The sequence below is a fragment of the Dermacoccus sp. NHGro5 genome (assembly GCF_017565385.1).
GTDB lineage: Bacteria > Actinomycetota > Actinomycetes > Actinomycetales > Dermatophilaceae > Dermacoccus > Dermacoccus nishinomiyaensis.
In genome coordinates, this window is sequence record NZ_JAGEKQ010000008.1 from 1 (window position 1) to 56510 (window position 56510).

General features: G+C 70.3%; 51 protein-coding genes, 2 tRNA genes and 1 pseudogene (1 of these 54 running past the window's edge). 19 read left to right on the forward strand and 35 right to left on the reverse strand.

Annotated elements, in window-relative coordinates; all coding sequences use genetic code 11:
• Window positions 1-172: 172 nt before the first annotated feature.
• Window positions 173-267: transfer RNA gene (locus tag J4Z35_RS04220), tRNA-Ser, on the reverse strand.
• Window positions 268-481: 214 nt separating this feature from the next.
• On the opposite strand from J4Z35_RS04220, the gene J4Z35_RS04225 reads away from it, so the two are divergent.
• Window positions 482-2008, forward strand: coding sequence for an LCP family protein (locus J4Z35_RS04225; RefSeq protein WP_006946746.1), 1527 nt, complete (start codon window positions 482-484; stop codon window positions 2006-2008).
• A 170-nt stretch (window positions 2009-2178) separates the two neighbouring features.
• Here J4Z35_RS04225 and J4Z35_RS04230 read toward each other — a convergent pair whose 3' ends face one another.
• The 4 genes from J4Z35_RS04230 to J4Z35_RS04245 form a co-directional block, all read right to left on the reverse strand.
• Window positions 2179-2382 carry a cold-shock protein gene (locus J4Z35_RS04230; protein WP_006946709.1) on the reverse strand — a complete coding sequence of 68 codons (204 nt, stop codon included), beginning with the start codon at window positions 2380-2382 and terminating at the stop codon, window positions 2179-2181.
• A gap of 297 nt (window positions 2383-2679) precedes the next feature.
• The gene (locus J4Z35_RS04235) at window positions 2680-3645 is read right to left on the reverse strand and encodes a DMT family transporter (RefSeq protein WP_006946739.1); all 966 of its coding nucleotides are present in this window, start codon (window positions 3643-3645) and stop codon (window positions 2680-2682) included.
• An 84-nt stretch (window positions 3646-3729) separates the two neighbouring features.
• Window positions 3730-5331: a glycerol-3-phosphate dehydrogenase/oxidase gene (locus J4Z35_RS04240; protein ID WP_074039763.1), complete on the reverse strand. Its 1602-nt coding sequence runs from the start codon at window positions 5329-5331 to the stop codon at window positions 3730-3732.
• Window positions 5300-5977, reverse strand: a complete 678-nt coding sequence (locus tag J4Z35_RS04245; protein ID WP_171969821.1) for a helix-turn-helix domain-containing protein — start codon at window positions 5975-5977, stop codon at window positions 5300-5302. Before J4Z35_RS04245 ends, J4Z35_RS04240 begins: the two co-directional genes overlap by 32 nt.
• Window positions 5978-6080: 103 nt before the next feature.
• Between J4Z35_RS04245 and J4Z35_RS04250 the strand changes: the two genes are divergently transcribed.
• Both J4Z35_RS04250 and J4Z35_RS04255 read left to right on the forward strand, forming a co-directional pair.
• Window positions 6081-7781: an FAD-binding oxidoreductase gene (locus J4Z35_RS04250; protein ID WP_074039760.1), complete on the forward strand. Its 1701-nt coding sequence runs from the start codon at window positions 6081-6083 to the stop codon at window positions 7779-7781.
• A complete protein-coding gene (locus J4Z35_RS04255) occupies window positions 7778-8674 on the forward strand; it encodes a diacylglycerol kinase family protein (RefSeq protein WP_074039802.1) in 897 nt (298 codons plus the stop codon). The genes J4Z35_RS04250 and J4Z35_RS04255 overlap by 4 nt, the downstream gene beginning before the upstream one ends.
• Before the next feature lie 20 nt (window positions 8675-8694).
• Here the strand turns inward: J4Z35_RS04255 and crtI are convergent, their stop codons facing one another.
• The 8 genes from crtI to J4Z35_RS04295 all read right to left on the reverse strand — a co-directional run bounded on the left by crtI (window position 8695) and on the right by J4Z35_RS04295 (window position 16780).
• Window positions 8695-10176, reverse strand: coding sequence for a phytoene desaturase family protein (crtI, locus tag J4Z35_RS04260; protein WP_074039755.1), 1482 nt, complete (start codon window positions 10174-10176; stop codon window positions 8695-8697).
• Window positions 10173-10892 (reverse strand): isopentenyl-diphosphate Delta-isomerase, encoded by a 720-nt coding sequence (idi, locus tag J4Z35_RS04265; protein ID WP_074039754.1) that lies wholly within the window; start codon window positions 10890-10892, stop codon window positions 10173-10175. Before idi ends, crtI begins: the two co-directional genes overlap by 4 nt.
• Before the next feature lie 55 nt (window positions 10893-10947).
• Window positions 10948-12156 carry a polyprenyl synthetase family protein gene (locus J4Z35_RS04270; protein ID WP_062256472.1) on the reverse strand — a complete coding sequence of 403 codons (1209 nt, stop codon included), beginning with the start codon at window positions 12154-12156 and terminating at the stop codon, window positions 10948-10950.
• Window positions 12153-13898 carry an FAD-dependent oxidoreductase gene (locus J4Z35_RS04275; protein WP_006946679.1) on the reverse strand — a complete coding sequence of 582 codons (1746 nt, stop codon included), beginning with the start codon at window positions 13896-13898 and terminating at the stop codon, window positions 12153-12155. Before J4Z35_RS04275 ends, J4Z35_RS04270 begins: the two co-directional genes overlap by 4 nt.
• Complete coding sequence (locus tag J4Z35_RS04280) at window positions 13895-14212, reverse strand: lycopene cyclase domain-containing protein (protein ID WP_038566746.1); 318 nt, start codon at window positions 14210-14212, stop codon at window positions 13895-13897. The genes J4Z35_RS04275 and J4Z35_RS04280 overlap by 4 nt, the downstream gene beginning before the upstream one ends.
• Before the next feature lies 1 nt (window position 14213).
• On the reverse strand, window positions 14214-14684 hold the full coding sequence (locus J4Z35_RS04285; RefSeq protein WP_040014990.1) for a lycopene cyclase domain-containing protein: 471 nt from the start codon (window positions 14682-14684) through the stop codon (window positions 14214-14216).
• 31 nt (window positions 14685-14715) lie between these two features.
• A complete protein-coding gene (locus J4Z35_RS04290; protein WP_062256476.1) occupies window positions 14716-15741 on the reverse strand; it encodes a DUF5914 domain-containing protein in 1026 nt (341 codons plus the stop codon).
• 79 nt (window positions 15742-15820) lie between these two features.
• Window positions 15821-16780, reverse strand: a complete 960-nt coding sequence (locus J4Z35_RS04295; protein WP_208065356.1) for a phytoene/squalene synthase family protein — start codon at window positions 16778-16780, stop codon at window positions 15821-15823.
• Window positions 16781-17107: 327 nt separating this feature from the next.
• Here J4Z35_RS04295 and J4Z35_RS04300 point away from each other — a divergent pair, with 327 nt between their 5' ends.
• Both J4Z35_RS04300 and J4Z35_RS04305 read left to right on the forward strand, forming a co-directional pair.
• Entirely contained in the window at window positions 17108-18322 is a 1215-nt protein-coding gene (locus tag J4Z35_RS04300) for a glycosyltransferase (RefSeq protein ID WP_208065357.1), read from the forward strand.
• 37 nt (window positions 18323-18359) lie between these two features.
• Complete coding sequence (locus J4Z35_RS04305; protein ID WP_208065358.1) at window positions 18360-19988, forward strand: glycosyltransferase family 39 protein; 1629 nt, start codon at window positions 18360-18362, stop codon at window positions 19986-19988.
• Window positions 19989-20103: 115 nt separating this feature from the next.
• Here J4Z35_RS04305 and J4Z35_RS04310 read toward each other — a convergent pair whose 3' ends face one another.
• The gene (locus J4Z35_RS04310) at window positions 20104-20826 is read right to left on the reverse strand and encodes a DUF998 domain-containing protein (RefSeq protein WP_208065359.1); all 723 of its coding nucleotides are present in this window, start codon (window positions 20824-20826) and stop codon (window positions 20104-20106) included.
• A 236-nt stretch (window positions 20827-21062) separates the two neighbouring features.
• On the opposite strand from J4Z35_RS04310, the gene J4Z35_RS04315 reads away from it, so the two are divergent.
• Both J4Z35_RS04315 and J4Z35_RS04320 read left to right on the forward strand, forming a co-directional pair.
• Complete coding sequence (locus J4Z35_RS04315) at window positions 21063-22478, forward strand: tryptophan-rich sensory protein (RefSeq protein ID WP_074046442.1); 1416 nt, start codon at window positions 21063-21065, stop codon at window positions 22476-22478.
• Entirely contained in the window at window positions 22478-23200 is a 723-nt protein-coding gene (locus tag J4Z35_RS04320) for a CPBP family intramembrane glutamic endopeptidase (protein WP_062256485.1), read from the forward strand. Before J4Z35_RS04315 ends, J4Z35_RS04320 begins: the two co-directional genes overlap by 1 nt.
• A gap of 203 nt (window positions 23201-23403) precedes the next feature.
• On the opposite strand, the gene J4Z35_RS04325 is transcribed toward J4Z35_RS04320, so the two are convergent.
• Window positions 23404-24045 carry a DUF3253 domain-containing protein gene (locus tag J4Z35_RS04325; RefSeq protein WP_260852880.1) on the reverse strand — a complete coding sequence of 214 codons (642 nt, stop codon included), beginning with the start codon at window positions 24043-24045 and terminating at the stop codon, window positions 23404-23406.
• A 322-nt stretch (window positions 24046-24367) separates the two neighbouring features.
• Between J4Z35_RS04325 and J4Z35_RS04330 the strand changes: the two genes are divergently transcribed.
• Window positions 24368-25552, forward strand: a complete 1185-nt coding sequence (locus J4Z35_RS04330; RefSeq protein ID WP_208065360.1) for a glycosyltransferase — start codon at window positions 24368-24370, stop codon at window positions 25550-25552.
• 208 nt (window positions 25553-25760) lie between these two features.
• Here J4Z35_RS04330 and J4Z35_RS04335 read toward each other — a convergent pair whose 3' ends face one another.
• Window positions 25761-26810, reverse strand: a complete 1050-nt coding sequence (locus J4Z35_RS04335) for a GNAT family N-acetyltransferase (protein WP_208065361.1) — start codon at window positions 26808-26810, stop codon at window positions 25761-25763.
• 37 nt (window positions 26811-26847) lie between these two features.
• Here J4Z35_RS04335 and J4Z35_RS04340 point away from each other — a divergent pair, with 37 nt between their 5' ends.
• A complete protein-coding gene (locus J4Z35_RS04340; RefSeq protein WP_231729383.1) occupies window positions 26848-27570 on the forward strand; it encodes a GNAT family N-acetyltransferase in 723 nt (240 codons plus the stop codon).
• Between the two features lie 191 nt (window positions 27571-27761).
• Here J4Z35_RS04340 and J4Z35_RS04345 read toward each other — a convergent pair whose 3' ends face one another.
• The 10 genes from J4Z35_RS04345 to J4Z35_RS04390 all read right to left on the reverse strand — a co-directional run bounded on the left by J4Z35_RS04345 (window position 27762) and on the right by J4Z35_RS04390 (window position 40670).
• Window positions 27762-28634, reverse strand: coding sequence for a galactosyltransferase-related protein (locus J4Z35_RS04345; protein WP_208065362.1), 873 nt, complete (start codon window positions 28632-28634; stop codon window positions 27762-27764).
• Window positions 28634-30157, reverse strand: coding sequence for a glycosyltransferase (locus tag J4Z35_RS04350; RefSeq protein ID WP_208065363.1), 1524 nt, complete (start codon window positions 30155-30157; stop codon window positions 28634-28636). The genes J4Z35_RS04345 and J4Z35_RS04350 overlap by 1 nt, the downstream gene beginning before the upstream one ends.
• Window positions 30157-31551: a glycosyltransferase gene (locus J4Z35_RS04355; protein ID WP_144693625.1), complete on the reverse strand. Its 1395-nt coding sequence runs from the start codon at window positions 31549-31551 to the stop codon at window positions 30157-30159. The genes J4Z35_RS04350 and J4Z35_RS04355 overlap by 1 nt, the downstream gene beginning before the upstream one ends.
• Window positions 31548-32351, reverse strand: coding sequence for a glycosyltransferase (locus J4Z35_RS04360; RefSeq protein WP_082740547.1), 804 nt, complete (start codon window positions 32349-32351; stop codon window positions 31548-31550). The genes J4Z35_RS04355 and J4Z35_RS04360 overlap by 4 nt, the downstream gene beginning before the upstream one ends.
• The gene (locus J4Z35_RS04365; protein WP_144693627.1) at window positions 32348-33667 is read right to left on the reverse strand and encodes a glycosyltransferase; all 1320 of its coding nucleotides are present in this window, start codon (window positions 33665-33667) and stop codon (window positions 32348-32350) included. Before J4Z35_RS04365 ends, J4Z35_RS04360 begins: the two co-directional genes overlap by 4 nt.
• Entirely contained in the window at window positions 33664-34845 is a 1182-nt protein-coding gene (locus tag J4Z35_RS04370; protein ID WP_208065364.1) for a hypothetical protein, read from the reverse strand. The genes J4Z35_RS04365 and J4Z35_RS04370 overlap by 4 nt, the downstream gene beginning before the upstream one ends.
• A gap of 83 nt (window positions 34846-34928) precedes the next feature.
• Window positions 34929-35900: a WcbI family polysaccharide biosynthesis putative acetyltransferase gene (locus tag J4Z35_RS04375; RefSeq protein WP_144693631.1), complete on the reverse strand. Its 972-nt coding sequence runs from the start codon at window positions 35898-35900 to the stop codon at window positions 34929-34931.
• On the reverse strand, window positions 35897-37597 hold the full coding sequence (locus J4Z35_RS04380) for a PIG-L family deacetylase (protein ID WP_186318483.1): 1701 nt from the start codon (window positions 37595-37597) through the stop codon (window positions 35897-35899). Before J4Z35_RS04380 ends, J4Z35_RS04375 begins: the two co-directional genes overlap by 4 nt.
• An 8-nt stretch (window positions 37598-37605) precedes the next feature.
• Window positions 37606-38592 carry an acyl-CoA dehydrogenase family protein gene (locus J4Z35_RS04385; RefSeq protein WP_240742522.1) on the reverse strand — a complete coding sequence of 329 codons (987 nt, stop codon included), beginning with the start codon at window positions 38590-38592 and terminating at the stop codon, window positions 37606-37608.
• The gene (locus J4Z35_RS04390; protein WP_074039729.1) at window positions 38589-40670 is read right to left on the reverse strand and encodes a catalase; all 2082 of its coding nucleotides are present in this window, start codon (window positions 40668-40670) and stop codon (window positions 38589-38591) included. The genes J4Z35_RS04385 and J4Z35_RS04390 overlap by 4 nt, the downstream gene beginning before the upstream one ends.
• A gap of 246 nt (window positions 40671-40916) precedes the next feature.
• On the opposite strand from J4Z35_RS04390, the gene J4Z35_RS04395 reads away from it, so the two are divergent.
• The 4 genes from J4Z35_RS04395 (at window position 40917) to J4Z35_RS04410 (ending at window position 44660) form a co-directional block, all read left to right on the forward strand.
• The gene (locus J4Z35_RS04395; RefSeq protein ID WP_074039727.1) at window positions 40917-41927 is read left to right on the forward strand and encodes an SDR family NAD(P)-dependent oxidoreductase; all 1011 of its coding nucleotides are present in this window, start codon (window positions 40917-40919) and stop codon (window positions 41925-41927) included.
• A gap of 78 nt (window positions 41928-42005) precedes the next feature.
• Window positions 42006-42500: a pyridoxamine 5'-phosphate oxidase family protein gene (locus J4Z35_RS04400; protein ID WP_062256511.1), complete on the forward strand. Its 495-nt coding sequence runs from the start codon at window positions 42006-42008 to the stop codon at window positions 42498-42500.
• 112 nt (window positions 42501-42612) lie between these two features.
• Window positions 42613-43809: a zinc-dependent alcohol dehydrogenase gene (locus J4Z35_RS04405; protein ID WP_062256513.1), complete on the forward strand. Its 1197-nt coding sequence runs from the start codon at window positions 42613-42615 to the stop codon at window positions 43807-43809.
• Between the two features lie 209 nt (window positions 43810-44018).
• Complete coding sequence (locus tag J4Z35_RS04410) at window positions 44019-44660, forward strand: HEAT repeat domain-containing protein (RefSeq protein WP_240742524.1); 642 nt, start codon at window positions 44019-44021, stop codon at window positions 44658-44660.
• 63 nt (window positions 44661-44723) lie between these two features.
• On the opposite strand, the gene J4Z35_RS04415 is transcribed toward J4Z35_RS04410, so the two are convergent.
• The gene (locus J4Z35_RS04415; protein ID WP_006946703.1) at window positions 44724-45179 is read right to left on the reverse strand and encodes a hypothetical protein; all 456 of its coding nucleotides are present in this window, start codon (window positions 45177-45179) and stop codon (window positions 44724-44726) included.
• A 206-nt stretch (window positions 45180-45385) separates the two neighbouring features.
• A complete protein-coding gene (locus J4Z35_RS04420) occupies window positions 45386-45868 on the reverse strand; it encodes a hypothetical protein (protein ID WP_006946737.1) in 483 nt (160 codons plus the stop codon).
• A gap of 149 nt (window positions 45869-46017) precedes the next feature.
• On the opposite strand from J4Z35_RS04420, the gene J4Z35_RS04425 reads away from it, so the two are divergent.
• From J4Z35_RS04425 to J4Z35_RS04435, 3 genes are all read left to right on the forward strand, one after another.
• Entirely contained in the window at window positions 46018-46713 is a 696-nt protein-coding gene (locus J4Z35_RS04425; protein WP_006946720.1) for a response regulator transcription factor, read from the forward strand.
• A 163-nt stretch (window positions 46714-46876) separates the two neighbouring features.
• Window positions 46877-48310: a guanitoxin biosynthesis heme-dependent pre-guanitoxin N-hydroxylase GntA gene (gntA, locus tag J4Z35_RS04430; RefSeq protein ID WP_208065365.1), complete on the forward strand. Its 1434-nt coding sequence runs from the start codon at window positions 46877-46879 to the stop codon at window positions 48308-48310.
• The gene (locus J4Z35_RS04435) at window positions 48303-48971 is read left to right on the forward strand and encodes an urea carboxylase-associated family protein (RefSeq protein ID WP_006946721.1); all 669 of its coding nucleotides are present in this window, start codon (window positions 48303-48305) and stop codon (window positions 48969-48971) included. Before gntA ends, J4Z35_RS04435 begins: the two co-directional genes overlap by 8 nt.
• Before the next feature lie 199 nt (window positions 48972-49170).
• Here J4Z35_RS04435 and J4Z35_RS04440 read toward each other — a convergent pair whose 3' ends face one another.
• From J4Z35_RS04440 to J4Z35_RS04455, 5 genes and pseudogenes are all read right to left on the reverse strand, one after another.
• Complete coding sequence (locus J4Z35_RS04440) at window positions 49171-49479, reverse strand: hypothetical protein (protein ID WP_062256523.1); 309 nt, start codon at window positions 49477-49479, stop codon at window positions 49171-49173.
• A gap of 63 nt (window positions 49480-49542) precedes the next feature.
• Entirely contained in the window at window positions 49543-50940 is a 1398-nt protein-coding gene (locus tag J4Z35_RS04445; RefSeq protein ID WP_347813535.1) for an NAD(P)/FAD-dependent oxidoreductase, read from the reverse strand.
• 153 nt (window positions 50941-51093) lie between these two features.
• Window positions 51094-51477: pseudogene (locus tag J4Z35_RS14390) on the reverse strand (GNAT family N-acetyltransferase); the annotation flags it as partial.
• Window positions 51478-51479: 2 nt separating this feature from the next.
• The gene (locus J4Z35_RS04450; RefSeq protein ID WP_208065367.1) at window positions 51480-52676 is read right to left on the reverse strand and encodes a pirin family protein; all 1197 of its coding nucleotides are present in this window, start codon (window positions 52674-52676) and stop codon (window positions 51480-51482) included.
• 308 nt (window positions 52677-52984) lie between these two features.
• Window positions 52985-53069 (reverse strand) — tRNA-Ser (locus tag J4Z35_RS04455).
• Between the two features lie 195 nt (window positions 53070-53264).
• Between J4Z35_RS04455 and J4Z35_RS04460 the strand changes: the two genes are divergently transcribed.
• Both J4Z35_RS04460 and J4Z35_RS04465 read left to right on the forward strand, forming a co-directional pair.
• Window positions 53265-53699 (forward strand): hypothetical protein, encoded by a 435-nt coding sequence (locus J4Z35_RS04460; RefSeq protein ID WP_006946922.1) that lies wholly within the window; start codon window positions 53265-53267, stop codon window positions 53697-53699.
• A gap of 171 nt (window positions 53700-53870) precedes the next feature.
• Window positions 53871-54146: an HU family DNA-binding protein gene (locus tag J4Z35_RS04465; protein WP_006947090.1), complete on the forward strand. Its 276-nt coding sequence runs from the start codon at window positions 53871-53873 to the stop codon at window positions 54144-54146.
• Window positions 54147-54310: 164 nt separating this feature from the next.
• Here the strand turns inward: J4Z35_RS04465 and epsC are convergent, their stop codons facing one another.
• Both epsC and cysK read right to left on the reverse strand, forming a co-directional pair.
• Window positions 54311-54910, reverse strand: coding sequence for a serine O-acetyltransferase EpsC (gene epsC, locus J4Z35_RS04470; protein ID WP_074039719.1), 600 nt, complete (start codon window positions 54908-54910; stop codon window positions 54311-54313).
• A 116-nt stretch (window positions 54911-55026) separates the two neighbouring features.
• Window positions 55027-55959 (reverse strand): cysteine synthase A, encoded by a 933-nt coding sequence (cysK, locus tag J4Z35_RS04475; protein ID WP_006946929.1) that lies wholly within the window; start codon window positions 55957-55959, stop codon window positions 55027-55029.
• A gap of 219 nt (window positions 55960-56178) precedes the next feature.
• On the opposite strand from cysK, the gene J4Z35_RS04480 reads away from it, so the two are divergent.
• On the forward strand, window positions 56179-56510 hold the 5' portion of the coding sequence (locus tag J4Z35_RS04480) for a (Fe-S)-binding protein (protein WP_006947058.1). Its footprint extends 2014 nt past the window's final position; only the first 332 of its 2346 coding nucleotides appear in the window; its start codon is at window positions 56179-56181; its stop codon lies beyond the right edge, outside the window.

Sequence of the window (56510 nt, forward strand, 5' to 3'; positions counted from 1 at the left end):
GGGTTGTTGAGCTGTCGGAACGGGCGGAGGGACTCCGTCGGCGCGACGCGCGCTCGCTTCGCTCGCGGGCGTCGTGCCTCCTCCTCAAATCCCCCGTACCCATTCAGCGAGAGTGACGAGGGCCCCGCCGGGGCGACTTCGTCGCGCCCGGCGGGGCCCTCGTCACTCTCGCTGGCGGAGGCGGAGGGATTTGAACCCTCGATGGGGCTATAAACCCCAAACCCGCTTAGCAGGCGGGCGCCATAGACCGGACTAGGCGACGCCTCCTCCGCGCAGCTTTCGCTGCAGCCCTGAAAGGTTATCCGACCCGCCCCGCCACACCAAACCGCCTCCCCCCGACACGTCAACACAGGAGACTCACACCTGGGCTTCGGCCGGCGTCGAGCTTCGTCACCAGATTGAGACATTTCCTCCTTCATCCCTCATGATGGAGTGTCAGGGGCAGCTTTCGGTGCCCTCACACGCAACAGAGAGGGCCACGATGGCGAGGCAGGCGGAGCACGAACCATCCGGTGCGCACGCACCGTCCGACGTGACCCGCTCGAGCGAGCGTCAACGCCGCCGTGCGACGCTACGCCGCTCTCTGTCGTTGACATTTCTGAGCACCCTCGTCCCCGGCCTCGGGTTGATGTGGACGAAACGTCGCACCGTCGGCGTCATCCTCCTGCTCATCGCCGTCATCGCCGGCATCGCTCTCAGCATCTTCCTCCTGAGCGGTAACGTCCTCACCGGCGCCGCCAACGTCCTCACCTCGACCGGCCTCAAGCTCGCCCTCGTCGCGCTGGCCGCTGCCCTCGTGCTGTGGTTGACGTCGATCGTTCTCACCGCGCGCACGACGCACACCGACGGCTGGTCGCACCGCGGCGACATCCTGTTCAAGGCCTTCACCGCCCTCATGTGCCTCGCCGTGACGATGCCGCTCGCGCGCGCCGTCAGCACCGTCACCGTCACGCAGGACGCGTTCGGCACCATGTTCATCGAGAACGGCAAGGGCGCCGCCTCCACCAAGGAGAACGCGTTCAAGAAGAAGGCCCGCGTCAACCTCATGCTCGTCGGTTCCGACGCGGGTAGCGACCGCACGGGCATCCGCACGGACTCGCTCATGGTCGCCTCGATCGACACCCACACGGGTGACACGACCCTCATCAGCATCCCGCGCAACTGGAACTACGTCCCGTTCCCCGAGTCGAACCCGCTGCACAAGCTCTACCCGAACGGCTTCCACTGCCCCGAACGTGGTGCGGGCGACCCCTGTTGGATGGATGCGGTGTGGAGCGAAGCTGACACGCAGCACCCGGAGTTGTTCCCCGGTGAGCAGTACGCCGGCCTCAACGCGACGCGCGACGTCGTGCAGGAGATCATCGGCATGCCGATCGACTACTCCACCGTCATCAACCTCAAGGGCTTCCAGGACCTCGTCGACGCCATGGGCGGCGTCGACATGACGATCCCTCCCGGGGGCATCGCCATCGGCGGCAAGATCGAGGGCGGCGCGATCGTGCCCGGCTCGATCACCGGCCGCATCCCCGAAGGACGCCAACACCTGAACGGTCAGCAAGCCCTGTGGTACTCACGCAGCCGCGTCGAGACCGGCGACGGCGACCGCATGCGCCGTCAGCGCTGCATGGTCAACGCACTCATCGACCAGACCAACCCCATCTCACTGGTCAACCAGTTCCCCTCGATCATGAAGGTCGCCAAGGAGAACATCCTGCTCGACCTGCCGCAGAGCGAACTGCCCGACCTCGCCGACCTCGCGAACACGATGAAGAAGGGCCAGACGAAGAGCGTCAACCTCGCCTACCCCGTCATCAGCGACAGCCACCCCGACTACGACAAGGTGCGCGCCCTCATCAAGAAGGGCATGGATCGCTCGACGCCGGCCCCGAAGCCGAAGTCCAGCTCGAGCGCTTCGTCGTCGACCGCCCCGAACTCGTCGTCGAGCAGCGCGAGCACCAGCTCGTCGAGCAGCGACCAGGCCATCGACGACACCACGGCCACCTGTTGATCGTGCGCACGACTGAACGCAGACTCGGCTGCGCCGCCCACCCCACGAGGGACGGGCGGCGCACTCGTCTGCGTGACGGGCCCCGCCCGAGCATGACGGAGTCGGCGCACGACGAAGCCCCCAGCCGAACGGCTGGGGGCTTCGTACGAAAACGCTACGAGATCAGATGATCAGGCAGCCGTGACGTTCGAGGCCTGCGGGCCCTTGTCGCCCTGCGTGATCTCGAACTCGACGCGCTGACCCTCGTCGAGCGAGCGGTAGCCGTTGGTCTGGATGGCGGAGAAGTGAACGAAGACGTCGGCGCCGCCGCCGTCCTGCTCGATGAAGCCGAAGCCCTTCTCAGCGTTGAACCACTTCACAGTGCCCTGTGCCATGGGAAATCCCTCAATCTGTTTCTCTGCGTTGAGCCTGCACTTTTTGCAGGCTCAGGCTGATGTGCATGCCGTGAACGCCTGAGGTGATGTACAACAGGGGTAAAACCGGGTTCTGCAAAGCAACCACCCTCACGCTAACACGAGCGGCCCCGCGGGCTTCATTCCACGCGTCCCGCGAAGGTGAATAGTTGGTGACCCGCAGCAGCTGGAGCAGTGGGCGAGAGCGTCACTTCCAGCCCGAGCAGGACCTCGAGCGCGCATCGGAGCATCGAGCCGGGTAGGTGTGCGCCGCCGGTGTCACTCGTTACGCATCGACAGCGGTGTGGCGCCGCCGTCCATCGCTGCCGCGAGTTCGGCCTCGGCGGCCGCGCCCTGGGCGGCACGCACCGAGCTCAGCTTGACGACCGAGTACAGCAGCAGCGCGAGCCCGGCCACCTCACCGGCGACGGCGAGGGGCGTGTCGCGCAGTTGGTCGCCGTAGACGCCGACACCGATGAGGACGCTGAACAGCGGATCGAGCGAGGCGACGACGGGCAGCACGACGTTGAGAGGCGCCGCCGCGAACGCCACCTGGTTGAGCGCCAGACCACAGGCAGCGAGCGCGATGAGCACCCACAGCTGCCACGACGTCAGCACCGCGTCGAGACCGAAGAGGTGTGAGATCTGCGTCGTCGACTTCATCAACCCGGCCGTCGTCGCGTAGACGATGGCGACGGACGCTGCGAGCGCCCGGGCACGCATCCGCGGGCGCATCGAGCGCGTGCCGAACACCGCGCCGAGGACGAACAGGCCGCCCACGACGGCGAGGATGATGGCGGGCACGCGACGACCGATGGCCGTCTCTCCGTGTGCGGAGATCGCGTCGGAGACGAGCAGGAACATCACGAGGCCGGCGACGAGCGTCAGCGAATGGAGGATCTCCGAACGTGTCGGGCGCGTACGCAGCATGACGTGGTTGAGCCCGAGGCTGATGACGAGCGACATGCACAGCACCGGCTGCACGACCGAGAGGCTGCCGTACTTGAGGGCGAGGATCTGGAAGACGACGCACAGCCCGTCGAACACCATGGCGATGGCGAACGTCGGGTTCGCGACCCATGCCACCGCCGCGGCGCGCAACCCGCGCCGGGGGAGCTTCTCACCGTCCGCTCGCTCGTCGACCGCCGGCTGCTCCACGGCATGCTGTGCGGCGCGGTGCTTGAACACCGTCGACAGCGCCGCACACGCACTGGAGGCGACAGCCAGCAGCAGGACGAGCAGCATGCGACCTCCGAGCGACGACGTTTTCGGACGCCACGGCATCGGCCTCCCGGCCTCAGGGTACTGGCCGAGGGCGGTCAGGGACGTTCAGGCACGGTGGTGCGCGACTGGGAGTTCTCTGAAGGTGTCCAGACCCATCTCGCGCCGCAGAACCTCCGCCGCAACGGCGCGAGCCGGCTCGAGGTCTGCGTCGACAAAAGCCAGGCGCGTGCGGCGCTCGACGAGATCGTCGAGCGTCATGGCACCCTCGTGCCGCACCGCGTGGACGAACTCGGCGACCAGCGTCGACGATCCGGGCACGACGCGCTCGGCGTAGAACGACGATTCGTCGGCGATCGCGGCCACCGACGGGGCCAACGTGCCGTAGCGGCGCACGAGCCGCTCGGGCGCCGCGACGCGAGCGAGGACGTCAGTCGGGGCTGCGCCGAGAAGCGGAAGCTCACGCGTTCGGCACGATGCGACCACGCCTCCGACGCGCCGGGCTACGGCGTCGACGGCGTCCTGCGCCATGCGGCGATACGTCGTGAACTTTCCTCCCGTGATGGTGATCGGGGCGCCCGGCTCGTCGAGGAGCAGGTGCTTGCGCGAGGCGTCCGCGGTCGCGCCTTGCCCGCTCGAGGCGTCGGCGCGCGTCACGAGCGGTCGCAGACCAGCGAAGCGCCCGACGACGTCGTCACGCGTCAGCGGACGGGCCAGGACGGCGTTCATCGTCGCGAGCAGGAACTCCTCGTCTTCGTCCGGGACGGAAGGAGCGAGCGGGTCGGCGTCCGGGTCGGCCTCGTCCGTCAGCCCGATGAGGACGAGCCCGTCGACGATCGGAATCGCGAACACGTAGCGGCCAAAGTGCCCGGGCACCGGTGCGACGAGCTGCGCCGAAGGGTTACCCACCGCGCTCGCCCGGACGACCAGGTGCGAGCCACGCGAGGGCGTGACGGTGAGACGCTCGTCGTGCTCGCCGCTCCACACCCCCGTCGCGAGCACGATGTGGCCGTGGGCGACGAACGACTCCCCCGTCAGCTCGTCGGTGAGCTCGACGGACTCAGAGTCGAGCGGACGCGCCGCACACCGCGTCACGACGTCGGCGCCGTGCGCCGCGGCGGTGCGCGCGAGGGTCGTCACGAAGCGCGCGTCGTCCTCGAGCTGGCCGTCGGTGTAGCGCAGCGCCGCGCGGCCGCGCACTGCGCCAGGGACGAGCGACTCGACGTCACGCACCCGAATGCGGCGCGGCGCGGCGAGGACGTTCGACGGCGTGCGGCTGACGCGGCGCAGCCCGTCCGAGAGGGTGATGCCGAGGTTCGAGACGGCCGCCTCACCGATGCCGGTGTCGAGCACCACCGTGTGCAGCGGCCGCACGAGATGCGGCGCGATGCTCGTCATCAGGTGATGACGCTCGCGCGCCGACTCGTAGGCGACGGCGAGGTCACCCTTTGCGAGATAGCGCAGGCCGCCATGGATGAGCTTGCTGCTCCACCGACTCGTCCCTGCCGCCAGATCGACGCGCTCGACGAGTGCCGTGCGCAGCCCGCGCGACGCCGCGTCGAGCGCCACGCCGACACCCGTCACCCCGGCGCCGACGACGATGACGTCGTAGCGCTCGTGGGCGAGGCGGTGCAGTGCCGCAGCGCGTTGGGTGGGGTTGAGGCTGCCCACGCTGGGGTCACTGGCGGGGTGGCCGGGGGTGGTCGACATCAGGAGCGGCCTTCCGTGGGGTGGTCCGGTGGTCAGAGGCTGCCGGGCTGGGCGCGAGGTACCCGTCGAGCAGATGGGCCGCCTCGGCGAGCCACACCTGACGAGGGGCGATCTGCTCGAGCGGTCGACGGCTGACGAGGTAGGGCATGAGCGCCTGCATCGCGCCCATCGCGAGGACGTCGGCCGGCGCGTCGCGCACCGAGCCATCGAGCTGCGCGAGGGCGATCGCGGCGCTCAACGCGTCGAGAATGCTGCGCTGGCTGCGCCCGACACGTTCGACGAGATAGGGCAGGAGCAGTTCGGGGTCGTGCTCGATCAGCGCCTGCGTGAACTCCGTCGAGAGCGCCTCGAGCGTGGTGATCGCGGCGCGGACGATGACGTCGCGGGTGACGGCGCCCGCCTCGCCGTCGGCTGGTTCGCTTGCGGTTTCGTTCGCGGGAACCTGGGGCAGCGCGTCGCTTGCGGCGGCGGCGAAGTCGGCGACGAGGGCCTCGCGCACGAGGTCGTCGAGCGTCGCGCCACGTCGGTAGAGGGTGGCCCGACTCATGCCTGCGCGGCGGGCCACCGACGTCATCGTCGCGCGGCGAAAACCGTAGGCGATGACCTCCGCCCGCACTGCGGCCAGCATTGCATCGTCTTGCGTCATGCGTCCTCCTCGCTGTGTGGTCGCCGCCACGACGGGCCCGTCGGAGCAATGAAACATTGAGACAAATCGTGACTCAGTGTCTCACGCACGGCATGATGGGGTCATGAAGGATGACGCGAACCTCGTCGAGACCGCCCCGCGCTCGGTGTGGCACGCCTGGGGAGACCCGCAGCTCAAGAAAGAACTCTCCCCGCTCGTCTGGCGCGGGTTGAAGCTCGCCAAGGGCATCGAACCGGCTGAGCAGGACACTCCGCCCGTCGCGCTCGACGACGTCGAGCTGCCCGCCTCCACCCTCGACGACGACGGCCTCGCCGCCCTGCGCACACTCGTCGGCGACGCGCACGTCAGCGTCGAACGACGCGAGCGCATCGAGCACGCCGGGGGCAAGAGCTACCCCGACCTGTATCGGCTGCGCACCGGCGACGGCAGTCACGCGCCGGACGCCGTCGCGTTTCCCGCCGACGGCAGCGAGGTCGTCGAGGTGCTGCGCCTCGCCGCGCAGCGTGAGATCGCCGTCGTCCCGTTCGGCGGTGGCACGAGCGTCGTCGGCGGTGTCGACCCCGTGCGCGGTCGGTTCGCGAGCGTCATCAGTCTCGACCTACGGCGCCTCGACGCCGTCGTCAGCATCGACGAGACGTCGCGCACCGCAACGCTCCAGCCCGGGCTGCGCGGCGCCCAGCTCGAAGCCGTGCTGCGTCCGCGCGGACTCACGCTCGGACACTTCCCGCAGAGCTACGAACAGGCAACGCTCGGCGGATATCTCGTGACGCGCAGCTCCGGGCAGGCGTCCTCCGGGTACGGACGGTTCGAGCAGAACGTCGTCGCCGTCACCCTCGCCACGCCCGAGGGCGAGCTGACGCTCGGCGGGCGGACTCCCAGCTCGGCGACGGCCGCCGGGCCGAAGCTCATCGACGTGCTCATCGGCAGCGAGGGCACGCTCGGCGTCATCACCGAGATGACGCTGCAGCTGCACGAGGGACCGACCGAGTTCGCTTACGAGACCTGGGCGTTCGACTCGTTCACCGACGGGTTCGACGCGTTCCGGGCGCTCGCGCAGGATCTCGGCCACGGCGTCATGCCGGACGTCAGCCGCCTCTCCGACGGTGAGGAATCACGCACGATCCTGGCCCAGTCGGCGCGAGGGCTCGCGGCGATGGCGACCTTCGCCGCGCGCGGCGCCCGCGAGCCGTCGCTCGGGGTGCTGCGTTGGGAGGACACCGACCGCACCACCCTGCGTCGGCGCCGGCGACAGGCGCACCGCGTGCTGCGCGCGGCGGGTGCGCGACGTGCGCCCGCGTCGATCGCCGAGCACTGGATCAGCCACCGCTTCCGCGGGCCCTACCAGCGCGACCACCTCATGGATCGCGGCATCTTCGTCGAGACGCTCGAGACGGCGACGACGTGGGCGAACCTGCCGACGCTCTACAGCGCGGTGCGCGATGCGATCAGCGCCGAGGTCGGCCCGCACGCCGTCGTCCAGTGCCACGTCTCGCACCTCTACGACGGCGGCGCCTCGCTCTACTACACGTTCTTCTGCCGCGAGGAGAGCGACCCGCTCGCCCAGTGGCGCCGCGTCAAGACGGCCGCGAGCGACGTCATCGCGGCACACGGTGGCACGATCACGCACCACCACGCCGTCGGCACCGACCACCGCGCCTGGGCCGCTGACGAGATGGGCGAGCTCGGCGCGCGCATCCTGCGCGCGGTGAAGAACGAGCTCGACCCGGCCGGAATCCTCAACCCCGGCAAGCTCGTTCCGCCGGTCGACGACGCCCCCGACGCGTGCGAGGCCGGGGCGTCATGACGCGGCCCGTCACCCTGGTCGTCAACCCGGCTGCGCGCAAGGGTGCGACGCTGCGCATGATCGATCCGGTGACGGACATCCTGCGCGCGCACGGTTGGCGCGTCGACGTCGTGGTCACGCGGTCGGCGGACCACGCGTCGCAGGTCGCCGCCGACGCGAACGTCGACGACCTGCTCGTCACGCTCGGCGGCGACGGGCTCTACGGGCGGGTGGCCGCGGGCGCCGTCGTCAGCGGCTGCCTCATGGCGCCGTTGCCCGCGGGGCGTGGGCACGACCTCGTCCGCGCACTCGGGGGCCCGGGCGACGTGCGACGCGCCGCGCAGCTGCTCGCCGTCGCGCGCGAACGCCGCCTCGACGTCGGACTGGCCGGCGACGGCGACCCGTCGACCGCCACGGTCTTCCTCGGTGTGGCGACGCTCGGCTACGACTCGATGGCGAACACGTACGCCAACGACGCTCCGCGCGCGGTGCCGAGTTCGCTCGTCTACGCCTACGGCGGCGCTCGAACGCTCGTGCACGCGCGGCCGCGACCGTTGACGCTCGTCGTCGACGGGGTGACGCACGAGTTCACCGGGTGGAACGTCGCGATCGGCAACTCGGGGCGATTCGGCGCCGGGATGCGCGTCAACCCCGACGCGTCGATGAGCGACGGGTTGCTCGACGTCACCGTCGTCACCGACATCCCACGCTGGCACTACCCGGCGATGCTGCCGCGCCTGTTTCGCGGCACCCATGTCGACGGGGTACGTGTTCGAGCGCTGCGCGGACGCGAGATCCGCGTCATCACGCCCCACGTCGGGGATGTCTATGCCGACGGCGACCTGCTCGAGGCGTCGCCGACGACGTTCCGTGCGCTGCCCGACGCCCTGCGCGTCCTCGTGCCGGCGCCCTGAGACGCCTGAGCGTCGAGCCGTCAGCGCCCGACGTAGGCCTCGACGCGCGCCGCGGCGAGCTTGCCGCTGACGAGCACCATCGGCACGCCGACACCCGGCACGGTGCCGGAACCGGCGAAGAATACGCCGGGGCGGCGGCGTTCGACGTTCGGCGGGCGGAACGGGCCGGTCTGCAGGAACGTGTGGCTGAGCGCGAACGGCGTTCCCGCGGCCATACCCTGCGCCTGCCAGTCGGTGGGATCGACGAACTCGTCGGTGACGATCGTCGTCGGGTAGCCGGCGTCATCGAGGAAAGCGAGCAGTTCCTCCTTCATGCGCGGCCGCTCGGCCGCCCAGTCGACACGCCCGACGTCGAGGTTGGGTGCGGGCTCGAGGACGTACAACGTCGAACAACCCTCCGGCGCGGCGGTGGCGTCGTCACGAGACGGAATGGTGACGAGCCGCGACGGGTCCTGCATCCGCGTGCCGCGCACGAGCAGATCGTCGAACGACTCCTCCCACGCCGTGCCGAAGTGGATGTTGTGGTGCGCGGCGTCGCTCGGCACACCCTCGACCCCGAGGTGCCAGACGACCGCGGACGGCGAGTACGTCGCACGCTTCAGGACGGCCGGCGGTTCGAGGTCGTCGAGCAGCGTGCGGTAGGCGATGGGCAGGTCGGTCGTGCAGACGATCGCGTCACACGGCAGCCGCTCGTCACCACTCGGGCCGGACGTCTCGACCCCGGCGACGGCGCCGTCAGCGCGGGTGAGGATGCGCGTCACCGTCGTGTCGTAGCGTTGTTCGACGCCTGCGCGCCCGAGCGCACGCGCCATCGCCTCGGGCACCTCGCGCATGCCGCCGGCCGGGAACCAGACACCCTCGATCGAGTCCATGTACGTGATGACGGCGTACAGCGCGAGCGCCTTCTCCGGCGCGAGACCTGCATACATCGCCTGGAACGAGAAGATGCGGTGCAGGCGTTCGTCGTCGAAGCGCTCGCGGATGACGGGCCCGAGGTGACGGAACCCGCCGAGCCTCACGAGCCGCGCGGCTGCAGCCGGGTTGCGTAGCAGGTCGAGGGGTGAGTCGAAGTTCGCGTCGATGAAGTGCGGCATCTCGACCTCGTAGAGCCGCCGCAGCCACGCGACGAAGTCGTCGAACGCCGCTGCGTCCTTCGCGCCGCACTCGCGCGCGATCTCCTCGCGCATCGCCTCGTGGCCGTGGCGGACGAAGATCGTCGAACCGTCCGCGTAGCAGGCGCGGTAGGCGGGGTCGAGCAGCGTCAGGTCGAGCACATCGTGTACGCCCACGCCGATCTGCGCGAGGGCTTCGTCGACGAGGTCGATCATCGTCAGGACGGTCGGGCCGGTGTCGAACGTGAACCCGTCCCGCTCGAGGCGGATGCCACGCCCACCCGCCTGCGCCTGCTTCTCGACGATGACGACGTCGTGCCCGGCGCCGCGCAGATGACAGGCTGCGGCCAGGCCGGCGAGGCCGGCTCCGATGACGACGACGCGACTCATGCGAGATCCTTCTCATCGAGGGGTTCGTGTTCTTCGTGCTGCGTGTGCTCGTGCGCGGTCTCATCGTGCGGGAGCGCGAGCGGCGAGAGGCCGTTCTCCCCCAGCTGCTCGGCGAGCAGCACGATCTGCTCGGCCGCCCACGGGCTGAGCAGCGCCGGAGTGCGACGCGCGAGGTGGACCGCGTCGGGCCAGGCGATCCAGGCCCACTCGCATACCTCGTCGGGGTGCGGTTCGAGCTGCGCCTGGTCGATGCGCCCCACCAGCACCGGGCAGATCTCGTGCTCGACGATGCCGGACGCGTCGACCGCACGGTAACGGTAGCTCGGCAGGACGACGCGCAACTGCGTCACATCCAGCCCGAGCTCTTCACGCACGCGCCGGCTCACCGCGTCCTGCGTGGGTTCGTCGGGGCGCGGATGCCCGCAACAGGTGTTCGTCCACACACCCGGCCACGCGACCTTCGTCAGCGCGCGACGGGTGAGCAGCAGGCGACCCGCGTCGTCGAGCAGGTAGCTCGAGAAGGCGCGATGCAGCGGCGTGTCACGGGTGTGCACCTCGGCGCGCGGGCACGTGCCGATCGCGGCGCCGTCATCGTCGAGCAGGACGACGACGTCGTCGGTCGCGGCCGGCACACCCGTAGTAGGAGCGGCGGGCGCGGCACCGAACGTCGCTTCCGCTGGCTTGCCGGGCGCGTCGATCATCGGCGTCTCGCGCATCGGGGGTGCTTCTTTCGAGTCGTCGGCGTGAGGTGCTGGATGATCCTGACGACGTTCACGCATCGCGCACCGCCAGTTCGTCGGCGAAACGCGTGAGTTCGTCACGCACCGCGCCCTGCGGCAGCGCCGCGAGAGCATCGAGGGCATCAGCGTGGCGATCGGCGATGCGGGCGACGGCCTGCGCGCGCACGCCCGCCGCGTCGAGGCGCTGCAACCAGGTGTGTGTCTCGGCCTCGTCGAGTGGTTCGCGACCCGGCGCCAGGCGTCGCGTCAGCTCGCCGTCGAGGGCCGAGTCGGCGAGGCCGAGGACGGTCGTCGGCTTGCGTTCGCGCAGATCCTCGCCCGCCGGTTTGCCCGTGACGGCGGGTTCGCCCCACAGGCCGATGATGTCGTCGGCGAGCGCGAACGCCTCACCGAGCGCGGCGCCGAATCGGCTCAGCCACGCCGGTGGCGCGCTCTCGCCGGCGAGCAACGCGCCGATCTCGAGGGGGCGCTGCACCGTGTACGCGCCCGACTTTGCGTGCGCGACGCGGCGTGTGCTCACCTCGTCGAGGCGTGCCTCGGCGGCGAAGACGAGGTCGAGCCGCTGGCCGGTGACGAGCTCGACGACCGCTGCGTCCCACGCGTCCGCCACGTGCTCCGGCAGAGCGCGGACGAGGCGGTTCGCGAGCGCGAACGCGAGATCACCGGCGAGAACGGCGACGCTGTCGCCGAGGCGCGCAGCGTCGGGGCCGTCGGGCTGAGCTGCGGCGGCTCTCACCTGGTGGTGCGCGGTCGGAGTGCCGCGTCGCGTGTCAGAGGCATCCATGACGTCGTCCTGCAGCAACCCGAACAGGTGCAACAACTCGAACGCCGCAGCGACACGAACGACAGCGTCGGTGGTCGCGGGGTCGTCGTCGGGGTTGGTGCACTCGCGCGCCGCCAGGTACCCGAGGCGGACGAGCCGGGGCCGCACGAGTTTGCCGCCGGCTGCGAGAAGATCACGCACGAGCGTCTCGAGCGACGATGCCTCGACCAGCGCTGACGAGGGCAGTCCGGCCGTCACCACACCGCCGGCGTCGGCCGCGAAGGCAAGGCTCTCGGCCAAGCGCGCCTGCACGGCGTCGAGAAAGCTGGCGGCATCGGTGAGACGGCACGCGTCGCTGCGGCGTCCTCCATCTCGACTCTCGGTGTCGCAGCGTCCCGCGGCGCGCCGCTCGCGCCCGAGTCCTTCGAGCCCGGAACGTCCGGCGTCGGGGGCGACGTCGTTCTGCCGTCCGCTCATCGGCCACGCCCTGACGAATCGCGACCTACCGTCGTGAGGCCACGCTCGCGCAGGCGCAGCGCCGCACGGGCGGCGCGCAGCGACCGCGGGAACCGCGCCCGCGTCGGCACGCTCCACAGCTCGTGCCCGGGCAACCCCCAGTGGCGCAGCAACGCGTTCGCGGCCTGGAAACCGGTCGTCGCCGCCCGCTCCATGAGCGCGACGGGCAGCTCGCAGCGCACGCCGTCACCGGCGAGGACGAGCTTCGGCTGCGGCGTGACGACGCCCGGGCGCGCGGCCCACTCGTCCGTACCGGCGAGGGGGCAGTCGGCCTCGACGAGCACCTCCTCGTGCACCGGCTCGCACCCGGTGAGCTCAGGGTGCAGGCGCTCGAGCTGATGTCGTAGGTCGGCGAGCACTTCGTCATCGGTGACGTCGTCGGGCACCGCGTAAGCATGCAGTTCGACGACGCTGCCGCCGCACCGCTCGGCCCACTGCGCGGCGCCGTCCTCGAGGTCGTGGACGAGAGAGACGTTGTCGAGATGGCCGTACGCGGCCGTGCCGACGAACGGCGCGCGGCCCGCCGCGACGGGGCGGTCGAACCACAGTCGCTGCACGATGAAACGAGGCGCCATCTCCCCGGTCAGCACGGACGCACGCCAGGCCTCGTCGCCGAGGTCGGTGCCGTCGACGAGACGCTGCAGCACGTCACGACTCGTCGCGATGACGACGGCGTCGGCGCGGAGCGAGCCATGGGCATCGTCACGGTCGATGGCGAAGTCAAGGCGGCCGCGACTCGCCTCGTCGGTACCCGCCGCACCCGCAGCCGCGCCGGCGCTGACACGGAAACCCTCGCCGTCGCGCTCGATCGACTCGACGCGACAACCCGTAACGACGTGCGCGCCGAGGTCCTCGAGGTAGGAGCGCAGCGGTCGCCACATCGTCGTGTCGAAGTCGTCGCGGCTGACGTCGAACAGCAGCCCCTCGCCGGAACCGAGGAAGTACATGTGGAACATGGCGACGAGTTCGCCGGCGGAGAAGTCGCGCGGGCCGGCGAAGAAGCTGCGTGCGAACACCTCGAGCGCGAGCGAGCGCATGCGTTCGGGGAACCGCAGCGCGTCGAGGGCGTCGGCGGCGCTCACCCCGTCGTAGCGCGAATACGTGGCGGGGAAATCGACGTCGAGCAGGTCGAGGGCGCGGTCGGCGTCAACGCGCGTCAGGTCGCGCAGACCGAACGAGGGGCTGCGGGCGACGAACGACAGGAAGTTGAGCGGCGGCCGCGTCGCGATCTGCGTGAACGAATCCTGCGTACCGTCCGCGTGACGCAGCGGGTAGTCGTCGACGGGGCGCAAGCATTCGAGGCTCGGGTCGACGCGGCGCAGCAGCGCGCGCAGGTTGTAGTACTGGCGGAAGAACGCGTGAAACCCGCGGCTCATCGTCGCTCGATCGTCCGGGGCGCCCGACGCGTCAGCGCCCCGGGTCGGCACGTCGACGGGCCAGCTGCGCACTCGGCCACCGAGGCTGCTCTCCGCCTCGATGAGCGTGACGCGCACGCCGCGCTCTGCCAGCCCGACGGCGGCGCTGATGCCGGCGATCCCACCACCCACGACGACGACGTGGGGGGCCGCGGCGTCCGCCACCCTCGACGCAGCAGGGCCGCCCCGACCGTCAGGCTCATGCCGTTCGGCCGCCGCATCACGTCCGGGGCGCCACGGCGGCACCCGTCGCAGCCCCGCCGTGAAGGCCTCGATCGTCGCGCTCATCGTGCGTTCTCCTTTCGGCGGCGGCCGTGGTGTTCCCACAGCAGGATCGTCAGCGTCACCATCGAGAAGCCGAACCCGAAGTCCTCGATCGGGATGTCCCACGGAAAGCGGATGCCGAGGAACTGATCGCGCCCGTAGAGGACGATCGGGTCGCTCAGCTTCGTCAGCCAGCCGTCGACGAGGATCTGGAACGCGAACACGATGACCATCGAGCACCAGTAGCGCGCCGAGGTGAAGATGCCGGTGCGCCAACGCCCTTCGAGAGCGACGACGCCGATCATCGACGCGACGGTCAGCACGGTGTACTCGGGCACGTCACACCTCCCTCGACGGGCGATGATCGCCTCGCGCGGACGAGCCATCAGCCGCCACATGGCGTCCCTCGCCCGCCCGCCCGTCCGAATCGACCCGGGCGAGAGCACTTCTCGCGCTCCCGCTCGAGCGCCACGAGGCGAGCAGGCGCAGGCAGAACCCGACGGCTCCGTACGTCAGCAGCCCGCAGATCGGGATGACGACGAAGAACACGAGCTCCTCGATCGGCATCGGGGTGAGCGGCACATCCCAACCCGACGTGAACCGCGGCGAGTACGACCAGTGATCGCGCACGATCCCGACGATGTCCCACACACTGAACAGCACGACGACGGGCAGCAGCGCCGCGAGCAACCGTCGCGGGCGTGAGTACACGCGGGCGCGCAGGACGAGTTCGAGCGGCAGCGTGATGAGCAGGCATCCACCCATGAGCAGCAGGTACTGATAGGGATCCCAGGACGCGGGCAGGCTCATGTCGCCCACCCCACCACGACGTCGGCCGCCGTCACGACTGCCCGTCCCTCGCGAAACCCGAACGCAGTTCGTAGCGACGCTCCGCGTACTCGAGGTCGTCGACCCACAACTGGCCCTGCGTGCGCAGCACGAGCGGGCGGATGAGCGGCGCGAATGCCCGCGCCGCACGGAAACCGGGGCGCTCGGAGTGCGCGATCGTCGCCTCGTGAATGACGCTGCGAGCCGGCTGCTCGGCGCTCGCCGGCTGCACGCACGTCGCGTGGGTCTCGACGGTGCTGCCGACGCCCTCGCCGTCGATGATCGTCATCGTGATCGTGCGGCTGTCGGCGCACGTGAACGCCGCGCGCACCGGAACGCCGTAGGTGTGGTTGAGGCGGAACGTCACGTCGGTGACGAGGCAGTCGTCGTCGCTCGCGTCCTCGTCGACGACGAGGTGGCTGAACGCGTATGGGTGGAACCAGGCCCCGTGCCACGGGTCGAGGCGATTCGCGATGACGTCGGACGTCTCGCAGCGCGCTTCACGCGTGTAGACCGCGACGAGCGCCTCGTCGAGTGGAGCGCGCGGGGGCAGCACCGGCGCATCGCTCGGCGTCTCGCCGTCGCTGGGCAACCGCACCCAGAACAGGACGCCGTCGTCGTGCGCGGGGTAGGTGAGCCATTCGCCCGGCCACTCGCTCGGCAGCCGCAGCCCGTGCCAGCGGCACAGCACGTCGCCGTCATCGGTGTGGCAGTTCTCCAGCAGCGCACCCATGTGCGGGCACGCGCCCGGCCCCGCGAGCGCCGAGCCGTCGGTGCCGCGCCACAACGCGATCTCGCGTCCGAGGATCGTGCGCACCGTCGAACGCCCCGCGACGACGTCCGTGCTCGCCGCCGCGACGTGCCAGCCACCCGCGTCCTGGGCGAGGGCGCGCGCCAGCATCCGCTCGATGCGGGGCACCGCGGCCTGACGCCACGTCGAGCGAATCTGCTCCTCCGGCGGCTGCGGGACGCGTCGGATCGGGTTGCGCCGCGCGATCTCGGCACGCAGTTCGGCGCGGTTGCGGGGCGGGCGTCTCATCTGCGGCTCCTTCGGCGAGTTTCGGTGGGCGAGGGGGTGCGGTGGGTCGAGCCGGTCTCCATCGTCGGGTTCACCTCGCTCATGACGCGGATGACGTCACGGCCGGCTCGTTCGCCACGGCCGATGACGAGGGCGCGACCGGCGCCGCAGTTCGGGCGCGTCCGGTGACGACGACGGCTCCCGCGATGGCGCTCTTGCGTGCTGCGGAGACGCGGTGGCGCGTGCTGAACACGTCGTAGTCGGCCGCCTCGATGAGGCACAGGATGCGTGAGTACATCGCGAGCGCCGCGCCCACGCACCGTCGCGACGAGGCCGGCAGGTGCGGCAGACCGGCTTCGGCGTCGTGGAACAGCGCGCGGTTTCGGGCGATCTGCTCGGCCATGAACGCGCGCCACTGCGGGGTGACGCGGCGCAGCCACGGGTCGGCGCCGTGCGCGGCGAGTTCGTCGGCGGGCAGGTAGACGCGACCGCGTTCGAGGTCTTCGCCGACATCGCGCAGGAAGTTCGTCAGCTGGAACGCGAGCCCCAGCGCGCGGGCCGGAGCGAACGCGGCCTCCCGCGAGCGCGGGCGCAGCACAGGCAGCATCATCTCGCCGATGACGGCGGCCGAGCCCTCCATGTACTTGTCGCGCAGCTGAGGCCACGACGCCCACGACGTGCGGACGAGATCGAGCTGCATGGCGCCGAAGAAGCGGTCGTAGCAACCGGAATCGAGGTCGAGACGCCGGGCGGTGTCGACGATGGCGGCGAACAACGGGTCGTCGCTGCGCCCCGCGGCGAGGTCGGCCTGGAAGCGCTGTTCGAACTGCGCGAGACGCTCCCCCGGCGGCAACGATGCGTCGAGGCCGTGCCCGGTGGCCTCCTCGGGCTCGTCGACGATGTCGTCGGCCAGGCGGCACAGGGCGTACAGGCCGTAGACGTCGCGGCGCTGCTGCGGCGGCAGGAACAGCGTCCCCCAGTAGTACGTCGTGCCGTGCATGCGGGTGATGTCGCGCGCCTGGCGGTAGCCATGCGTGAGGAGGGCCTCGGGGTCTGTCACGAGTGCCTCCACGGGTGGCGGGGTGTGAACGTCCATCGGCCGGTCGCAGGTGAGGGGGACCTGCTCGCGGGTCCGAACCATGAGCATAGCCGCCGACGCGCCGATGCGAGCGCCCCGGAGGCGTTGGAAAATCACGGAATTCGACCATGGGGGTTGGCGTTCGCGACCGTGCCGCGGCGACTCTGCGGGCCCGTTCGTGCCGTCGTGGCGGCACTACGATGAGGGCACCCGTCCGGCTATTCGAAGGTGTGCCATGCGATTCCGACGCCCGCGCGAACGCGACGCGAGCACCGAAACCCCGTGCGTTCACCCGTCGGAGCAAGCTGCATGAGGGTCGTCATCGCCGCCGCCGGCAGCCGCGGCGACGCCGTCCCGTTCGGGGTGCTCGCCGCGCGTCTCGTCGCCCGTGGGCACGACGTCACCGTCGTCACCCACGCGTCGCTCGCGCACGTCATGCCTGACGGCCCGCGCGTCGTGACGGTGGCGAGCGATCCGGGTGCCCTCCTCGCCGGCCCGGCGGGCACCGCACTGCGGCGTGGTGATCTGCGCGCGCTCAACCGCACGCGCAACGTGTTCGCCGAGTTCCTGCAGTCGTTCGGGCCGACCACGCGTGAGGCGCTCGCGGGCGCCGACGTCCTCGTCGCCTCCAGCTTCGCCATCGCCGCCGTCGACGAGGCGATGCGCGCCGACGTCCCCGTCGTCCGCGCGCACCTGTGGCCCGAGTTCGACACGCTCGACGGGCCGATGCCGCTGCTGCCGTACGCGTGGACGCTGCCCACCGGTGTGCGGCGTCGCGCGCGTGGAGCGCTGCGGCGCGTCGAACCGTACTTCGCGGGCGTCGACGGCGGATGGGCCGACGGCCGACTCGACCTGCGCGCCGCCCACCCCACGGGCCTGACGACGGCGACTCTTGGCTCGCTGCACGCGTACAGCCCGCTGCTCGCCGAGCCGGTGGACGACTCCCGCACTGTCGTCACGGGGTGGTGGCGCGAGGCGCCGCACGAGGGCTTGTCGGAGCGCACCCGGGCGCTGCTCGCCTCCGGCGACGAGTGGATCGCCGTCGGGTTCGGCTCGATGCACCAGAACTCACCGGGCCGCGTCGTCGACGTCGTCACCGAGGCGTGCCGGAGACTCGGCGTGCGCGCGCTCGTCCATCTCGACGGGGCGCCGCGCGAGGCGGATGGCGTCGTCGTCGGCATCGATGACGAGCCGCACCACGCGCTGTTCGCGCAGGTGCGCGCCGTCGTCCACCACGGCGGGTCGGGGACGACGGGTACCGCGCTCGCCGCGGGCGCGCCCAGCGTCGTCGTCCCACACTTCGCCGACCAGTACCACTGGGCGCACCGCCTCCACACGCTCGACCTCGCACCCGCGCCGCTGCCGCGTCGATTGCTCACCGCGGGGTTGCTGACGCGTCGGCTGCGCGCGGCGATGAGTGCTGGAATGCGCGAGCGTGCAGTGGATCTCGGACGTCAGGTGGCGACCGAGGACGGCGCGGGCGTGGCCGTCCCCGCCCTAGAAGAGTTCGTCGGCGGGGCATGACGTGACGCTGTCCGCGTCGAGTTCATCGAGGTGGCGTGTGTCGGCGCGGTTCGTCGAGGCGCAGCCGTGGTGGCGCCCCGGTGCTCCGGCAGCGCTGGCCGTCATGATCGTGCTGCTCGCGACGGCGTCGCGCCACGGTTTTCACGGCGACGAGCTGTACTTTCGCATGTTGCCGCCCGCGTGGTGGTACGACGATCAGCCGCCGCTCACCGTCTGGCTCGCGCACGCAGCGGCGTCGGTGAGTGACGCGGTGTGGGTGCAACGGCTGCCGGCCGCGCTCGCGGCGGGGGCGGGCGCGCTCGTCGCGGGGCTGTTTCCGCGGCTTCTCGGCGCTGATGTGAGGGTGCAGCGCATCGCCGCGTGGGCGCATGCGTTCACCGTCTATCCGCTGCTCATGGGGCACGTCATGCTGACGGCGAGCCTCGATCTGCTCGGGTGGCAGCTCGTCGTGCTCGGTGTCGTCGCTGCGCTGACGGGGCGTCGCCATGCGCTGACGTGGGCCGGCGCGGCGGCTGGGGTGGCGTGCTGGAACAAGCTGCTCGTCCTCGTGCTCGTCGCGGCGGCCTTCGTCGCGCTCGCCGCGTGCGCCCGGTGGGTGCTGCGCACCCGTGACGCCTGGTGCGGCGCCGCGTTGCTCGTCGCGGTCGGCGGGTTCCAGGTGGGGGCGCAGATCGTTCACGGCGTGCCGATGCTCGACGTCTCGGCCGACCTCGTCGCCCGTCATGGGGCACTCAACCGGTGGCTCGTCGTGCCACTGCTCGTCGTGTTCGTCGGACCGCCGTTCGTGCAGGTCGCGTGGCGGGGGTTGTGGTGGCGCCCGGGAAGTCGTAGGGCCGCCCACCCCGGAGCTGACGACGGCCACGACGGCGGTGGGCGCGTCGAGGCGGGCGGCTGGCGCAGCGGTCCCGCTGACGACGCCCGCGTCAAGGCGTTCGGCGGCGTCACGAACGATCCTTTCTCCACCGACGACGGTCACGCCGGCCGCATCGCCCCGGACCCACCACAACAGCGCACCGGGCCGGTGTTCGCCGTCATGGCCGCGATCGTCCTTGTGTTAGCGCTCGTCTCCCCTGCGCAGCCCTACTACGCGGTCGCGGTGTTCTTTCCGCTTGTCGCGGTCGGTTGGGCGCGGGCGGCTGTGGACGAGGAGCACGTGTGGCGGCGCGCGCCCATCGTCGTGACGGCGAACGCCGTCGTCGCAGCCCTCATCTGCCTACCGATCGTGCCCGCTTCGTCACCGGCGTTCTCCATCGTCTCCGCCCTCGACCCCATGCAGCGCGACCAGACCGACTGGCCGTCACTCGCCGCCCAGATGGCGACAGCCCGTCCGACGGGTGCGGCCATCGTCACCGATTCGTATGCCCTCGCCGGAGCTGCACATCAGTACGGCCCTGCGCTCGGGGTGCCGCGTGCCGACGTCGCCTCGTGGCACAACGCGCTCTGGAGCCTCGGGCCGCCACGCAGCGACGGGGGCACGCACGACGTCCTCGCCGTCGGTGGGGACGAGCACCGCATCCGTGCGGCGTTCACGCGCTGCGACCCCGCTGGGCGGCTCATCGCGCCGCACGACCCGTTCGGCCTCGACGCCACGACGATGCTGCGATGTTCCGACCCGCGAGGAGGATGGGGCGCCGTCTGGCCGACGTTGCGCCGCCTCGGCGGTTGAGGCGCACTCCCCCACTCCTCGTGTGGCGCGGCGCGCGTCCAAGGCCGCGATGTTGCCCACTTCTTGGGGCGCGGGCGCCGTGACACCCGGGCAACATCGAGGGAGGCGGGGTGTGTCAGGGTGCGGTGATGTCGCGCGGGCGTCGCAGCAGGTCGAACGCCACGACGACGAGAGCAACTGCGAGCGCCAGCAGCGAGACGCCCTCCGCCACCCCGCGCGGGATGGGCGCCGGCGCCGGCATGACGTGGTCGAGACTCATGAGCGACGACACGGCACCCAGCGCCCCGAGCACGCGCGTCAGCGTGTGACGGGGCTCGCGCTCGCTCGCGAACCGATCGTGATCCCCTCGTGAGTCGGCCGACCGCACCCCCACCAGCCCATGTGCGAGCAACAGGACGGACGGCGCCGGCAGCGCGAGCACGCCGCCCACCAAGTGCACCCCGATGGCTCCGTCAGCGGGAAAGACCGCGACCCACACGAGTCCGACGCCGAGGCAGACGAGCGCCGCCGTCAGCAATCGTCCGAGTCGATCGCGCGTCAGAACCCCCGCCGTCAGGATGCAGGCTCCTGCGACGCCGACGGCGACGTTGAAGAGGTCGGCGCGCGGCGAGCAGACCCAGAATCCGTGCCAGTCGCGGCAGATCGTGCGTCCGAGGTCGCTGATCATCGCGCGCCGCCAGGAGAACGACGCGCCCCGAGCATGCACCGCCGCGACGTACGCGCCCACGCACAGCACGAGCCCGAGGACGAGCAATGCCGCCGCCGAACGCTCGCGCCGAGCCGAGCGGCGCTCGGCTCGGAGCGGCGGGTACGAGGGCTCGCCCTGAGGTTCGGACACGTCGAGGAGTGTAGGCCGCAGCCGCCCAGCCCCCTCGTGGGCGCCGGCAGGCTGGAATGACGGCGAACCGTTCCCCACGCACCGCGGCGCTCAGGTGCGCCCGCATGAGCGGCGCAGCTGACGCACGCGCTGAGCAACCCCGCTGTGACCGGCGCCGCTGACGCCGACGTCAGGTACGACTATCCTGAAATTCCAACGTGATCCACGCGCATTCCTCGATGAAACGGATGGACTTCATGACCTCTCGCCTCGCCCTCGTCACCGGGGCCACCGGATACGTCGGCGGCCAGGTGGCCGCTGAACTCGTCGAGCGGGGATGGCGCGTGCGCGTGCTCAGCCGCAGCGAGAAGAAGGTGCGTGCGCTGCCGTGGGGCGAGCACGTCGAGGTCGTCGAGGGTGACGCGTCCGAGGCCTCCGACGTCGCGCGCGCCATGCAGGACGTCGACGTCGCCTGGTACCTGCTGCACTCGATGAGCACGTCCGACGACTTCGTCTCCGAGGAGAAGGAGATGGCCTCGACGTTCGCCGACGCCGCCCGCGACGCCGGCGTCTCGCGCATCGTCTACCTCGGTGGCCTGCACCCGGACGACGAGGACGTCGAGCAGTTGTCCGACCACCTGCGCTCGCGCGTCGAGGTGGGCCACGTGCTCATCGACTCCGGCGTTCCGACGGCGGCGCTGCAGGCGGGCGTCGTCATCGGTGACGAGTCGTCGTCGTTCATCATGCTGCGCAACCTCAGCGAGCGCCTGCCCGGCGCGATCGCGCCGAAGTGGATCAAGAACCGCATCCAGCCGATCGCCGTCGCCGACGCCGTGCACTATCTCGTCGGTGCCGCCGACCTGCCCGCCGACGTCAGCCGCACCTTCGACATCGGCGGCCCCGAACCGATGCCGTACGGCGACATGATGAAGCGCTACGCGAAGGCGACGAAGCGCTGGCTGCCGCGCATCGTGGGCACCGCGCCGGTGACGACGGCCGGACTCGCCGGGCACTGGATCGGCCTCGTGACGCCCGTCTCCAGCAGCCTGGCGGCGCCGCTCATCGGCAGCCTGCAGCACGACACCGTCGTCCACGAACGCGACCTCGACGACCTCGTCGGCGCACCTCCGGGCGGTCACACGACGTTCGAGGATGCCGTGCGCGCGGCCGTGAAGGACCTCGACACCACGCGCTGGGTACGCACGCTCGGGCTGACGTCCGCCGCCGTCGCCGCGACCGCCGTCGCCGGCTCGCTGCTGACCGACCCGAAGTCGGCGTGGTACCGCACGCTGCGCAAGCCTGCGATCCAGCCGCCGCCCGCCGCGTTCCCGATCGTGTGGAGCGCGCTCTACACCGACCTCGCGCTCATCTCGAGCCTGACGATCGCCGACCTCGCCGAGACGGGCCGCACCAAGGAACAGCGGGCGTACATCGCGGCGCTCGCCGCGAACCTGGCCCTCAACGTCGGCTGGAACGGCACGTTCTTCGCCGCGAAGAAGCTGCGTCCGGCGGTGCTGGAGGCTGCGGTGCTCGCCGCCAGCTCGGCCGACCTCGTGCGCCGCGCGCACAAGGCCTCGCCGGAGAAGGGCGTCGTGCTCGCGCCGTACGCGGCGTGGACGGGGTTCGCCACCGTCCTCAGCGCGGTCATCGCCCGTCGCAACCCGGGACGCTGATGGCGACATCGCACCGCTCACCTCGCCACGTCTTCGGCGCCGCGCTCGCAGGGGCACGCGACGTCGAACTACGTGACGCCGCAACCGATCCCGTGCCCGAGCATCGTCTCGGGGCGACGCGGGTCATCATCGGCGCGACGGGCGTCGCGGCCGCCGTCGCACTGTCGTGGTCGCTCAATCTCGAGCCGGGGCAGGCCCTGTTCTACCCGGCGACGTTCCTCGTCGCCGTCATCTACGGAGCGGGGATCTTCGCGGCCGGCCGGGTCGGCGCGACCAGGCTGCGCTGGCGCGCTGACGGACGCGAACTGCTCGAGGCGTTCGGCATCGGCATCGCGTTGGCGCTGTTGTTCGTCGTCGGCGCGTTTCTCGTGCGCTTCATCCCGGCGCTGCGCGACCCCGTCTCGCACCTGCTCGACCATGCCCGCAAGGGCAGCCTGCCGATCGTCGCACTGACGACGGCCGTCAACGGCATCGCCGAGGAGGTGTTCTACCGAGGCGGGCTCTGGCGCGTGCTGTCGCCGAGGAAGCGCGTGCTGTGGACGACGGTCGCCTACACCGCCGTCACGGCCCTGACCGGCATTCCGCTGCTCGCACTCGCCGCGGCGATGCTCGGCTTCGTCGTCGCCGTCCTGCGTCAGCAGTCGGGCTCGCTCGCGGGGCCGATCGTCACGCACCTGACGTGGTCGATGCTCATGCTGTTCGTCCTGCCGCACGTCGTGTAGTGAGATCGGCCGCCCGACGCCCTTGACGTGGGTGTCCCCCCTCTGCGGTCTACGGTGGATGTCAACCTGTGGTGCCAGGCTGACACTCAGGGCGGCGTCGGGGGACGGTCGCGGCGGATCTCGAGTGATACGCCCGTCGTCAGACTGAGCGTCAGCGATTTTCGCCCGACATCGCGTCGGCAGCGACGCGATGTCGGGGAACATCACGACGTGGGGCGCTCCCCAGCGTCACCACGAATGTCATCGTCAGCGCCACCGTCGGCAAAGATGATCCTGACGGGCCCGCGAGCTGTCTCGTCGACGGCCTTGCCCTTCTGGGTGACGAGCACCTCGCCGGCCGCTCGCATTCGATGCGCCACGGCGCGGACGGCGGGCATGAGGTCGCGCCACCCATCATCGCCGTTCGTCACATCGCTGCCCCCCGTGGTGGTCGACTCGCCTCCGACTTGGGTCGCCGTCTCGTGGCCACTCGCCTGCGAAATACCGTCGCCATGGATGTCAGTGTGCGCGCCGCTGCCGACCACGCGCGCGACGTCGCTGGGGCAGATGCTCTTGCCGGCGCGATGACGCAGCAGCGCGCGGATCGTCGCTTCGATGCGGACGTCGCGTTCGTCGTCGGACGGAGTAGTCCACCATTCGTAGCCCCGCTCGCCGAGAGCGATCTTGGCCTCCTGCACGCGCGGTCGGGCGTGCTCGGCGTCCGTGCGCACGAGGCGACGGGCGGCCATCAGTTCGTCGACGAGTTCTTGCCGCAGCTTCGGCGGGATGCCGGGGTCGGACGCGCGCCAGCGTCGACCGTTCACGACGATGTACCGACCGTCCGGGGTGCGCTCGGGTTCACTCACCCGCCCACTGTGACGGCCCACGCCGCCGCGTGTCCACCGGAGCACGTCCGACATGCCCGAGCCGATGAAGACGGGGCTGCCTCGCGCCGCCTGCCCGGGGCCTGGCTCATGTCGGCGGCACCGTCTGACTGCAGATGCGCGATGCACTTGTCAGGCCGAGGGACGATCGTTGCCCGGATTGGCGTCGAACATGACGCGAATCCGGGCAACGATGATCCGTCAACGGGCGAGCCTGCGGGTAGGGTGACGGCGCCCGCCCTCGGTCGCGTTCACTGTGTCGTGCTCAGTGTCGTAGCCGATGAGATCGCGTCCAGGAGAAGCCATGATTCGTGTCGCGTCGGTTCCGGCCGATCACCCCTACGTCGCGCACCTCTCCCCATCCGGCGAGACACCAGGCGACGGGTGCGACGAGGTGATCCGCCTGCCCGACCCGCCCGTCATCGCTGACGACGGCTCGACGCGCTGGTGGCCGCCGCGCATCCTCGATCCGGCCTGGCTACGCGAGCATGCCGGCGAGTTCGACGTGCTGCACGTCCACTTCGGGTTCGAGTCGTTCAGCCCTGAGCACCTGCGCGAGGTCGTCGACGTGGCGCACGAGCTGGGCAAGGGCGTCGTCGTCACGGTGCACGACCTGCGCAACCCGCACATCAAGGACCCGGCGGCGCAGCTCAGCCGACTCGACGCGCTCGTGCCGGCGGCTGACGCCGTCATCACGCTGACGCAGGGCGCGGCTGATGCGATCCAGGCTCGCTGGGGTCGCGACGCCGTCGTCGTGCGCCACCCGCACATCGTGCCGCTGGACGTCATGGCCGCGCTCCTGCTCGATGACACTTCCTCTCGGACGAACCGCGCCGACGCGCGGTCGAGCTACGACAGCACAGCGGCGCCCGCGCGAAATGATCGTCGGCGAATCGGCTTGCACCTCAAGAGTCTTCGCACGAACGTAGACGCAGCGGGAGCGCTCGACGCGCTCGCCCTCGTCGCCGATGAGCGGCCTGACGTCGAGATCGTCGTGACGATGCACCGCGCCGTGGCGGACCCAACCGATCGCGGTCACGACGCCTGCGTCGTCGAGCGCGCCGAGGCGCTGGCGGCGCGCGGCGCCATCACGCTCGTCCTGCACGAGCCGATGGATGACGCGACGCTGTTCGCGTTCGTCGGCGGCCTCGACGTCAGCGTCATGGCGAACGTCTGGGGCACCCACTCGGGGTGGATCGAGATGTGTCACGACCTCGGCGTGCGCGTCGTGGCACCGAACGTCGGGTTCTACGGCGAACAGCACGCGCCCGTCCTCTACGATCTCGCGGGCCGGGGCGATGAGGCCGAGGACGGTGCGGCCGCGAGTGAGGACGCCACCGTCGACGCTCGCAGGCTTGCCGACACGATCCTGGTCGCCGTCGACCAAGGGCGCGCTGCCCCGGCCGACGTCGCCGCACGCCGCGACGAACGCGATGCCGGAGCACGCGTTCACTCCGAGATCTACCGCGCCAGCATTCCCACTCGTTGAAGCGACGTCGCCCCTGGCGCGTCTGTGAGCGACATACGTCGTGTGCCTGAATGTGCACGAAATTCGCGATTTTCGTCCACCTCTGCGAGCCGCGTCCCGGTCTGCGAATCCTCGTCACATCGGCGATGTCGTGGTCACCACCGCTGCCCCGTCGCCCCCCGCGGACCCTACGACGCCCCAGTCGCGCCGTTGACCCGTCGGCCAATCGTCAGTGCGGCACCGAGCTGTTCTCCGCTGACGCCGTCGTCGGCACGGGCGCCGACGAGTCCGCGCTGTCCTGCGGGCCTCGAGCCCGCTGCGTCTGACGACGTTCCGCGAGATGCTCGCGGGCCTCGAGGGCACGTCGCGCTCCGGGCACGATGTCGCGTTCCCAGGTGCCGAGGTGGGTGACGTCCTCGCCACCGAAGGAACGCTTGAAGGCGCTGAATCCCGCCCAGGGATGGTTCGGCTCGTCCGGTGGTGCGAGGCCGAACAGGTCAGCGGTCCGAATGCCTGCGTCGTGGGCGTCGAGCAGCGCGCGCGTGATGAGGGGCTGGTTCGGACGCAGTTTTCGATGCTCCACGGGCATCGCGGCGTGGGCGAAGAGCCGCTGGGTGGGGCTGTCGTAGACGAGGGTGGCGCACAGCGGGGCGCCGTCCTTCCACGTCGAGTAGAGGGTCGCCGCGTCCACCGGCACCATCGCGGAAGCCACTGCGTGCAGGTAGCTGGCCGAGCGGGCGACGATGTGCTTGTGCCCTGCAGCCTGCGACAGGAACGCGGCGAGGATGGTGACGTCGTCCGGGTTGCGGCTCGTCCGCACCTCCAGGCCCTTCTTCGCGTGGTTGCGGTGAATCGTGCGGATGCTGCCCGTCGCCGCGGCGAGGATGGCGTCCGGGCCGGCAGTCAGGTCGATGAGGCGAGTGTGCTTCGGTTGGTGATCGTGCAGCGCCGGGTGGAATCTGTCTGCCTCGAGCACGTCCCGCCACAGCAGCAGGTCCGACCAGAGGGCCTCGCGTTCGCTGCTGCGCGGCTCGACGCGAACCCACCAGGCTCGCCGTCGACGAGCATGGGCGTGGATGGCGCGCAAGGCGTCGTCGAGTGCGCCCGCGTCACGGCAGATCGGCCCATACGGCACGTACAGGTAGGAGCCGACCGCGCGCTTCTCCTCGACGCACAGTGCCGACCACCCGTCACCCTGCACTGTCGACGTCGGCTTGCCGAGCTTGCGTTGGACCTTGGCCCACGCGTCGGTCTGCAGTGGCGATTCGAGCGAGAACATTCGAGGTTCCGATCATCGGGGCGATAACGCTCAGGCGATGTGCAGCACGGACGAAGACCGCGAGGCAACTTCCCGACCGTATCGCGAGACTCACCCCCTGACCGCGCATCCTGAGCCTTCGGCATGTCATCCAGTTGCCGCTGATCGCCGATGGGGAGAGAGTGAGACCATGCTCCCCGCCGAACTGCCGAACCTGGGGGACGGACGTGTCACCCTTCGCGCTTTCGTGAACGATGACGTGGATCTGGTTCGCAGCGTTGCCCGCGACCCGCTGATTCCCCTCATCACGACCGTCCCCGCGAGCGGTTCCCATGACGACGCGCTGAGTTACATAGCGCGTCAGCACGAGCGACTACGGACCGGCGCCGGGTACTCCTTCGCCATCACCGACCAGCACGATCAGTGCATCGGCAACATCGGCCTGTGGCTCAGCTCCATCCACCAGGGGCGTGCCTCGACGGGGTACTGGCTGGCGCCGGCGTTCCGGGGACGCGGCTACGCGAAGCGCGCACTCGCCATCCTGAGCGGTTGGGCCGAGACGCTCGAAGACGTGGCCCGCCTCGAGCTCTACGTCGAGCCGTGGAATGAGGCGTCATGGCGTTGCGCCGAGGCCTGTGGTTTCGAACGCGAAGGACTGCTGCGTTCCTGGCAGCAGGTGGGCGATTCGCGCAAGGACATGTTCATGTACAGCCGCATCCGCGTCGATGAAAGCGCCCAGGCTGAGGCCTCCCCGCGGAGCGGCGGCGGCGACGGCGCGTAGTCGGCCCGTCCGCGCTCTTCGTCTCGGTGGCGATGCGTCACCCCGCGGTACGAATGTGGACGGGATTCGCAGATGGGGACGTAGATCGCAGGATGGCCCCGGCGCGCCGTGTACAACTGCGATTTTCGTCCACATTCGCGATTCTCGGACAGGCCTGCGAATCCTGTCCACATTCGGGCACACCGCAAGGCTCAATGCGGCGACGCCAGGGACAACGACGTAGGGGTCCACTCGACGAGGCCTTCGTCGGCGAATGCCTGCAACCAGCCCTCCATCGGCCAGGTGCCCCACCGCTCGCGGTAGAGGTTCGCGTTGCGCACGATGTCGACGACGTGATGGCGCGGCGGGTTCGCGCTCGGATGCCACTGATGCAACGCGTGCGCGCCGCCGACCCACGCCATCCGCAGGCCCGCGTCACGGGCCCGCATGCCGAAGTCGGTGTCCTCCGCGCCGTACCCGACGTACCGCTCGTCGAAACCGCCGCACGCGCGCCAGGCGTCGGCATCGAGCGCAAACGCGAGCGACCACAGGAGACGATGGTCGTCGTCGACCTCGACCGCACCCGACGACGGCGCTGGGCGCGCAGCATGCGGAGCGACGAAACGTCTTGCAGCCGCCGGGAATTCACCCTCGAGACGATCGTCCTCCCCCAGATACGTGACGATGCCGTTGAGCACGGCACGCTCGCCGCGAGCATCGAGCTGACGCTGCGCGTCACGCGACGCATCGACGAAACCGGGCAGGGGGACGCAGTCGACATCGAGGAAGACGATGAGTTCCGCGCCATCATCGAGTGCCGCCGTCGCGCCGACGTTGCGGGCCCGCGCGGTCGGCATGCCCAGCGGGTGATCGTCGAGGGGCACGATGCTGACGCTCTCACCCATGACGCCCGCCGCGCGCAGGTCGTCACCCAGATCAGGCATGTCGACGGCGACGATGACGTGTCGTACGTCGGGCGCCACCTCGTCGAGGAACCGTCGCTGATTGACGAGGTGCTCGAGACGCCCCCGCACCGGAGTGACGACCGCGACGGGCAGCGTCCGGCCCGACCCCATGTCGGTCATCACTGCAGCGTCCCATCTCCGAGTGCGGGCGCCTCGGCGCCGGTAGCGGCTGGCCAGCCGGAGCCGCCCTCGACGACTCCACGCGCAGCGCCCCCGGCTTCGCGGACGCCTCGCTCTGCGACACCTGCGCGCGTAGCATCGTCGATGTCGTGCCTGCTCCCACGCACAGTATCTCCCAGATCGTCGGCGTCAGTTCCAGCAGCTAGGTCAGCGACGGCCCCGCGCGCAGCGGCCTCGATGACGTCAGCCGCGCGGTCAACAGCGCCGTCGACGCACCAGCGCGCCCACGCACGTCCTGTCAATCGCTCGTCGTCCCCGGCGAGGAGTTCACGGATGCCGGCAGCGACCTCGTCAGCGGTCGCACCCAGAGTCAGCCTGCGCGCGATGCCGGCGTCGTCAAGAGCACGAGCCATGTCGGCCTGCTCGTCGAACGGACGCTCCTGCGGCACGACGACGGCAGGAACACCGAAGGCAGCGACGTCCGCAAGAGCATTCTGCCCCGCGTGGGTGACGACGACGTCAGCCGTCGCGAGCAGAACCTCGACGGGGTGGTCGGCGTCGGGCGTCCGCCAATGGACCTGCGGCACAGCGCGTTCGACGGCGCCCGGAAGCTCAGCGTCGTCCCAGCCCTCGCCGCCGACGAGGAGCACACCACGCAACCTTGGTATCTCTTGGGCGCCCCGCGATGTCGCGTCCGAGAAGGCCCCTCTCGGCGTGCCCACCGAAAGGCCCTCCGGAACGTTCACCGCGGCACCGTCAGAATCGCTGCCCGCCAAGGCATCTGACGAGGCCCCTCGCCGTGCGCCCAGCGAAGGGCCTCCCACAGCGTCTATTGCTGCACCGCCGGATCCGGCGCCCGGTGCAGTGCTCTGCGAGACGTCCGCCGCGACGCCGCAGCCGCCGGCATCGCGGGAACCGGCCGCCCGCGGGCCTGACGCAACACTTTCCGAGGAGTTCGGGGAGGGACATGCCGACGAACCACCGCCCGCAGTGTTCGGCCCCGCAGCATGACCCGCGAAGCGCGACAGGCCACCGACTTCGACCGTCTTGTCGCGATGGCGTTCGAGGTGCGGCGCGACGTCGAGCCGCGCCGGCCAGGGCGCCAGCACAGCCGCCGCCAGGTCGAACGCCAGCGCATGCGGTGCGTCGTCGCGTCGCCCGGGCTGAGCCACGACGACGACGGGGACGCCGAGCAGCCGCACGAGAGCGGTCACCTCGACAGAGACGTCGACGACGACGACGTCCGGGCGCCCCTGGGTCACCCACGCCGCGATCTGCGCCGAACGCTCGGCGTAGCCACCGCCGAGCGGAGCCCAGTGCAGACGCCCACCCGCATCGGGGTCGACGAACGGTGCATCCGCTTCATCGGCATCCGACCCGAGCGCGACCTGATCCCCGTCGGGTAGTGCGCCGCTGCCGAGATAGGTGATGACGTGCCCGCGCCGCGTCAGTTCGGCGCCGATGACGCCCGCCCGCGTCGCGTGCCCCCGCCCGTGATGGTGCACGTAGTAACCGATGCGCATCACGACATCGCCCCTGTCGCGTCCGGTTGGGCGCCGCCTGAGACGCTGTCGCCCGAAAGGCCCCCCGGGAGCAACGGACGGTCCGCAACGTCGCTGCCCGTGCCGTTCGGCGCGCTCACGCCCGGACGAACCCCGGCTGGAGGCTTCATGTCCTCACGGATGACGAGCCGCCGCGCGTCGGCGTCGCTCGGGAGCGGATCCAGCGGTGTGTGACCTTCGACGGATCGCGCGCCTGATCCAGGCTGCGAACGGCGCGCCGCGTCAGCCGCCTCCGTCAGCACCGCGAGATGCCCGTCGATGCAGGCATCGAGAGAGAAATGGCGGACGGCGCACTCGCGCACCGCCGCGCGCTCGAGAGCGTCGACTTCGGTGACGGCAGAGGCCAGTCGGGCGACCAGCACGTCGTCGGGCGCCGCCATCACGGCTCCTGCCGGGAGCTCAGACGAATCCACGACCGGATTCGTCGACACGTCGACGAGGACACCCATGTCCGGTCGCACCACCTCGACGAGACCACCTCGTGCGAGGGCGATGACAGGCGTCCCGCACATCGCGCCCTCGACGGCGACGAGGCCGAACGGCTCATCCCATGCCGGTGTGACGAACAACGCGTCGCTCCGCCCGACGACCTTCGCCACCTCCTGCGGCCGCAATGCGCCGAGATGCTCGACGTCACCCCCGAGCCGCGGCGCGATCTCCGCCTCGAAGTACGCGGCATCGCTGACCGGCCCGACAAGAGCCAGCCGTCGCCCGGCCATCCGCGCCGCATCGATCGCGAGATGCGGCGCCTTCTCCGGCGTGATCCGACCGACCCAGGCGAGACGGCCGTCGGCAGCACCCGGCCCGAGGACGAAACGCGACTCGTCGACACCGTTCGCCACGACCTGCCGCGTCACCGTCGACCACTGCGCCGCGAGGGCTTTCGACACCGCGACGAACCGCGACGCCGGCGAGGCGAGGGCAGCGCCGAGCTCCATCCACGGAAACGGCGGCGTGTGCAACGTCGTGACGACCGGCGCGTCGTAGGCGCGCGACAGCGACATCGGCAGGTGGTGCAGGCTGTGGTTGGCGACGACGTCGAGCTCACCGGCACGATCCCGGCGCGCCAGTTCGGCGGCCGCGAACGTGAACGCGTGATGGTCGTCGAGAAACGGCTTCTCCGGCAGCTGCGGGTCGAGCGCGGCAACCGCCGAGAACCGCGGCAGCGCCGGGTACGTCACGACCTTGTCGGCCACGTCGGCCGGCGTCCCCTCGGCCGCGAACAGCACGACGTGGTGGCCGCGCCGACGGAACCCGGCGACGAGCGCCGCCGTCAGCGATTCCTGGCCGCCGGCGAACGGCTCGCTCAACGGGTTGCGGTTCGTGGCGAGCACGGCGATGCGCAGCGACGTCATGCGACTCCTCCTCGCAGGTTGGCCAGATACGTCGCGAACCCGCCGACAGCTCGCCCGTCGAGACGGCTCGACGTGACGACGCGCGCGTCATCGGCCGCCCGCACGAGGCGCTCGTCCTCGGCGCGCAGCCGCTCGACGAGGTCTACGTCCTCGTGCAGCGACAGCGGCGCGAACCCGCCGACCCGCAGGTACGCAGAGGCGCGCACACCGAGATTCGCGCCGTGCACGTGAGGATGCCCCTCCCGCAGATGGTGTCGTTCCATCCACTCTGCGCGCCGCGCGCCGGTGAGAGCCGCGTCCGGTTCGACGGTGCCGACGTACGCGTCGGCGCCGGCGTTGGCCGTCGCGATGTGGGCGCTCAGCCAGTGCGGCGGGACGTGCGTGTCGGCGTCGGTCGACGCGAGCCACAGCGCGTCGGCATCGATGCCGTCACGTTCCGCCCATTCGAGCGCGCAGCGCACTCCCGCGGCACGCGCTCGCCCGACGCTCCCCGCCGTGACGACGAGCGGCTCCACGCTGAACTGCCCGCGGTGCGCCGCGGCGCCCGCGAAGGCACGCACGATGGCCTCGCTGTCGTCGGTGCACGTGTCGAGGACGATGCACGCACGTAACGTCATCGCCGGCGCGAGATGAGCAACCTCGACGAGCGCTCGTTCGAGCGCCGTGAGGCAGTGCGCAAGCGCCTGCTCTTCGTCACGCGCAGGCACGATGACGGTGGCGCCGGCGAGAGCAGGGCGAGGCGAACCGTCACGGCTGCGAGTGAGCGCACGTGTCACGCACGGATAGGTGCGCTCGCTCATGACCACCTCCGTCGGCCCCAGGCCTCGAGGTCGAGAGGCCCGTCTGCGGGCACGGTTTCGACGATCGGTGACGCGTCCGCGTGCGATTCGACCGGCCCAGCGGCCCTGTCACTTCTGCGATTTTCGTCCACATTCGTCCGATGACGGGTGCGCGCCGCCGTCACGCCGGCGCCCACCCATGGCGCGCCGTCGCACGCTGCGAGCAGACCCTCGGCATCGCGCAGAACGCACGGCTGCATGACGTCGACGATGAACTCAGCGCGCTGCAGAACCTCGTCGGACGGTTCGCCGGCGCACACGCGAGGGTCATGGGTGAGCACCTCGGGTCGGCGTTCACCACACCAGATCCCGACGTCCGCGAGCGCGAGCCACGACTCGAGGGCGGCATATTCACCGCTCGGTGCCACCGTTCGCGCCGGCCGCCAGAACACGACGACGCGCGGGGCACGCCAGATACCGTGGCGCCCCCGCACGTCTGGCTGTGGAATGCGGGCAGCGAGCGCGAGCTGCTCGCCCTCCTTGAGCTGCGCGAGATCGGCTCGCTCCCCCGCGTCGGGGCCGTCGTGCCAGGCCACCGCGGCCGGCGCGTGACGCAGAGCGACGCCGGTGTTCCAGGCGCGATAGGCGAGATCCCAGTCTTCGCCGCCGTACCCCACGAGGCTTTCGTCGAACCCGTCGAGTCGTTCGAACGCGTCGCGCGTCATGCCCATGACGGCGCTGATGACGAGTCGCCAGTCGCCGTCGCCGGCGTCACGCAGGTCGTTCGTGCGCGTATAGCCGTCGCGCAGCCACTGGGGTGCGGCGAGGACGTCACCGTCGGCCGGCGCCTCGGGATCGGTTGCCGCACACCAGGACACGACGTCATCACCCCGCGCGGCGACGGCACTGAGATCGGCATGCCGACGGGCTCCGACGACGAGGGCGCCGGCGCCCGGCGCCTCGCGCGACGCCTCTCGCAAGGCGTCGACCATCGCGGCACAGTAGCCGGGCGTCGGCACGGTGTCGCCGTCGAGGAAGAGGACGACCGGTGACGACCCGGCGCGCGCGCCGAGATTGCGCACTGCCGCGGCGCGGAAGCCCTCGTTCGCCTGTCGCAGGAGCGTGACGCCGTCGGGGACGCTCGGCGGGGTGGCCGAACCGTCATCCGCGACGACGACGTGGAGGCGCAGCGACGAATCATCCTGCGCCGCCAGGGAATCCAGCACCCATCGCAGACGCTGCGGGTCTTCGAAATGCGTGACGACGACGTCGACGTCGCGTCCGTCACCCACGCTCAGGTCAGCCCCCTGCTCGCCTGCGCGAGCGTTCGCGCTCACCCGACACCACCCAGGGACGTCAGGTGCGCGGCGAGCAGTTCGGTCTGGCGACGCGCGGCGTCCGGCGTCGTGAGCAAGCCGGGATGCGACGGGTTCGTCACGGTCATCATCGGTTCGCTCAGCGCCGACCGGGCGGCATCGACGAAAGCGTCGACCACCCCATCCCGATCACCCGAATCGCTTGCATCTGTACGAGGTTCGACGACCGTCACCGAACCGGGTGCCGCCGTCGACAGTTCGGCGACCCACGGCGTGGCCAGCGTGATCGGCCGGCGACCGGCGGCGATCCATCGGCCGATCGAACCCGACGCGGAGATGTGACGGTAGGCCGCGAGCGGCACGGCGATCGTCGCGATCGCGGCGTCCATCTCGTCCTCGCTCAGGTGCCCGAGAACGCGCAGTTCGATTCCGCGCGCGTTCGCGTCGCGGCGCAAGTCATCGACGAAGTCCTCGTGCCCCTCGACCACCGCGCCGAGCATGACGAGGTTGCGACCCAGCGCCGCGGCAACATCGAGCGCCAACTGCGGATCCTTGCCCGGATGGACGAACCCGAGGACGCCGACGGGCGCGTCATCGCCCAGGGCGAGCACCGCGTCGCCCGCCGCGGTTGCACTCGGTCGTGCATCGACCGGCAACGTGACGACACCGACGCCAGCGACATCGGCGTCGCCGAAACCCCGAGCGGCGCTGTCAGCGTCACCGGCAGGCGCCGCGACGACGTCACCCAGCATCGCGCGCTCGGCCTCGCTGCACACCTGAACAGACGCGGCGGCCGCGACGATGCGCGCATACAGCGCAGCGCGACGTTCGTAGCGCGCCTGCCCCTCGGCGGGCTGCGGAATGTCGTGAAGCGTGACGTGCACGGGCCGCGCGGCGCCCCCGATCGCGCGCACCCCGGCTTCGATCGCCCGGTGGTCGGCGCCGAGCAGCGCGTCGGTGAGGTGAACATGCACGGGCCCCGCATCGTCCGCGAGGTACGCCGCGAGGTCACGCGCGCCGGTCCCCACGTCGAGCATCGACGTGCGGCGCGCACCGGCGAGAGCCGCCCCGTGGCGCGTCACCCCGTGCTCGGGCGGGCCGAGCAGGAGGTGGTCGACGGTTGCAGCCGCATCACCCGATGCAACGTGCGCGCTGCGGGGTTCCTCAGCGGCAGTGCTCGCCGGGCGCGTCGTCGTCATCCTCGTATTGTCATGTGCGACGGGGCTTCTCGTCATCTTGACGTCCGTCGGATGTTCGAACGCATCGCCGCTCGGTGCGGCGCTCACACGTCACCGTCCACGATCTCGAGCAACGTCGCATGTCGACGCACCGCGTCCGCGAGTGCCTGCGGGTGCTCGGCGTACCACGCGGCGTGGGCGGCGACGATCTCGTCCTCGCCCACCGCCTGACCGCGCACCTGCCACACGCGGGCGACGTCGTCATCGCTCATCGGCACCTGCGCGAGCGCGGCGGCGCGCTCGTCCATCGGCGCGACGAGGGCGCCGAGCAGCGACCGGCCAGGGTCGTACTCGCGGGGTGCGCCGAGGTCGAGGGCGGCCGCGATGCGGTCGGCGACCTCGACGAGGACGTCGTTCGTCGGGTGGTTGATGACGTGGACGCTGCGGCGTCCAGGGCGCGTGAGGGCATCACGAATGTCGACGGCGCCGTGCGCCTCGATGCGCCGCGTCAGCTCGGCGAGGGATGCGTCGCGCAGGGCAGCGACGGCGCGCTCGTCGAGCTGCGGCAGGTCGGCGCTCGTCACACGAGCCGCGTGGTCACCCGCTCGGCGGCACGCCGCGATGACGCGCAGATCGTGATACGGCACGATCGGCGGCTCGCCCGCGGGCGTGCGGACGATGACCTGCGCCGGATGCAGCCCCGCCCACCGCATGACGGGCACGATCGTCGACCTGACGTGCGGCGCCGCCGTGAGCAGTTCTTCCGTGCCGACGGGCAGGCCGCGATACCCGGGGGCGACGGGTTGTGTGACGAGGTAGTGGGCCTGCGCGAGGGTGCGATGCAGGTGCGGCACGTCATCGGCGACCAGTTCGTGCGCCGGGACGAGGCGGATCGTGCGGATGCGATCGCCGTACCGACCGTCGAGAAGTACGCGCAGCGACTCCGCCTGGCAGTTGCCGTGGACGACGAGCACCGGGCGGCCGGCAGGGTCGGACGTCGGCACGGGGTCGGCGAGACCGTAGAACTCGCCGTAGTGCAGGTTGCGAGGCGTCGCCTCGACGGCAGGCGTTGTCATGAGGCGCCTCCTTCGACGTCATCTCTGGCACTTTCGCTGCTGACGGCGCCGATGCCGCGCTCGCCGTCAGCCGACGAATGTGGACGAAAATCGCCGGTGTGGACAGGATTCGCCGATGTGGACGGGATTCGCAGGACGGCGCGGGTGTCGCGCGACACGGGGGCCGATGCGGCGGTCGGGGCATCGCCGTTGCTCGGGCGAGCGACCACGATGGCGACGTCGTCGTCTTCGTAACGCGCGAGCGTCGGCCACACGAGGCGCACCTGCTCATCGACGAGACGCCCGTCGAGGGGGATGTCACGCGTCGGGTGCAGCCAGTTCGCCACGACGACGACACCGTCATCGCGCAGCAGTGCGTCGATGCCGGCAAGGGTCGCCAGCAGCGTCGCGCCGTCGAGGAAGTAGCCGATCTCGCTCAGCACGACGGTGTCGAACCGCTGCCCTTCGTCGGCGAGTTCATCGAGCACAGAAGGCAGTTCGGCGTGGCGCCAGTCGACGCCGTCGACGTCACGTCGACGAGCGCGCGCCAGCGCCTGGGCGCTCCCGTCGACCGCGACCACGCCGTCGGCGCGCTCGGCGAGCACCTGCGTCAGGGCGCCCGTGGAGCATCCGAGATCGAGCACGCGCCCGAGATGCTCGTCAGGCAGCATCGCCTCGATGAGGGCACGGCGACGCCGCTCGTACCAGCGCGTCTCGACACCCCACGGGTCGTCGCTGCCCTCGAACATCGCGTCGAAGGATGCCGCCGGCGTGCGTCCGTCATCGGACGAGGCGACGCGGGGCAGCGCGCCATCGGGGTCGAAGAGTGTCTCGACGAGACGTTCGAAGTGGGCGAGGACGCCGGCGTCGAGCATCGCAGGTTCGGCTGCGGGGCGCGCGAACGTCCCGATCTGTGACGAGTACGCCGCGATGGCCGCGCGTTTGCGCTGGAGCGAGGCGACGTCCGGGACAGCGAGAACGCTGCTCTCCCAGACTGTTTCGGCGACCGACGATGGGTCGCCCCAGTGCCACCACCACAACGGATAGCTGACGCACGCCGCCCCGAGCTGCGCCGCGACGTCACGCGCCACGGCTCCGCACGTGTCGTGGTCGATGTGCGCATCGGCCTCCGCCGGGGCGACGACGAGCACCCGTTCAGTTCCCGACCCACGCACCGGCGTCATCGACGGCGTCACCGTCGAGGTCACATCGGTGGCTGCGTCATCGCGGCCGACCGCTCTCGAGGGCGACTGGCCCGACACCGTGGATGCCTCCGCCGCAGTTACCCGCACGACGCGCTCCAGCGCAGCGGCCAGCTCGGCACGGTGGTCAGCGACGCGGCCGTCAGGTAGCGCAAGGCGCTCAACCCGCCCGAGCGCCCCGCCGAGCAGCACACCGAGAGCGTCGTCGAACTCGCGACGACGGACTTCGCGGACGACCTCGAATGTCAATCCCGTTGCCGCAGAGTGCGATCCCTCGCCGTCGGTGACGAGGGCGACGTCTACGGGCAACCCCGCGTCCGCGAGCATCGCCAAGAATGCGCCGACGGCGAGGGTCTCGTCGTCGGGGTGAGCCGCGACGACGACGACGCGGCTGTACCGGGCAGCGAGGGCTTCGACGTCGAGGTGGCCAAGCGACGCCCATGGCGTCCCTCGCAACCACGTGCGTTCGCTCGTGCCGGGCTCCCGCGACGACCACGAGGCCGGCGCGGCGGGCATCCCGCGCATCAGTGACGCTCCAGCGTGGCAGCGCCGATGGCGGCGAGGTCGCGTTCGGCGTGGTGCTGGCGCACGTAGACGCCGAGGTCGGCAACGCGCCGCGCGTGGGTCTCGTCGCTCGTCAACGGGCCGGGGCCGAGCGCCTGGCCACAGATCGTCAGCGCCTGCTCCGCCGCATCGGCGACGACTGCTCGCACGCGCGACGACAACGCGAGACCCGCTGCACCGCAGGCGTTTCCACCGTCGATCGCGCGGGCTGCGTCGGCGAGTACCGCGTCGAGCAGATACGTGATGACCTCGAGCCGGCCCAGATGCATGAGCGCGATCTGATCGGGTTCACGCCGCCCCGCAGCCGCACGAACCGCTGTGACGAGGCCGTCCACGCCGCCCACCCAGACGGCGGCGACACCGATGCCACCCCACGCGAAACCGTCACGGCCGAGGTAGAAACCTGGCTCCCCGACGGGCGTCGCGGGCATCGCGTCGAACGTCAGCGACGTCGAACGGATCGCGACGAGCCCACGCGACACCCAAGGCTCCTCGGCGCCGCGCACCCGCGCATCCGTGAGGTCGACGGCGAACAACCGCTGCCCTTCAGGCGTACCGGCCGTCACGAGCGCATGCGGCAACTGCTCACCGAGCGAGCACCACGGCTTCACCCCGTCGAGCACCCAGCCGTCACCTTCGCGACGCGCGGCGAGGCCCGGCGCCCGCGCCGCGAACACACCCCAGGCGCCGTCCCCACCGCCGGGCAGCACGTCGCCCGGCGCAACCCCCGCCTCGGCGAGGATCGCAAGCGCGTCGAGGTGCGGTTCGATGACGCGGGCCGTCGTCAGGTCAAAGGCGCCGAGCGATCGCAGCGTGTCGAGATACACCGCGCTGTCGCGGCCCAACGCCGCTGCGGCGGAAGCGAATTCACCGGCAGCGGCAAGCGCCGCCCCGACGTCCCCAGCAGGGATATCGGGGCGGCACAGCGCACGAGAGGGTTCGCTCAAGCGGAGAGCTCCCGCTTCCAGAAGCGCAGCGCACGGCACGTCTCGACGAAGCCCTTCGCGCCGGCCGCGTCGCTGACGTCGACAAACCCGTCGTCCTTCTTCGACGCCACACCCGCGGCTTCGATGAGACCCGACGCGTCCGGGCCGAGGGCCAGGAACTTGTTGTGCGCGACGGCGTCCGTCACGAAGTCACGAGCCTCGGCGACCTTGCCGAGCGCCGCCGCACCGTCAGCCGACGGCAGCAGCGCGACGGCGTCGAACAGCACCGACGGCGCACCGGCGATGGCGTGATCGGCGGCGAGCTTCTCACCGTTCGACAGCGTGACGCCACCGACGGCCTTCGCGACGATCTCGACGACCGTGCCCTCGGCCTCGGCGGCCGAACGCACCGCGGCGAGCAGGTCGGCGTCGGTTCCGTCGCTGACGACGACGCCGATCCTGCGGCCGGCGAAGCTGTCGGGTCCGTTCTTCACGATGCTCAGCGCGTCGGAGACGGGCAGGTCGTGACGCGGCGCCACCTTCGCGGGCGAGGCCTCCGGCAGCTCCATCGCGAGCTCGTCGGCGACGCGCTGCGCGAGCGACTCGTCGACGTTGCGCAGGTTGCCGAGCATGCGCGTGCGGATCTCGGGGATCTCGCACTTGCCGAGCTCGAACGCGAACGCGTCGACGATGTGCTTCTGCTCGACCTCCGTCTGGCTCTTCCAGAACTGATTGGCCTGGCTGTAGTGGTCGGCGAACGACTCCGCACGCAGACGGCGCGCCTCACCCTCGACCTTCGTCGGGTACGTGTCCGGCTGGAACGTCGTCAGCGCGCGCGGGCCACGGTCGTCACCCGAGAAGCCGTTCGGCTCGTAGTTGGCGCGGCCCCTCTGGTGCGCGAACTGCATGTGACCGTCACGCTGGAAGTGCGCGACGGGGCACTTCGGCGCGTTGACGGGCAGCTGCGTGTGGTTGGTCGAGCCGAGGCGCGACAGCTGCGTGTCGAGGTAGCTGAAGTTGCGGCCCTGCAGCAGCGGGTCGTTCGTGAAGTCGATGCCGGGCACGACGTTCTGCGTCATGAACGCGACCTGCTCCGTCTCGGAGAAGACGTTGTCGACGACGCGGTTGAGCGTCATCTTGCCGAGCGGGCGGATCGGGACGATCTCCTCGGGGATGATCTTCGTCGAGTCGAGCACGTCGAAGTCGAAGCTGTCGGCGAACGCGTCGTCGAACACCTGGACACCGAGTTCGTACTCGGGGAAGTCGCCGCTCTGGATCGCGTTCCACAGGTCACGACGGTGGAAGTCGGCGTCGGCGCCGTTGATCTTGACGGCCTCGTTCCAGACCACCGACTGCATGCCCTGCACGGGCTTCCAGTGGAACTTGACGAACGAGCTCTTGCCGTCGGCCGTCACGAAGCGGAAGGTGTGGATGCCGAAGCCCTCCATGAAGCGGAAGCTGCGCGGGATCGCGCGGTCGCTCATCGCCCACAGGGCCATGTGCGTCGACTCGGGCATGAGGGAGATGAAGTCCCAGAACGTGTCGTGCGCGCTCGCCGCCTGCGGCCAACCGCGGTCCTGCTCCTCCTTGACCGAGTGCACGAGGTCGGGGAACTTGATCGCGTCCTGGATGAAGAAGACGGGGATGTTGTTGCCGACGAGGTCCCAGTTGCCCTCCTCGGTGTAGAACTTCGTCGCGAAGCCACGGACGTCGCGCGCGAGGTCGGCGGAGCCCATGTTGCCGGCGACCGTCGAGAAACGAACGAACGTCTCCGTCTGACGGCCCTTCTTGCCGAACAGGTAGGCGGCCGTGAGGTCGCTGTGGTCGTCGTAGCTCTCGAACACGCCATGCGCGCCGTAGCCGCGGGCGTGGACAACACGCTCCGGGATGCGCTCGTGGTCGAAGTGCATGATCTTGTCGCGGAACGCGGCGTCCTGCAGCAGCGACGGGCCGCGGTCGCCCGCACGCAGCTGGTTCTGGTCGTCGGTCACCGGAATACCCTGCGACGTCGTCATGGCGTTGCCACCGCTCACCCCCTGGTGCAGCTCGTCCCCGGTGCCGCGCGTGTCGGGGCTCGTGGTGCGCTCGTTGTCGCTCATGGCTCTCCTCATGCTGGTGGTCGTTCGATCATGGCCTCTCGACCCTATGCCGGAGAGTAAGGCCACCGCACCCCCTCTCACCACGCCCCTACGGATGTGGACGAAAATCGCAGATGTGGACAAGGATCGCAGCGAGGCCCAGGGCGCTGACGGGACATGAGCCGCCGGGCACCCGTGTGGGTGACGACTCGGTGTGAGAGGCGAAACCCATTGGAAAAATTAGGGATCGACTCTAGGGTGAAACTCATGGAGACGTCGCGCAGCCAGTCGGATCACCCGGTCAGTTCGCCGAACCAGAATGCATCGGCTTCGTCAGAGAAGCCCTTGGCACTCGTCGCGGGAGCCTCGCGCGGGCTGGGTTTTCTCGTCGCCACCGCCCTCGCCGACGCCGGGCACCGCGTCGTCCTCGCATCTCGCTCCGCCGACGCCCTGGCGAAGGCCGCCGACACGCTTGTCTCCCACGGCCACGCGCGCAGTGCCGTCTCGACGATCGTCATGGACGTGAGTGATCGCGACGGGGTGGCTCGAGCCGTCGCCCAGGTCGAGCGCGAGCACGGCCCGATCGACGTCGCCATCCACGTCGCCGGTGTCATAGAGGTCGGCCCGGCCTATAACACGACGCACGAGCACATCGAAGGCGCGATGAACATCATGGCGTGGGGGCCGATCAACCTCTCCGACGCCGTCATCCCCGGCATGCGCGAACGCGGGCGCGGGCGCTTCGGCGTCGTCACCTCCATCGGCGGCCTGCTGAGCGCACCGCACCTGCTCGCCTACTCGACGGCGAAGTTCGCGGCCGTCGGCTACACCGAGGGCCTCGCCGCGTCGCTCGCCGGCACGGGCGTGAGCGCCACCGTCATCGCCCCGGGGTTGATGCGCACCGGCTCGCACACGGCCGCACAGTTCTACGGCAACGCGCAGGCCGAATACGCGTGGTTTGCGCCCGCCGCGTCGCTGCCGTTCGTCAGCATGGACGCGACGAAGGCCGCGCGACGCATGGTCGACGGCGTCCTCGCCGGCAAGCCGTACGTCATCCTCACGCCCGCCGCGAAGCTCGGCGCACGCGTCCACGGCGTCATGCCGGGCGTGACGACGCGCGTCATGGGCCTCGTCGGGCGTGCGCTGCCCGGGCCCGTTCCCGGTGCGACGACGCCTGTCCCCGGATCGAAGCTCGCACCGAAGGCCGGACGATTCGTCAAGCTCCTCACGACGCTCGGTGATCGCGCGTCGCGCAGCAACCTCGAACCCGAGGGTTGAGCGGCCCCGGGTCGCGCCACCCGAAGATTTGAACCCAACCACCCGAGCATCCCAGACCCCCGACGAAAGGCACGCACCATGTCTGCTGGAACCCCGAAGTCCGACATCTCGCAGGAGCAGGTCGTCGAGATCATGCGTGGTGAGCGCTTCGTCATGCTCACCTCGATCGCAGTCGACGGGGCCCTGCACAGCCACCCGATGACGCCGCAGGAGGTGACGGACGACGCCGACGTGTGGTTCTTCGTCGGCCTCGGCACCGAGCAGGCGCAGGCGCTGCAGAGCAACCCGCAGGTCAACCTGTCGTTCGCGCACCTCGGTTCGTGGCTGTCCGTCGCGGGACGCGTCGAGTTCGTCGACGACCGCGCCAAGGTCGACGAGCTGTGGGGCGACGACGTCGCCGCGTGGTACGACGGCGGCAAGGACGACCCGGACCTCGGTCTCGTCCGCGTCGTCAGCGAGTCCGCGCAGTTCTGGGGCCAGCCCGGCGGCAAGGCCTCCGCGCTCGCGAGCATCGTCAAGGCGCGCGTCAGCGGCGAGCGTCCGAAGGGCCAGAGCGCCACGACCGAGCTGTGACGAACCCGGGAGCCGAACCGACGCGCGGCGGCTCCCGGCACCACGCTCCCCACCACCCCATCCCCACCACCTGATCGCCGCACGTCGCGGTGATCCTCTCGAGGAGAAACTGATGCGAGCACTCACCTGGCAGGGCCAGGGCAAGGTCTCGGTCGAGCAGGTCGCCGACCCGAGCATCCAGGAGCCCACCGACGCGATCGTGCGCGTCACCTCGACCGCGATCTGCGGTTCGGACATGCACCTCTACACCGTCCTCGCGCCGTTCCTGACGAAGGGCGACATCCTCGGCCACGAGTTCATGGGCATCGTCGAGGAGGTCGGTTCGGGCGTCACGAACCTCAAGCCCGGCGACCGCGTCGTCGTGCCGTTCAACATCTCCTGCGGCCACTGCTGGATGTGCAACCGAGGCTTGTTCGCGCAGTGCGAGACGACGCAGAACGTCGACCAGGGCACCGGCGCGAGCCTGTTCGGCTTCACGAGCCTGTATGGTGCGGTGCCCGGCGGCCAGGCGGACTACGTCCGCGTGCCGCACGCCGATTTCGGCCCCATCAAGGTGCCCGAGGCCGGCGAGGACGAGCGCTACCTCTACCTGTCCGACATCCTGCCGACCGCGTGGCAGGGCGTGCAATGGGCGAACGTGCGCCCCGGCGACACGCTCGCCGTCATGGGCGCCGGCCCCGTCGGTCAGCTCGCCGTCGCGAGCGCGCAGTACCTGGGGATCGAGGACGTCATCGTCGTCGACCGCGTGCCGGAGCGCCTCGAGCGCATGAAGGCCCGCGGCGCCCGCACGATCAACCTCGACGACCTCGACGGCTCGCAGGTCAGCGCCGTCGGCGACGCGGTGCGCGACCTGACGGGCGGGCGCGGTGCGGACGGCGTCGTCGACGCCGTCGGCATGGAGGCACACGGCAACCCGGTTGCCGCTGCGGGCCTGTCGGCCGTGAGCAAGCTGCCGTCGGCGATCTCGGAGCCGCTCGCGAAGAAGGCCGGCATCGACCGTCTCGCCGCGCTGCACGCCGCGATCGACAGCGTCCGCCGCAGCGGCACCGTCTCCGTCTCCGGTGTCTACGGCGGCGCGCTCGACCCGATGCCGATGATGCAGATGTTCGACAAGGGCATCGCGATGCGCATGGGCCAGTGCCACGTCAAGCAGTGGACCGACGAGCTGCGCGACGTGCTCGTCGACGCCGACCCGTTCGGCGTCGAGCAGCTCGCGACGCACCGCGTCGGGCTCGACGAAGCGGCGACGATGTACGACGTGTTCCAGAAGAAGCAGGACGGCTGCCAGAAGGTCGTCCTCAAGCCCTGACGCACTGACGGCCTGGGATCGGGTCGGCGTCCACCGAGACGCTGGGCCACCCGGCCGCCCGGCCACCACAGGATGGCGGGTAACTCACGGGTAGGCGCGCGGTTAGGCGCCGACCTGTGAGTTACCCGCCATCGTGCGTTCTACGTCCAGGCGGCGCCGCCTGGAATGGTGCGCGGAATAGTGCGGGCGCGACGGGCGCTGCAGTGAGCATGACGCCCGAGCAGTACGCCGCGAACATCGCCCGCGCCCTCGACGTGCAGGATCAGTCGGTGCGGTTGCAGGCCGCGATGGCGGCGGGCACACATCCGCATCCCGACCTGCTGGAGACGCTCGTGCGTCGCTGCGGCGTCGAGCCCGACTTCTTCGTCCGCGAGACCCTCGCCTGGGCGCTGACGCGCCTGCCGGCTGACGACGTCCTGCCGCGCGTTCAGCGCGAGCTGGCGTCGAAGAACATCCAGGCGCGCACGCAGGCGTTGCACGTGCTGTCGAAGGTCGGCGACGAGCGCGCATGGCCCTGGATCACGCCCGAGTTCCTGCACGACGCCGACGACGATCTCGCCCGCACCGCTTGGCGCGCGGCCGCCGCACTGGCCCCGCAGAGTCAACATGGCTCTCTCGCTGACGAATTGGTCGAAGAGTTCGGCCGTGGTGACGCCGGCACGCAGATGGCGTTGAGCGTCGCATTGCTCGGTCTCGGCGACGCCGCCGTCCCAGCGGTCAGGTCGGCAATCCGGAGCCAAGACGCGGCCGTCACCGAACATGCTCGCGCGACCGACCTGCTGCGCACCCGCCCCGAGCTCGCGTTCGACGGCGCCGTCGAGGAAGCCAAGCGCATCGTCGCGATGGGTTGAGCGCGTCGGCCCCACCCCCGGCCATACGACGGGAGAGCGGGTAACTCACGGGTAGGCACGCAACTACGCGCCGACCCGTGAGTCACCCGCCATCCCATCGTCGAAGGTGACGCAGCGGCCGCCCGCTCCCCCGGAGCTTGGAATCACAACACCTGGGGCCGCGCAGTACCAGGCCGGCCTGTCGCCGTCGGTGCGGGGCTTGTCGATGCCGACGTTGGCACGGCTGTGCGTTCTGGGGCCGGCTACGACGGTCGCGATGAACGCGGCGACGGCCTTGCGCGCCACCTCGGTGACCTTGACCTGCCCGTAACGTCTTCGCGGCCTTCCCGGCGCGTCGAACGCGGCGTTGACGTCCCTGGCGCCGCTGATCGGCGACGTCGCGACGACCTGGCCGGTGCTGGGGTTGACGACATCCAGTCGGCCCTCCCCGTGTGCCTCGCCGTCGATGACGTTGCACAGCAGGGTGCTGATGAACTTCACCTCGAATGTAGCGGCGGCATGCACTGTGGTGCGCGCCATACTTGAATGACCCTTGTTTTTACTGGCCAGCAGGTGGCGCCCATGAAAGCGCCTCGGGAGGGACGCCACACATGGCGGACACCACCGACCAACCTGGGCAGCTGGGGTCAGGCCGCGTCAGGGCGGTCAGGCAGGGCGAGGCGCCCGCGCGGTCCAGCGGGGTGACTCGTCCGACGGCTCGCCAGCGGAGCGCAGCGGATGTCAGCTCAGCGCAGCGTCGCGGCCGCTTCGGCATGGGCGGCGACGAGGCGTTCGATCTGGCTGTCGGCGCGCACGATGAGGTCGTCGAGTTCGGCGACGTCGATGCGCGCATCGTTGATCGCGAGCACGCGCATGCCCTCCCAGCCGGCCCGCTTGCCACGAACGGCCGCCAGCAGCGCCTCGAGTTCGAGCACGTCGCTCAGCGGCGAGCGGCGCACGAAACGGCCGTTGAGTTTCACGCGGCTGACGGTCTCGCCGACGCTCAGCGCGAGCTGCGCGAGCCGCGCCTCACCCACCCCGAGCGCGTCGGCCATGACGCGCAGGCGTGCGCGGTCCTCGGCGATCTCCCGCGTCAGCGTCGCGAGCACCTTCCGCGTGCGCGCCGAACTCTGCGAGCGCGACGCGCGCTCGAACAGGTCGAGCCCACCCTTCGATGCGGCCCAGTGATGAGCGACGTAGCTGGTGACGAACTTGTCGCGCGATTCCATGATCGACCTCCTGCAGGTCTGCGAGAACGGGTGTCACCGTCAGCCTAGGAGGTCACCGTGCGCGCGACCAGCCCGACGCAACTCGGTGGATGTCGGAAGTTCGTCATGGTTGATTTCCTTGTGTCGCAACATGTTGGCAAGGTATCCCCATGTCGTCCCACCCGAGCCCGGATGGAGCCGCACACCTCCGTCTGGCGACGGGTGAGGAGTCGAGGGGCACGCCCGCACCCCGCGCACTGCGCGTCACCCTCGTCGACGACGACGCCCTCGTCATGGCCGGTTTTCAGGCACTGCTCGCGCCCTACGCCGCACGCGTCGAGGCGACGTGCAGCCGCGGCGTGCCCACCGAACCCACCGACGTCGCGCTCTTCGACTGCTTCGCCGCCCCCGAGCCGGGGTGGGCGACGCTGGCGCGCCTGCGCGACACAGCCGCCGTCGCGCGCCTCGTCGTCTACACCAACGACCCTCCGCAGGCGCACGTCGGTGCGCTCACCGACTTCGGCGTCGCGGGCGTGCTGACGAAGCACGCGACGGCCGACGAGCTCGTCACCGCACTCGAACGCGTCGCCCGCGGCGAGCGCGTCGTCGACCCCGCGTTCCCCGTCGAGCTGGGTGACGACTGGTGGCCCGGGCGCGCCGAGGGGCTCACCGAGCGAGAGGCGCAGGCCGTCACGCTCATCTGCCGCGGCCTGCCCAACGGCGCGATCGCGCACGAACTCAACGTCTCCCTCAACACGCTCAAGAGCTACATCCGCTCCGCCTACCGCACCATGGGCGTCGCCTCCCGCAGCGAGGCGGTGCTGTGGGGCGTCGCCCGCGGACTGCACGTCGACGGCCGGCCCTGACGCGCTCACCACTTTCCAGCATGGCGCCGCGCAACGGCGGTCCATCAGGCAGCCGACGCTTCACCTCCTTGCGGGTGTGGCGCGAAACACGGTGAGCGACAACACTTCTCATCACCACCGACACCTCACGACCCTTGATCGTCGGATCGCTCGAAGGAGAGCTGTGCCCCGCCTCACCGTCGCCGTTGTCGCACGTAGCGAGCTGTTCGGATGCGGCGCGATGGCGGCTCTCGACGCGTTCGGCGTCGCGACACGCCTCGTGCTCGTGCGTGGCCCGGGCCTGCGCGCCGAGGATCTCGCGCTCGATGCCGACGTGGCCGTGCTCGAGTGGAACGAACCCAACCGCAACGCCTGGGATCAACTACGCGCGCTGCACGCCGCGAACCCGACGACGAAGCTGCTCGTGTCGTCGCTGCACACCGACGAGGCCGCCATCAGCCGGCTCCTCGCGCGCGGCGCGTCGGGAGTCGTCGGACGGTCGGCGAGCGCCGCCGATCTGCGCGCCGGGGTCGATGACGTGGTCGCGGGCCGAATCGTCCGCCCCGCGGTGCTTCGACCCTCCCCCACGGACGCGCGGCCGACCGTCCCCGCCGACGGGCTGACCGCACGTCAGGCGCAGATCGTCGATCTCATCTGCTCGGGCATGCCGAACGCGCAGATCGCCGAGCGCCTGCACCTGAGCGTCAACAGCGTCAAGTCGCACATCAGAGGCGCCTACCGCGCGATGGACGTGCAGACGCGCCCTCAAGCCGTGTTGTGGGGTCTGGCGCGCGGCTACGGTGGTCATGTGTCTGACGATCACTGGCCGCCAGCTGCGGCACCCACCTCATCATCCGGCTCGTCGACGCACCCAACCGATGACGACGAGTCGCAGGCCCCTGACCTCGCCGACTGGCTCGCCGAACAAGCCGACGCGGGCCTCGAGGGCGCGGACGAGGCAGCCATCCGCGACGTCATCGGCGCGATGATCGAGCACCCTCGGTTTCCGTGCCTCGGAGCGCGTTCGGCGCTGAAACGCGACGGCGCGCTCGTCCGCGTCTTCGACGACATGACCGATGACGCGTGTCTCTCGACGCTCAGCGCTGAGCTGGCCGACTTCGCCGCGATCGAGCGTGGCCCGCGCGAGTTCGGCTCGTTCATCGCCGTCTTCCGTCGCCCGCGGGTGGGCGACGAGCGGGAGTTCGAGAACCTCCTGTGGGGCATGCTGCAGCGATTGCACGATCGTGACGACGCGCCGTGGGCCGAGCGCGTGTCGCCCGACACGACGTCACCGCACTTCAGTTTCAGCCTCGGCGGCGTGCCGTTCTTCCTCGTCGGGCTGCATCCGCAGGCCTCGCGCATCGCGCGCCGTGCTCCGCTGACGACGGTCGTGTTCAACCTGCACGATCAGTTCGAGCAGCTGCGAGCTGACGGCGGCTTCGACCGGATGCGCGACGCGATCCGCCGCCGCGATGCTGCGTTGCAGGGTTCGATCAATCCGGTCGTCACCGATCATGGATGCTCGTCGGAGGCGCGTCAGTACTCTGGGCGGCACGTGGAGGACGACTGGCGTGCCCCGTTCACCGCGCACCCTTCGAAGGAGAATCCTGATGACTGACCCGCGACGCCCGCGCTCCCCCCACCCGCCGACGCCGCGGCCGCCGTACGCGGGCGGCCCCGAAGCTCCCGCCGACGGTTGGTCGCGCATCGCCCCGCAGACGGGGGTGCTCGTGCCGCTGGCGGCCGGTCAGGTGCTCGAGGTCGTCGACCCGTGTGGTGAGCAGGTGAGCGACTTCTACGCCGTCATGCAGGACGACATCGCCGAGTGCTTCTCGGCGGGGCGCACCGTCGACTACAACAACACGTTGTACCCATCGACGGGGCACCGGTTGTGGAGCAACCGCAGCAGCGTCATGGCGACGATCGTCGCGGACTCGGTGGGCATCCACGACATGACGGTGACGCCGTGCAGCCAGCAGACGTTCGACATCCTCTACCCCGAGTTCGACGGCGCCCCGCACCCGAGTTGCTTCGCGAACCTGTGCGGCGCGCTCGAACCCGTCGGCGTCGCGCCCGACCACATCGGCACGACGCTCAACATCTTCATGGACGTGTGGACGAGCCCCGACGGTGAACTGCACATCGACCCGCCGCCGACGCAGGCGGGCGACGTCTTCGCCATCCGCGCCGAAGCCGACCTGTTCGTCGGGCTGACGGCCTGCTCGGCCGAGAAATCGAACGCCGGCGTCTGCAAACCCATCGACTACCGGGTGCGCTGAGGCGCTGACGTCGCACCGGTCCTGTCAGCGAAAGTGGCGAAACAGGCGGCCGTTCAGGCCCCGTCGGGGCTCAGGCGCTCCGAGCAGAATGAGCATCGAGACGGCCCATGTTGTGTCACGAAAGCGCGAAATAGCGCGCGTTCATGACACACCATCCTTGGGTGGGGAGGCGTTGTGAGCCGACACGGCGCTCCGATGGTCAGCAGAACGTGACGCCCGACCCCGCCCATTTGGTGCCGTCCTTGATGAAGGACGCGACGTTGAGCGTCACGGTTGTCGTGCCGTAGCCGTCGACAGTCACGAGGTAACTGAGCGACACGGAGGCCGGGTTGGCGCTGCTCGTGCCGGAGGAGTTCGTGAGTGAGATGCCGATGTACGTGTTGCAGACCTGGGCTGTTGAACTGGCAGGACCACTGCAGCCGCCGTTCGGCGTGCCGGCTGTACCGGAGCCCGCGACGCCGGTGCCGCCCGTCAACGCGTAGCTCTTGCCCTGTGATGTACGACGCAACCGTCCCTTTGTGCGTGCTCGACGGGGCCTCCGTCATGCCCCCGAGCGCCCCGTCGTCACGCGTCAGCGCAGGTTCGTCGGCAGCTCCTCGAGCAGGCGCAGCCAGAGCTCCGACGACGTCGGGTAGCTCGGCACCGCGTGCCGAAGGACGCCGACCGGCACCTGGCCGACGATGGCGACCGTCGCCGCGTGGACGAGTTCGGCCGCCTCGTGGCCGACGAACGTCGCGCCGAGCAGGCACCCGGTGGCACGGTCGACGACGATCTTGGCGCTCCCCACACCGTCGTCACGCAGCAGAGCCGTACCCGCGGCGCTCGCGAACGGCACCGCGACGGTGACGACGTCATGCCCCGCTTCGCGCGCCTGAGCCTCGCTCGAGCCGACCGCCGCGACCTGCGGGTCCGTGAACACGACCTGAGGGACGGGAACGTCACGCGGCGGCGGCGTCTCGTGCGCGCCCGCGAGTCGGGCGCCGAGCACGCGCGCCTCGTACTTGCCCATGTGTGTCAGCGGCGCGCCGCCGCCGGCGTCACCGATGGCGTGCAGCCAGGTCGGCAGGCGCCCGGCGCGCACGTCGTCCGCGTTGACGCCGACCGCGTCGAGACCGACGTCGTCGAGGCGCGGGCGACGGCCGGTGGCGAGCAGGAGTTCGTCGGCGACGATCCGCTCGCTGCCCGATTCATCACGTTCGACGGTGAGCGTCACCGGCCCGCCGTGCACGCGACCGAGGCCGGTGTCGGCGGCGCCGGCGCGGCTGGCGTCGGTGATTCGGGTGGCGAGGCGGACGTCGACGCCGGCCGTACGCAGCGCGTCGAGAACGGCCGCGCCGGCGAATGGTTCCTGGTCCGCGAGCAGCGCATCACCGCGCACGAGCATCGTGACGCTACTGCCGAGGGCGCTCATCCACGTCGCCGCCTCGCAGGCGACGACCCCGCCGCCGACGATGACGAGCCGGTCAGGCACCTCGACGACGCCCGTCGCGTCACGCGACCCCCAGGCGTGCAGGTCGGCGAACATCGGCGGCACGACGGGCACCGAACCCGTCGCCAGCACGAGGGCGACGCCCGCTTCGACGACGGTGCTCGCGCCGCCGTCCGAGCTCACGCTCACCGTCTTCTCGCCGACGAGACGTGCGTGGCCGCGCATGACGTCGAGGCCTGCGCCCGTCGCCCAGTCGAGCTGGGAGGCGTCGTCGTAGTGCGAGACCCACGCGTCGCGGCGCGCGAGGAGCGCTGCGACGTCGAGTTCGGCGGGCCGCAGGCCGGGCAGGTGCTCGCTGGTCGCCCTGACGTCGAGCGGGCGCAGCAGCGCCTTGCTCGGCATGCATGCGTAATAGGAGCACTCACCGCCGAGCAGTTCGCCCTCTATCAGCAGGACGCTCAGCCCACCGTCATGGGCGTACTGAGCGACGTTCTCGCCCGTCGGCCCGCCACCGATGACGATGACGTCGACGCGGCGCACGCCGTCAGGGCCGTCAGACTCGGACGGGCGGTGAGGATCGGTGGCCGCGTCAGGACTGTCGACGCGGGGCACGCCGTCAGGACCCTTGGGCTCGGCGGGCATGTGTCCGTCCTTCGCCGTGGTCTCGGGTGCGCCGTAGACGAGGTCGACGTATTCGCGGTGACGCCCGATCCAGCCCTTGATGAACGGGCACAGTGGCAGCACGTCGTGGGTGCCGTCGGCGCGCACGTCGTCGAGCGCGAACCTCGCGACCTGTGAGCCGACGCCCTTGCCCTCGTAGCTCGGATCGACCTCGGTGTGCGTGAACACGATGAGCTGATCGGTGAGTTGATATTCGGCGAATCCGGCGAGGGCGTCACCGTCCCACGCCTCGTAGCGGTTGGCGTCGGTGTTCTTCGTCAACGTCAGGTCGGCCACGGCGTTCTCCTTCGATGGGGTCGGGCTGAGCGAGTCGTGCGACGGGCGGTCCTCGTTGCGGGGCTGGGCGGATGGTCGGCGGTTCGTCGCGATGCGACGTGTGTCGCGTTCGCGAGGCATCGTCACCCTCCGACGCGCCCGCGACGGTTGCGCGGGCGCAGGCGAACCGGGGGCATGGTCGGCGCGGGGATGCGCTCGACGTCGCCGACATATCCCTCGACCGAGCCGAAACGCTCTGCACCCGCCTCGTATTCGTCGCGCGCGAGGACGATCTCGTCGTGGCTGCGGCCGATGAAGTTCCACCACATCACGATCTCCTCCTCGAACGGCGTGCCGCCGAGCAGGATGACGCGCGCGGGCTCGTCACCGACGTCGAGCGTCAGCGTCGCGCGGCCTTCGTCGACGCAGCCGAGGTCGCCGCGCTCGAGGCGCGCGACGTCGAGGGTGACCGTGCCGGTGTCGACGAGGATGCCGTGCTCGAACCCCTCGTCGACATCGAGGGTGACACGCGCGCCCGCGTCGAGGCGCAATTCGGCGCCGAGCAGCGGCGTGTGCGTGACGATCGGCGAACCGGCGACGCCGCGCAGTTCGCCGATGAAGACGAGCGCCGAACCCTGACCGCTCGGTAGCGGCACGCACTCGGGCGCGTGATGCTCGAACGCGCGGTCGCCGTCGCGGGTCACGTCGGGTAGTGCCACCCAGAGCTGGACGCCGTGCAGCGTCTCGGTGCCGGGCGTCGAGACCTCGGAGTGGACGATGCCGTGGCCGCTCGTCATGAGGTTGACCTCGCCGGGGCGGACGACGGCGTGCGCGCCACCAGAATCATGGTGTTCGATGGCGCCCTCGAACAACCACGAGACCGTCTGCAGCCCGGTGTGGGGGTGCGGCGGCACGTCCATGCCGACGCCGCGTTCCGGGCCGTAGTGGTCGACGAAGCACCACGCCCCGACGAACGAGCGGTCGCGGTGCGGCAGGGTGCGTCGCACCTCGAGGGCACGCAGCCCGCCGAGCGGAACCTGGCGGGATGAGAGAACCTGAACGACGCCCTCGACGTGGCGTTCTGCGGTGGGCGCCTCGTTCGCCTGGGCGACGATCGCACCTGCAGGGTCGAGTCCACCGGCGGCCCTGACGTCGGCGTCGGCGCCTGACGTGCGGGCACCGGCGTCGCGGGTAGTGGTCCGACGAGCGCCGTCGCGCGGGTATGGCGGGTGGGTGTTGTCGTGAGCACCGTCGCCCTGGATGCCGGACGGGTAGGCGCCGGCGCCGACGTGATGCGTGGTGTTGGTGCGGGCGCCTGTGTCCTGGGTGTCGTCGAGCATTTCAGCGCTCCCTGATGTCGACCGTCAGCCCCGACGAATGGGGCCCTCATGCCACCCAAGCACCCACGGTGTGCAGGAGCAACAGTCGGCCGATCGTTGTGTACGAAAATCGCAGATGTGGACGAAAATCGCAGTTGGGTCGCTCTGGGCCGTTAGGAGGGAGGGCGTGGGAACCGTCGCGCCGCGCAGGCTCGCTACCGCTCACTCGCGCGTCGCTCCTCCCAAATCCCCAACCTGTCATGACGCAGATGAGTAGGACCCCCGCCGGGCGACTTCGTCGCTGATCCGGCGGGGGTCCTACTCATCTGCGGAGGGCGTGGGATTTGAACCCACGGTTGGTTTCCCAACTCCGGTTTTCAAGACCGGTGCACTCGGCCACTATGCGAGCCCTCCTCGTCGCTGCACCAACCGCGAACACCACGGGCACCGACCCGTCGAGCGCATCGTCATCGACGCTCCCAGCAGGGCCGAACCCAGGCGTCGCACGGCAACCGCGCAACGAGAAACCATCGTAAGGCACTGGCGCGCCAACGCAGATTGGGTAGGCTCGACGGCAAGTTGTCCGTTCACATGAAATGGAGCCACACCATGGGCAAGATCTCCTTCCTCGCCGGCGGCGTCGTCGGCTACGTCCTCGGTACGCGCGCTGGGGAGAAGCGCTACGAGCAGATCAAGAAGCAGGCCGACAAGGCCTGGAGCAACCCTGCCGTGCAGGACAAGGTCACCGCCGCGACGGAGACCGTCAAGGCCAAGGCGCCCGTCGTCGCCGCGGCTGTCGGCCAGAAGGCCGCTGACGTCAGCAAGGACGCGGCGCATGGCGTCGCGAGCAAGGCGTCGGACGCCAAGGACGCGACGACCTCCAAGGCCGCCGACGCGAAGGACGCCGTCTCGTCGAAGACGTCCGGCGGCAAGCACGCTGCGAAGGACGACAGCGACCTGCCCGAGACGATCCACCGCGACTCCAAGGGCGACCTTCACGCCGACACGAGCGGCTTCGGCCCCGGCGGCGAGAAGCTCCCCTGACCCCCACCCACTCGATTCGCCCTGACGCTCGAGGCGCACGACGTGCGACGAACCCCGCGTCAGGCGCGACATCTCGCGGAATTTCGCGTAGATTCGCAGACAGCGCGGCCTAACACAGCCCTTCGGGTGGCTGTCTCGGCCACGACCAGTCGGATAGAACAGGATTGATTCATGAACCGCAGTGACCTCGCCAGCACCATCGCCCAGCGCACCGGCGTCAGCGTGAAGGACGCCACCGCCGTCCTCGCCGGCCTCAACGACGTCATCATCGAGGCCGTCGGCCGCGGTGACAAGATCCAGCTCCCCGGCCTGCTCACGATCGAGCGTGTCGAGCGCGCCGCCCGCACGGGCCGCAACCCGCAGACGGGCGCCGAGATCGAGATCCCGGCCGGCTACGCCGCGAAGGTGACGGCCGGTTCCAAGCTCAAGGCCGCCGCCAAGGGCTGAACTGCCTGATCTGACGAAGGGGGCTGTTTCACCACATCGGTGAAGCGGCCCCCTTCGTCATGCCTGGCCGCGCGCCAGTGCCCCGACGATGTTGCCCGGCTTCGGGCGATCGATCCCCAGAAACCCGGGCAACATCGAGGTCAGCGCGGGGGCAGTGCACACGATCAGATGTAGACGGCAGGGTCGCTGAACGGGTCGTGCTCGACGGCGGGCACCCGCACCTTCGCGGGCACACCGACGGCGACGCCCGTCGCGGGCACGTCCTTGACGACGACGGCGTTCGCGCCGACCTGAGCGCCATCGCCCACGACGATCGGGCCGAGGATACGAGCGCCCGCACCCACCGTCACGCCGTCCCCGAGCGTCGGGTGACGCTTGACCTTCGCGAGCGTCCGCCCACCCAGGTTGACGCCGTTGTAGAGCATGCAGTCGTCGCCGATCTCGCTCGTCTCACCGATGACGACGCCCATGCCGTGATCGATGAAGAAGCGCCGACCGATCGTCGCGCCGGGATGGATCTCGACGCCGGTGACGGCCCGCGTCACCTGCGATCCGAGACGCGCCGGCAGCTTCCAGCGGCCGCCGCGCTGCCACATCGCATGCATGACCCGGTGGCTCCACACAGCGTGCAGACCGGGCGAGGCGAGCGCCATCTCCAACCGCGAACCCCCGGCGGGGTCGCGTGCGAGGGCCGCGTCGACATCCTCGTTCATCGTCTCCAGCGCAGCCCTTGCACGCGTCAACGGGTTCTTCGCCACCGTCATCTCCTCGAACTCGACTCTCGCCCAACAGCTCTGCTCATCATCGGCGCACCCGCCCGGGGTGCCCGAACGCCGGGGCGCGCGGTGCAGCACCACGCGCCCGGCCGATGAGACGGATGTCAGTCGACGATGCCCTCGAACAGGATCGTCGACAGGTAGCGCTCACCGAAGCTGGGGATGATGACGACGATCGTCTTGCCCTTGTTCTCGGGGCGCGCTGCCACCTGCGAGGCTGCGGCGAGTGCGGCGCCGGACGACAGGCCGACGAGCAGCCCCTCCTGCGTCGCGGCCTTGCGCGCCCATTCGACGGAGGTCTCGGCGTCGATGTCGATGACCTCGTCGTAGATGTCGGTATTGAGGATGTCGGGCACGAAGTTGGCGCCGATGCCCTGGATCTTGTGCGGCCCGGCCTGACCGCCGTTGAGGATCGGCGACTCAGCGGGCTCGACGGCGATCATCTTCACGTCGGGCTTGCGCTCCTTGAGCACCTCGCCGATGCCGGTGATCGTGCCGCCGGTGCCGATGCCGGCGATGACGATGTCGACGGCGCCGTCGGTGTCGCGCCAGATCTCCTCGGCGGTGGTCTTGCGGTGCACCTCGGGGTTGGCCGTGTTCGCGAACTGGCGGGCGAGGACGGCGCCGTCACGCTCGGCGGCGATCTCCTCGGCCTTCGTCACGGCGCCCTTCATGCCCTCGGCGGCGGGGGTGAGGACGAGTTCGGCGCCGAAGCCCTTGAGCAGCGCGCGACGCTCCTTCGACATCGACTCGGGCATCGTCAGCACGACGTCGTAGCCCTTGGCGGCGCCGACCATGGCGAGCGCGATGCCGGTGTTGCCCGAGGTCGCCTCGACGATCGTCCCGGCCGGCTTCAGCTCGCCGGAGGCCTCCGCGGCCTCGACGATCGCCTTGCCGATGCGGTCCTTGACGGAGGCGGCGGGGTTGCTGAACTCGAGCTTCGCCGCGACGGTGACGTCGGGGGCGTCGATGATGCGGTTGATGCGCACGAGCGGCGTGTTGCCGATGGCCTCAGTGACGTTGGCGAGGATGGGCATGAGGGGGGCCTTTCGACGGTGGCGGCGCGTCCAATCTCGCCCCAAGGAGGCGAGCAGACGCGGTGCGATGACTGCTTATGACTTTACCAACTCTGCGTTATCTACGTTTATGCCCACGGGCCAGGCAATAGCACACGTGCTCGTTGACTAATTCGAAATGGACACGACATCGCCCCGCCCCCGGGTTACCGGCCGGTAGCCCCGTCTAGACTGGGGCCCATGTCAGCCCTCCAGATCGTCGCCGCAGTGATCTGCGTCGTCATCACCGTCATCGGCGTCTCGCTGCTCGTGCGCGCCGTGGCACAGATGGTGGCGCGGTTCAAGGTCGGCGCACCCGAAAAGCGCACGGACAACCCCGGTGCGCGAACCGTCACGTTGCTGCGCGAGTTCCTCGGACACACGCGCATGTCCCGCCTGCCGATCGTCGCCGTCGCGCACTGGTTCACGATGATCAGCTTCGGCATCCTGTTCTTCACCCTGGTCACCGCCTACGGCCAGATCTTCAACCCCGACTTCACGCTGCCGATCATCGGAACGTTCGCTCCCTGGGA

Excerpts from the sequence above, each read along its gene's own strand:
- J4Z35_RS04225 (WP_006946746.1), top strand. The coding sequence starts at position 482 with ATGGCGAGGCAGGCGGAGCACGAACCATCCGGTGCGCACGCACCGTCC.
- J4Z35_RS04230 (WP_006946709.1), bottom strand. The coding sequence starts at position 2,382 with ATGGCACAGGGCACTGTGAAGTGGTTCAACGCTGAGAAGGGCTTCGGC.
- J4Z35_RS04235 (WP_006946739.1), bottom strand. The coding sequence starts at position 3,645 with ATGCTGCTCGTCCTGCTGCTGGCTGTCGCCTCCAGTGCGTGTGCGGCG.
- J4Z35_RS04240 (WP_074039763.1), bottom strand. The coding sequence starts at position 5,331 with ATGTCGACCACCCCCGGCCACCCCGCCAGTGACCCCAGCGTGGGCAGC.
- J4Z35_RS04245 (WP_171969821.1), bottom strand. The coding sequence starts at position 5,977 with ATGACGCAAGACGATGCAATGCTGGCCGCAGTGCGGGCGGAGGTCATC.
- J4Z35_RS04250 (WP_074039760.1), top strand. The coding sequence starts at position 6,081 with ATGAAGGATGACGCGAACCTCGTCGAGACCGCCCCGCGCTCGGTGTGG.
- J4Z35_RS04255 (WP_074039802.1), top strand. The coding sequence starts at position 7,778 with ATGACGCGGCCCGTCACCCTGGTCGTCAACCCGGCTGCGCGCAAGGGT.
- crtI (WP_074039755.1), bottom strand. The coding sequence starts at position 10,176 with ATGAGTCGCGTCGTCGTCATCGGAGCCGGCCTCGCCGGCCTGGCCGCA.
- idi (WP_074039754.1), bottom strand. The coding sequence starts at position 10,892 with ATGCGCGAGACGCCGATGATCGACGCGCCCGGCAAGCCAGCGGAAGCG.
- J4Z35_RS04270 (WP_062256472.1), bottom strand. The coding sequence starts at position 12,156 with ATGAGCGGACGGCAGAACGACGTCGCCCCCGACGCCGGACGTTCCGGG.
- J4Z35_RS04275 (WP_006946679.1), bottom strand. The coding sequence starts at position 13,898 with ATGAGCGCGACGATCGAGGCCTTCACGGCGGGGCTGCGACGGGTGCCG.
- J4Z35_RS04285 (WP_040014990.1), bottom strand. The coding sequence starts at position 14,684 with ATGAGCCTGCCCGCGTCCTGGGATCCCTATCAGTACCTGCTGCTCATG.
- J4Z35_RS04290 (WP_062256476.1), bottom strand. The coding sequence starts at position 15,741 with ATGAGACGCCCGCCCCGCAACCGCGCCGAACTGCGTGCCGAGATCGCG.
- J4Z35_RS04300 (WP_208065357.1), top strand. The coding sequence starts at position 17,108 with ATGAGGGTCGTCATCGCCGCCGCCGGCAGCCGCGGCGACGCCGTCCCG.
- J4Z35_RS04315 (WP_074046442.1), top strand. The coding sequence starts at position 21,063 with ATGACCTCTCGCCTCGCCCTCGTCACCGGGGCCACCGGATACGTCGGC.
- J4Z35_RS04320 (WP_062256485.1), top strand. The coding sequence starts at position 22,478 with ATGGCGACATCGCACCGCTCACCTCGCCACGTCTTCGGCGCCGCGCTC.
- J4Z35_RS04330 (WP_208065360.1), top strand. The coding sequence starts at position 24,368 with ATGATTCGTGTCGCGTCGGTTCCGGCCGATCACCCCTACGTCGCGCAC.
- J4Z35_RS04335 (WP_208065361.1), bottom strand. The coding sequence starts at position 26,810 with ATGTTCTCGCTCGAATCGCCACTGCAGACCGACGCGTGGGCCAAGGTC.
- J4Z35_RS04340 (WP_231729383.1), top strand. The coding sequence starts at position 26,848 with ATGTGCAGCACGGACGAAGACCGCGAGGCAACTTCCCGACCGTATCGC.
- J4Z35_RS04345 (WP_208065362.1), bottom strand. The coding sequence starts at position 28,634 with ATGACCGACATGGGGTCGGGCCGGACGCTGCCCGTCGCGGTCGTCACT.
- J4Z35_RS04350 (WP_208065363.1), bottom strand. The coding sequence starts at position 30,157 with ATGCGCATCGGTTACTACGTGCACCATCACGGGCGGGGGCACGCGACG.
- J4Z35_RS04355 (WP_144693625.1), bottom strand. The coding sequence starts at position 31,551 with ATGACGTCGCTGCGCATCGCCGTGCTCGCCACGAACCGCAACCCGTTG.
- J4Z35_RS04360 (WP_082740547.1), bottom strand. The coding sequence starts at position 32,351 with ATGAGCGAGCGCACCTATCCGTGCGTGACACGTGCGCTCACTCGCAGC.
- J4Z35_RS04370 (WP_208065364.1), bottom strand. The coding sequence starts at position 34,845 with ATGACGACGACGCGCCCGGCGAGCACTGCCGCTGAGGAACCCCGCAGC.
- J4Z35_RS04375 (WP_144693631.1), bottom strand. The coding sequence starts at position 35,900 with ATGACAACGCCTGCCGTCGAGGCGACGCCTCGCAACCTGCACTACGGC.
- J4Z35_RS04380 (WP_186318483.1), bottom strand. The coding sequence starts at position 37,597 with ATGCCCGCCGCGCCGGCCTCGTGGTCGTCGCGGGAGCCCGGCACGAGC.
- J4Z35_RS04390 (WP_074039729.1), bottom strand. The coding sequence starts at position 40,670 with ATGAGCGACAACGAGCGCACCACGAGCCCCGACACGCGCGGCACCGGG.
- J4Z35_RS04395 (WP_074039727.1), top strand. The coding sequence starts at position 40,917 with ATGGAGACGTCGCGCAGCCAGTCGGATCACCCGGTCAGTTCGCCGAAC.
- J4Z35_RS04400 (WP_062256511.1), top strand. The coding sequence starts at position 42,006 with ATGTCTGCTGGAACCCCGAAGTCCGACATCTCGCAGGAGCAGGTCGTC.
- J4Z35_RS04405 (WP_062256513.1), top strand. The coding sequence starts at position 42,613 with ATGCGAGCACTCACCTGGCAGGGCCAGGGCAAGGTCTCGGTCGAGCAG.
- J4Z35_RS04410 (WP_240742524.1), top strand. The coding sequence starts at position 44,019 with ATGACGCCCGAGCAGTACGCCGCGAACATCGCCCGCGCCCTCGACGTG.
- J4Z35_RS04415 (WP_006946703.1), bottom strand. The coding sequence starts at position 45,179 with ATGGCGCGCACCACAGTGCATGCCGCCGCTACATTCGAGGTGAAGTTC.
- J4Z35_RS04420 (WP_006946737.1), bottom strand. The coding sequence starts at position 45,868 with ATGGAATCGCGCGACAAGTTCGTCACCAGCTACGTCGCTCATCACTGG.
- J4Z35_RS04425 (WP_006946720.1), top strand. The coding sequence starts at position 46,018 with ATGTCGTCCCACCCGAGCCCGGATGGAGCCGCACACCTCCGTCTGGCG.
- J4Z35_RS04435 (WP_006946721.1), top strand. The coding sequence starts at position 48,303 with ATGACTGACCCGCGACGCCCGCGCTCCCCCCACCCGCCGACGCCGCGG.
- J4Z35_RS04450 (WP_208065367.1), bottom strand. The coding sequence starts at position 52,676 with ATGCTCGACGACACCCAGGACACAGGCGCCCGCACCAACACCACGCAT.
- J4Z35_RS04460 (WP_006946922.1), top strand. The coding sequence starts at position 53,265 with ATGGGCAAGATCTCCTTCCTCGCCGGCGGCGTCGTCGGCTACGTCCTC.
- J4Z35_RS04465 (WP_006947090.1), top strand. The coding sequence starts at position 53,871 with ATGAACCGCAGTGACCTCGCCAGCACCATCGCCCAGCGCACCGGCGTC.
- epsC (WP_074039719.1), bottom strand. The coding sequence starts at position 54,910 with ATGACGGTGGCGAAGAACCCGTTGACGCGTGCAAGGGCTGCGCTGGAG.
- cysK (WP_006946929.1), bottom strand. The coding sequence starts at position 55,959 with ATGCCCATCCTCGCCAACGTCACTGAGGCCATCGGCAACACGCCGCTC.